The sequence below is a fragment of the Cupriavidus sp. GA3-3 genome, assembly GCF_000389805.1.
GTDB lineage: Bacteria > Pseudomonadota > Gammaproteobacteria > Burkholderiales > Burkholderiaceae > Cupriavidus > Cupriavidus necator_D.
Genome location: NZ_KB944501.1, coordinates 173,015 through 226,968, shown reverse-complemented (window position 1 = coordinate 226,968; position 53,954 = coordinate 173,015). Strand labels below are relative to the sequence as shown.

Annotated in this window: 58 protein-coding genes and 1 pseudogene (2 of these 59 running past the window's edge); 32 read left to right on the top strand and 27 right to left on the bottom strand. The window is 66.9% G+C overall.

The genetic code is table 11. The features are described from left to right. The 3 genes from minD to C265_RS25155 all read left to right on the top strand — a co-directional run. Positions 1–324 carry the final stretch of a septum site-determining protein MinD gene (gene minD, locus C265_RS25165; protein ID WP_010811452.1) on the top strand. Its footprint begins 492 nt before the window's first position, so only the last 324 of its 816 coding nucleotides appear in the window; its start codon lies beyond the left edge, outside the window; its stop codon occupies positions 322–324. A 21-nt stretch (positions 325–345) separates the two neighbouring features. Then, a complete protein-coding gene (minE, locus tag C265_RS25160; RefSeq protein ID WP_010811451.1) occupies positions 346–600 on the top strand; it encodes a cell division topological specificity factor MinE in 255 nt (84 codons plus the stop codon). Positions 601–966: 366 nt separating this feature from the next. Then, a complete protein-coding gene (locus tag C265_RS25155) occupies positions 967–2,064 on the top strand; it encodes a porin (RefSeq protein ID WP_010811450.1) in 1,098 nt (365 codons plus the stop codon). A gap of 51 nt (positions 2,065–2,115) precedes the next feature. On the opposite strand, the gene C265_RS25150 is transcribed toward C265_RS25155, so the two are convergent. Then, a complete protein-coding gene (locus C265_RS25150) occupies positions 2,116–2,841 on the bottom strand; it encodes a HAMP domain-containing histidine kinase (protein WP_010811449.1) in 726 nt (241 codons plus the stop codon). Beyond that, entirely contained in the window at positions 2,838–3,575 is a 738-nt protein-coding gene (locus C265_RS25145; RefSeq protein WP_010811448.1) for a response regulator transcription factor, read from the bottom strand. Before C265_RS25145 ends, C265_RS25150 begins: the two co-directional genes overlap by 4 nt. A gap of 221 nt (positions 3,576–3,796) precedes the next feature. Here C265_RS25145 and C265_RS25140 point away from each other — a divergent pair, with 221 nt between their 5' ends. Beyond that, positions 3,797–4,477, top strand: a complete 681-nt coding sequence (locus tag C265_RS25140) for a response regulator transcription factor (protein WP_010811447.1) — start codon at positions 3,797–3,799, stop codon at positions 4,475–4,477. A 2-nt stretch (positions 4,478–4,479) separates the two neighbouring features. Here C265_RS25140 and C265_RS25135 read toward each other — a convergent pair whose 3' ends face one another. The 3 genes from C265_RS25135 to C265_RS25125 all read right to left on the bottom strand — a co-directional run bounded on the left by C265_RS25135 (position 4,480) and on the right by C265_RS25125 (position 6,830). Next, on the bottom strand, positions 4,480–5,463 hold the full coding sequence (locus C265_RS25135; RefSeq protein ID WP_010811446.1) for a tripartite tricarboxylate transporter substrate binding protein: 984 nt from the start codon (positions 5,461–5,463) through the stop codon (positions 4,480–4,482). 105 nt (positions 5,464–5,568) lie between these two features. Continuing rightward, entirely contained in the window at positions 5,569–5,868 is a 300-nt protein-coding gene (locus C265_RS25130) for a hypothetical protein (RefSeq protein WP_010811445.1), read from the bottom strand. 47 nt (positions 5,869–5,915) lie between these two features. Further along, entirely contained in the window at positions 5,916–6,830 is a 915-nt protein-coding gene (locus C265_RS25125; RefSeq protein ID WP_010811444.1) for an EamA family transporter, read from the bottom strand. A 106-nt stretch (positions 6,831–6,936) separates the two neighbouring features. Between C265_RS25125 and C265_RS25120 the strand changes: the two genes are divergently transcribed. Beyond that, on the top strand, positions 6,937–7,488 hold the full coding sequence (locus C265_RS25120; RefSeq protein WP_037025273.1) for a MarR family winged helix-turn-helix transcriptional regulator: 552 nt from the start codon (positions 6,937–6,939) through the stop codon (positions 7,486–7,488). A gap of 3 nt (positions 7,489–7,491) precedes the next feature. Here C265_RS25120 and C265_RS25115 read toward each other — a convergent pair whose 3' ends face one another. Then, a complete protein-coding gene (locus C265_RS25115; protein ID WP_010811442.1) occupies positions 7,492–8,724 on the bottom strand; it encodes an MFS transporter in 1,233 nt (410 codons plus the stop codon). 128 nt (positions 8,725–8,852) lie between these two features. On the opposite strand from C265_RS25115, the gene C265_RS25110 reads away from it, so the two are divergent. Further along, positions 8,853–9,728, top strand: a complete 876-nt coding sequence (locus C265_RS25110) for a helix-turn-helix domain-containing protein (RefSeq protein ID WP_010811441.1) — start codon at positions 8,853–8,855, stop codon at positions 9,726–9,728. An 18-nt stretch (positions 9,729–9,746) separates the two neighbouring features. On the opposite strand, the gene C265_RS25105 is transcribed toward C265_RS25110, so the two are convergent. The 3 genes from C265_RS25105 to C265_RS25095 form a co-directional block, all read right to left on the bottom strand. Further along, positions 9,747–10,994, bottom strand: coding sequence for a M20 aminoacylase family protein (locus C265_RS25105; RefSeq protein WP_010811440.1), 1,248 nt, complete (start codon positions 10,992–10,994; stop codon positions 9,747–9,749). Between the two features lie 269 nt (positions 10,995–11,263). Then, a complete protein-coding gene (locus C265_RS25100) occupies positions 11,264–12,112 on the bottom strand; it encodes a fumarylacetoacetate hydrolase family protein (RefSeq protein ID WP_010811439.1) in 849 nt (282 codons plus the stop codon). Positions 12,113–12,137: 25 nt separating this feature from the next. After that, entirely contained in the window at positions 12,138–13,013 is an 876-nt protein-coding gene (locus tag C265_RS25095; RefSeq protein ID WP_246840253.1) for a GntR family transcriptional regulator, read from the bottom strand. Positions 13,014–13,054: 41 nt separating this feature from the next. Here C265_RS25095 and C265_RS25090 point away from each other — a divergent pair, with 41 nt between their 5' ends. The 5 genes from C265_RS25090 (at position 13,055) to gstA (ending at position 18,168) form a co-directional block, all read left to right on the top strand. Then, positions 13,055–14,353: an MFS transporter gene (locus C265_RS25090; RefSeq protein WP_010811437.1), complete on the top strand. Its 1,299-nt coding sequence runs from the start codon at positions 13,055–13,057 to the stop codon at positions 14,351–14,353. 89 nt (positions 14,354–14,442) lie between these two features. Then, positions 14,443–15,171 carry an aspartate/glutamate racemase family protein gene (locus C265_RS25085; RefSeq protein WP_010811436.1) on the top strand — a complete coding sequence of 243 codons (729 nt, stop codon included), beginning with the start codon at positions 14,443–14,445 and terminating at the stop codon, positions 15,169–15,171. 4 nt (positions 15,172–15,175) lie between these two features. Continuing rightward, positions 15,176–16,597 (top strand): dihydropyrimidinase, encoded by a 1,422-nt coding sequence (hydA, locus tag C265_RS25080; protein WP_010811435.1) that lies wholly within the window; start codon positions 15,176–15,178, stop codon positions 16,595–16,597. Between the two features lie 73 nt (positions 16,598–16,670). Then, a complete protein-coding gene (locus C265_RS25075; RefSeq protein WP_010811434.1) occupies positions 16,671–17,408 on the top strand; it encodes an aspartate/glutamate racemase family protein in 738 nt (245 codons plus the stop codon). A gap of 133 nt (positions 17,409–17,541) precedes the next feature. Next, the gene (gstA, locus tag C265_RS25070) at positions 17,542–18,168 is read left to right on the top strand and encodes a glutathione transferase GstA (RefSeq protein WP_010811433.1); all 627 of its coding nucleotides are present in this window, start codon (positions 17,542–17,544) and stop codon (positions 18,166–18,168) included. Positions 18,169–18,194: 26 nt separating this feature from the next. On the opposite strand, the gene C265_RS25065 is transcribed toward gstA, so the two are convergent. Next, on the bottom strand, positions 18,195–18,803 hold the full coding sequence (locus tag C265_RS25065; protein ID WP_010811432.1) for a glutathione peroxidase: 609 nt from the start codon (positions 18,801–18,803) through the stop codon (positions 18,195–18,197). An 82-nt stretch (positions 18,804–18,885) separates the two neighbouring features. Beyond that, positions 18,886–20,451 (bottom strand): MDR family MFS transporter, encoded by a 1,566-nt coding sequence (locus tag C265_RS25060; RefSeq protein WP_246840252.1) that lies wholly within the window; start codon positions 20,449–20,451, stop codon positions 18,886–18,888. A gap of 248 nt (positions 20,452–20,699) precedes the next feature. Between C265_RS25060 and C265_RS25055 the strand changes: the two genes are divergently transcribed. Then, a complete protein-coding gene (locus tag C265_RS25055) occupies positions 20,700–21,740 on the top strand; it encodes an aromatic ring-hydroxylating dioxygenase subunit alpha (RefSeq protein ID WP_010811430.1) in 1,041 nt (346 codons plus the stop codon). A gap of 71 nt (positions 21,741–21,811) precedes the next feature. Here the strand turns inward: C265_RS25055 and C265_RS25050 are convergent, their stop codons facing one another. Then, entirely contained in the window at positions 21,812–22,252 is a 441-nt protein-coding gene (locus C265_RS25050) for a CBS domain-containing protein (protein ID WP_010811429.1), read from the bottom strand. A 142-nt stretch (positions 22,253–22,394) separates the two neighbouring features. Next, complete coding sequence (locus C265_RS25045) at positions 22,395–23,108, bottom strand: TetR/AcrR family transcriptional regulator (protein ID WP_011614326.1); 714 nt, start codon at positions 23,106–23,108, stop codon at positions 22,395–22,397. Positions 23,109–23,173: 65 nt separating this feature from the next. On the opposite strand from C265_RS25045, the gene C265_RS25040 reads away from it, so the two are divergent. Then, entirely contained in the window at positions 23,174–24,289 is a 1,116-nt protein-coding gene (locus C265_RS25040) for a DUF2855 family protein (RefSeq protein WP_010811427.1), read from the top strand. A 32-nt stretch (positions 24,290–24,321) separates the two neighbouring features. Here the strand turns inward: C265_RS25040 and dbpA are convergent, their stop codons facing one another. The 3 genes from dbpA to C265_RS25025 all read right to left on the bottom strand — a co-directional run bounded on the left by dbpA (position 24,322) and on the right by C265_RS25025 (position 27,984). Then, on the bottom strand, positions 24,322–25,731 hold the full coding sequence (gene dbpA / locus C265_RS25035) for an ATP-dependent RNA helicase DbpA (RefSeq protein WP_010811426.1): 1,410 nt from the start codon (positions 25,729–25,731) through the stop codon (positions 24,322–24,324). Positions 25,732–25,764: 33 nt separating this feature from the next. After that, complete coding sequence (locus tag C265_RS25030) at positions 25,765–26,670, bottom strand: DUF72 domain-containing protein (RefSeq protein WP_010811425.1); 906 nt, start codon at positions 26,668–26,670, stop codon at positions 25,765–25,767. Between the two features lie 141 nt (positions 26,671–26,811). After that, complete coding sequence (locus tag C265_RS25025) at positions 26,812–27,984, bottom strand: DUF4382 domain-containing protein (protein WP_010811424.1); 1,173 nt, start codon at positions 27,982–27,984, stop codon at positions 26,812–26,814. A 561-nt stretch (positions 27,985–28,545) separates the two neighbouring features. On the opposite strand from C265_RS25025, the gene C265_RS25020 reads away from it, so the two are divergent. Further along, positions 28,546–30,345 (top strand): methyl-accepting chemotaxis protein, encoded by a 1,800-nt coding sequence (locus tag C265_RS25020; protein ID WP_010811423.1) that lies wholly within the window; start codon positions 28,546–28,548, stop codon positions 30,343–30,345. Positions 30,346–30,456: 111 nt separating this feature from the next. On the opposite strand, the gene C265_RS25015 is transcribed toward C265_RS25020, so the two are convergent. After that, entirely contained in the window at positions 30,457–30,891 is a 435-nt protein-coding gene (locus C265_RS25015) for a helix-turn-helix domain-containing protein (RefSeq protein ID WP_010811422.1), read from the bottom strand. 74 nt (positions 30,892–30,965) lie between these two features. Between C265_RS25015 and C265_RS25010 the strand changes: the two genes are divergently transcribed. Both C265_RS25010 and C265_RS25005 read left to right on the top strand, forming a co-directional pair. Beyond that, a complete protein-coding gene (locus C265_RS25010; protein WP_010811421.1) occupies positions 30,966–31,856 on the top strand; it encodes a class I SAM-dependent methyltransferase in 891 nt (296 codons plus the stop codon). After that, positions 31,849–32,352 (top strand): DUF2938 domain-containing protein, encoded by a 504-nt coding sequence (locus C265_RS25005; RefSeq protein ID WP_010811420.1) that lies wholly within the window; start codon positions 31,849–31,851, stop codon positions 32,350–32,352. The genes C265_RS25010 and C265_RS25005 overlap by 8 nt, the downstream gene beginning before the upstream one ends. 45 nt (positions 32,353–32,397) lie before the next feature. On the opposite strand, the gene C265_RS25000 is transcribed toward C265_RS25005, so the two are convergent. Continuing rightward, entirely contained in the window at positions 32,398–33,288 is an 891-nt protein-coding gene (locus tag C265_RS25000; RefSeq protein WP_037025270.1) for a restriction endonuclease, read from the bottom strand. Between the two features lie 276 nt (positions 33,289–33,564). On the opposite strand from C265_RS25000, the gene C265_RS24995 reads away from it, so the two are divergent. Beyond that, positions 33,565–34,434, top strand: coding sequence for a hypothetical protein (locus tag C265_RS24995; RefSeq protein ID WP_246840251.1), 870 nt, complete (start codon positions 33,565–33,567; stop codon positions 34,432–34,434). Positions 34,435–34,436: 2 nt separating this feature from the next. On the opposite strand, the gene C265_RS24990 is transcribed toward C265_RS24995, so the two are convergent. Together C265_RS24990 and C265_RS24985 are read right to left on the bottom strand one after the other, a co-directional pair. Beyond that, positions 34,437–34,955, bottom strand: a complete 519-nt coding sequence (locus C265_RS24990; RefSeq protein ID WP_010811418.1) for a lecithin retinol acyltransferase family protein — start codon at positions 34,953–34,955, stop codon at positions 34,437–34,439. Between the two features lie 284 nt (positions 34,956–35,239). Beyond that, positions 35,240–35,563, bottom strand: a complete 324-nt coding sequence (locus C265_RS24985) for a nucleotide pyrophosphohydrolase (protein ID WP_010811417.1) — start codon at positions 35,561–35,563, stop codon at positions 35,240–35,242. A 145-nt stretch (positions 35,564–35,708) separates the two neighbouring features. On the opposite strand from C265_RS24985, the gene C265_RS24980 reads away from it, so the two are divergent. The 11 genes from C265_RS24980 to C265_RS31855 all read left to right on the top strand — a co-directional run bounded on the left by C265_RS24980 (position 35,709) and on the right by C265_RS31855 (position 45,102). After that, on the top strand, positions 35,709–36,368 hold the full coding sequence (locus C265_RS24980) for an isoprenylcysteine carboxylmethyltransferase family protein (RefSeq protein ID WP_010811416.1): 660 nt from the start codon (positions 35,709–35,711) through the stop codon (positions 36,366–36,368). Positions 36,369–36,502: 134 nt separating this feature from the next. Then, a complete protein-coding gene (locus tag C265_RS24975) occupies positions 36,503–37,297 on the top strand; it encodes an IclR family transcriptional regulator (protein WP_010811415.1) in 795 nt (264 codons plus the stop codon). A gap of 80 nt (positions 37,298–37,377) precedes the next feature. Next, on the top strand, positions 37,378–38,133 hold the full coding sequence (locus C265_RS24970; RefSeq protein ID WP_010811414.1) for a transporter substrate-binding domain-containing protein: 756 nt from the start codon (positions 37,378–37,380) through the stop codon (positions 38,131–38,133). Positions 38,134–38,151: 18 nt separating this feature from the next. Beyond that, positions 38,152–38,820, top strand: coding sequence for an amino acid ABC transporter permease (locus C265_RS24965; protein WP_010811413.1), 669 nt, complete (start codon positions 38,152–38,154; stop codon positions 38,818–38,820). Next, positions 38,817–39,578: an amino acid ABC transporter ATP-binding protein gene (locus tag C265_RS24960; protein ID WP_010811412.1), complete on the top strand. Its 762-nt coding sequence runs from the start codon at positions 38,817–38,819 to the stop codon at positions 39,576–39,578. The genes C265_RS24965 and C265_RS24960 overlap by 4 nt, the downstream gene beginning before the upstream one ends. Before the next feature lie 2 nt (positions 39,579–39,580). Beyond that, the gene (gene hutG, locus C265_RS24955; RefSeq protein ID WP_010811411.1) at positions 39,581–40,525 is read left to right on the top strand and encodes a formimidoylglutamase; all 945 of its coding nucleotides are present in this window, start codon (positions 39,581–39,583) and stop codon (positions 40,523–40,525) included. Positions 40,526–40,711: 186 nt separating this feature from the next. After that, on the top strand, positions 40,712–42,106 hold the full coding sequence (locus C265_RS24950) for a saccharopine dehydrogenase NADP-binding domain-containing protein (RefSeq protein WP_010811410.1): 1,395 nt from the start codon (positions 40,712–40,714) through the stop codon (positions 42,104–42,106). Next, positions 42,106–43,281 (top strand): glutathionylspermidine synthase family protein, encoded by a 1,176-nt coding sequence (locus tag C265_RS24945; RefSeq protein WP_010811409.1) that lies wholly within the window; start codon positions 42,106–42,108, stop codon positions 43,279–43,281. Before C265_RS24950 ends, C265_RS24945 begins: the two co-directional genes overlap by 1 nt. A gap of 6 nt (positions 43,282–43,287) precedes the next feature. Continuing rightward, on the top strand, positions 43,288–44,013 hold the full coding sequence (locus C265_RS24940; protein ID WP_010811408.1) for a hypothetical protein: 726 nt from the start codon (positions 43,288–43,290) through the stop codon (positions 44,011–44,013). Positions 44,014–44,075: 62 nt separating this feature from the next. Then, the gene (locus C265_RS24935) at positions 44,076–44,474 is read left to right on the top strand and encodes a DUF350 domain-containing protein (protein ID WP_010811407.1); all 399 of its coding nucleotides are present in this window, start codon (positions 44,076–44,078) and stop codon (positions 44,472–44,474) included. Between the two features lie 43 nt (positions 44,475–44,517). Further along, on the top strand, positions 44,518–45,102 hold the full coding sequence (locus C265_RS31855; RefSeq protein WP_010811406.1) for a GNAT family N-acetyltransferase: 585 nt from the start codon (positions 44,518–44,520) through the stop codon (positions 45,100–45,102). On the opposite strand, the pseudogene C265_RS31850 reads toward C265_RS31855, so the two are convergent. From C265_RS31850 to C265_RS24920, 4 genes and pseudogenes are all read right to left on the bottom strand, one after another. Then, positions 45,083–45,294 (bottom strand): annotated as a pseudogene (locus tag C265_RS31850) (transposase); the annotation flags it as partial. The gene C265_RS31855 and the pseudogene C265_RS31850 sit on opposite strands and share 20 nt — an antisense overlap. Positions 45,295–45,367: 73 nt before the next feature. Then, a complete protein-coding gene (locus C265_RS24930) occupies positions 45,368–46,219 on the bottom strand; it encodes a TauD/TfdA family dioxygenase (RefSeq protein ID WP_010811405.1) in 852 nt (283 codons plus the stop codon). Positions 46,220–46,281: 62 nt separating this feature from the next. Then, positions 46,282–47,157, bottom strand: coding sequence for a TauD/TfdA family dioxygenase (locus C265_RS24925; RefSeq protein ID WP_010811404.1), 876 nt, complete (start codon positions 47,155–47,157; stop codon positions 46,282–46,284). Positions 47,158–47,201: 44 nt separating this feature from the next. Then, a complete protein-coding gene (locus tag C265_RS24920; protein WP_010811403.1) occupies positions 47,202–48,179 on the bottom strand; it encodes a tripartite tricarboxylate transporter substrate binding protein in 978 nt (325 codons plus the stop codon). 97 nt (positions 48,180–48,276) lie between these two features. Here C265_RS24920 and C265_RS24915 point away from each other — a divergent pair, with 97 nt between their 5' ends. Beyond that, positions 48,277–48,924 carry an IclR family transcriptional regulator gene (locus C265_RS24915; protein ID WP_010811402.1) on the top strand — a complete coding sequence of 216 codons (648 nt, stop codon included), beginning with the start codon at positions 48,277–48,279 and terminating at the stop codon, positions 48,922–48,924. Positions 48,925–49,028: 104 nt separating this feature from the next. On the opposite strand, the gene C265_RS24910 is transcribed toward C265_RS24915, so the two are convergent. Then, complete coding sequence (locus tag C265_RS24910; RefSeq protein WP_010811401.1) at positions 49,029–49,811, bottom strand: GntR family transcriptional regulator; 783 nt, start codon at positions 49,809–49,811, stop codon at positions 49,029–49,031. A gap of 96 nt (positions 49,812–49,907) precedes the next feature. Between C265_RS24910 and C265_RS24905 the strand changes: the two genes are divergently transcribed. The 3 genes from C265_RS24905 to C265_RS24895 all read left to right on the top strand — a co-directional run bounded on the left by C265_RS24905 (position 49,908) and on the right by C265_RS24895 (position 53,138). Further along, entirely contained in the window at positions 49,908–50,690 is a 783-nt protein-coding gene (locus C265_RS24905) for an SDR family oxidoreductase (RefSeq protein WP_010811400.1), read from the top strand. An 84-nt stretch (positions 50,691–50,774) separates the two neighbouring features. Continuing rightward, positions 50,775–51,707 carry a 3-keto-5-aminohexanoate cleavage protein gene (locus C265_RS24900; RefSeq protein WP_010811399.1) on the top strand — a complete coding sequence of 311 codons (933 nt, stop codon included), beginning with the start codon at positions 50,775–50,777 and terminating at the stop codon, positions 51,705–51,707. Positions 51,708–51,830: 123 nt separating this feature from the next. Continuing rightward, positions 51,831–53,138 (top strand): MFS transporter, encoded by a 1,308-nt coding sequence (locus tag C265_RS24895; RefSeq protein WP_010811398.1) that lies wholly within the window; start codon positions 51,831–51,833, stop codon positions 53,136–53,138. A gap of 154 nt (positions 53,139–53,292) precedes the next feature. Here the strand turns inward: C265_RS24895 and C265_RS24890 are convergent, their stop codons facing one another. Next, entirely contained in the window at positions 53,293–53,565 is a 273-nt protein-coding gene (locus C265_RS24890) for a hypothetical protein (protein WP_144062268.1), read from the bottom strand. A gap of 28 nt (positions 53,566–53,593) precedes the next feature. Continuing rightward, on the bottom strand, positions 53,594–53,954 hold the 3' portion of the coding sequence (locus C265_RS32355; RefSeq protein ID WP_144062267.1) for a DUF2778 domain-containing protein. The gene runs 248 nt beyond the window's last position; the window shows 361 of its 609 coding nt (coding positions 249–609); its start codon lies off the right edge, out of view; it ends in the stop codon at positions 53,594–53,596.

Genomic DNA, 53,954 nt, shown 5'->3' with positions numbered 1-53,954 from the left:
AAGCGCGCCAGCGAAGGCGGCGACCCGATCAAGGAACACCTGCTGATCACCCGCTACAACCCCAAGCGTGTGCATGGCGGCGAAATGCTGTCGCTGACCGACATCCAGGAAATCCTGCGCATCAAGCTGATCGGCGTGGTGCCGGAGTCTGAAGCCGTGCTGCACGCCTCGAACCAGGGCACGCCCGCCATCCACCTGGAAGGCAGCGACGTGGCCGACGCCTATGGCGACGTGGTGGACCGCTTCCTCGGCAAGGACAAGCCGATGCGTTTCACCGACTACCAGAAGCCGGGTCTGCTCTCCCGCATCTTCGGCAACAAGTAACGGTCAAGGAGGGCTCACCCCATGTCGATCCTTTCCTTCCTGCTGGGAGAGAAGAAGAAGTCCGCGTCGGTCGCCAAGGAGCGGCTGCAGATCATCCTGGCGCACGAGCGCACCGGCCATTCCGCGCCCGCCGACTACCTGCCCGCGCTGCAGCGCGAGCTGGTGGCGGTGATTTCCAAGTACGTCAAGATCGGCGACCAGGACCTGCGCGTCAGCCTGGAGCGCCAGGACAACCTCGAGGTGCTCGAGGTCAAGATCGAGATCCCGCAGAACTGAGGACGGATCCCGGCGCTGCCGGATTCGTTCCTCCTCCTTCGGTTTTCCCGCACTTCCCGTCTTTCCGCCGACCGCGGCGCCGCTTGCGCGCCGGGGTCGGCCGGCCCCCGTCCTCCCCGCCGCGATTCCCCACCAGCCCAGTGTGCAGGCCAGCTGCCAGCGCTGCCAGAACGCCCCAATTCGGAATTCTGTAGCGGCGAGACAACGGATTTGCACCAAAATCCTGCTTGAAAGGGCAGCTTGGCGGAGTTTTGTGTCCTTGTAGCTTACGTTTTGTTAAATTTTCGCGGCGTCTACAACGAAACGTAGACATCGTCCCCGCCGTGATCCGGCGGAGAGAACAGTACAAGACAGAAAAGGAGCACCATGAAGAAATCGGCCATCGTCCTCGCAGCCGGCAGCCTGTTGGCAGGTTCGGCGTTCGCACAATCGTCCGTTACCCTGTACGGTATCGTTGACCAGAGCATCCGCTTCCAGACGAACTCCAACGCCAACAACGACAACCTGTGGGAACTGACCAACGGCGCCGTCACCAACAGCCGCTGGGGCCTGAAGGGCAGCGAAGCCCTCGGCAATAACCTGAAGGCAATCTTCCAGCTGGAAGGCGGCTTCGATCCGGACACCGGCCGTTCCAACCAGGCCAGCGCCACCAACCCGAACGGCCGCCTGTTCGGTCGTCAGGCTTACGTTGGCCTGTCGGGCGACTTCGGCACGATCAAGCTGGGCCGCCAGTACACCGAAGGCTTTAACTTCTTCGGCGACTACGATCCGCTGACCATCGGCAACTACACCAACAACGCCTGGCCGTTCTTCCTGACCCAGTTCCGCAGCGACAACGTGGTCAGCTACGGCGGCAAGTTCGGCGGCCTGGACGTGGGCGCCAGCTACGGCTTCGGCGAGCAGCCGGGCAGCATGACCAAGAACCAGTACTGGGGCACCCGTGCCGCTTACTCGTTCGGTCCGTTCGGCATCGGCGGCGTGTACCAGGAAATCCGCGACATCAACGGCAACAAGCAGCAAATGTGGGGCGCTGCCGGTAAGTACGCCTTTGGTCCGGCCAAGCTGTTCGTGGGCTACGTCGGCGGCAAGGACCGCACCGGCGTGATCGACAACGGCTTCCTGAACAACTCGGCTGCCGCGCCTGCTCCGGCCGTGGTCACCGCCGGCGCTGCCAGCAACCCGCGCAAGGACACCCTCGGCTACATCGGCCTGACCTACCAGGCCACCCCGGCCCTGGCGCTGACCGGCGTGTTCTACGGCGACTACGTCGAGAACAAGAACGGCGTGAACGACAACAACGGCCGCCGCTACACCGGCGTGCTGCTGGCCGAGTACTCGCTGTCCAAGCGCACCCAGGTCTACGGCACGGTTGACTTCAACAAGGTTTCGGGCGGCACCACCACCGAAATGCCGGGCCGCAACAACCAGACTGGCGCTGCACTGGGTATCCGCCACATCTTCTGATCGACACCCGATCAGCAGTTCCTGGCAAAAGGCACCTTCGGGTGCCTTTTTTCATGGGCGCGGCCGGCGCCGCAGCCACAGGTACCAGCCGGCCTGCGAGGTGGCTTCGCCCATCGGCTGCAGCGGCACCAGCACGCCGCCATGCCGCGCCACCACGCGCTGTGCGCACAGCAGCGCCGGCCCGGGCTGCGCCAGCCGCGCGGCGCTTTCGTCGTCGGCGGAATCGAACGCCAGCCACAGCGCCAGGCCGCCGGCATGGCCACGGCACGTGATCCGCAGCGCAGTCTCCCGCGCCGCGGCATCAATGGCGCTGGTCAGCAGCCATTCCAGCGTTTGCGCCAGCATGGCCTGGTCCCCGCCAAGGCGCGGCAGGCGGCCGGCCGGCCGTTCAAGCCGTACGCCGGCCTCGCTGGCCAGGGTCCAGACGCGGTCCAGCGCTTCATCCAGCAGCGATTCCATGGCGATACGGCGCATGCGATAGGCGTGGCGCGTTTCGCGCAGCAGCCGGTTCAGGTCGTCGATCTGGCGCAGCGAACGGCGCGCATGGCTGCCGACCTGCGCCAGCAGCGCGGCGTCGGCCTGGGCCCGCGTGCGGCGCAGTTCCAGCCAGGCCAGCAGCGAGGCATTGGGTGCGCGCAGGTCATGGCCAAGCACGTGCAGCAGCATGTCGTGCACGGCGGCGGGGTTGCGCACATCAGCGCGCCGCTGCGCGACCGGCCGGCCGCCGAACCACGGTGCCACGGCCAGCCCCGCCTGGTGCAGCCGGGACGCTCTCATGCGGCGGCCCGTTCGGTGCGCTCCGGGCGATCGGTACGCTCCAGCCGGTAGCCATGCGTGTAGACCGGCGTCAGCCGCAAGCCGTGCCCTGCCTGCAGCCCAAGCTTGCTGCGCACGCGCGAGACATGGGTATCGATGGTGCGCGACAGCGGCGAGATCTCGCGGCCCCAGACCGCGGCGGTGATGTGGTCGCGCGTGACGATGCGCCCCTCGTTGCGGAACAGCAGCACCGCCAGGTCGAACTCTTTGGGCGTCAGGCTGACCGGATCGCCATTGCAGGTGACCTTGCGCAGGGCGCAGTCAAAAGCGTACTCGCCCAGCCGCAACGGCGCGAGCGGCGCCAGCTGCGCGGGATACGCGCGCCGCAGCAGGCAGTCGATGCGCGCGGCCAGCTCGGCCGGGCGCACCGGCTTGACCATGTAGTCGTCAGCGCCGGCCGCCAGGGCGTTGACGATGTCGAGCTCGGCCTCGCGGCAGGTCAGGAACATCACCGGGATGCGGCGGTCGAGGTGGGTACGCACCCAGGCCAGTACCTCGCGCCCGGACAGGTCCGGCATCTGCCAGTCCAGCAGCAGCAGGTCGAAGCCCGCGTCGCGCAGCGCCAGCAGCAGGCGCCGGCTTTCGGCGAAAGTCACGCAGTCATGTCCCGCGCCGGTAATGACCTGCCGGATCAGCGCCGCATCCGCGGGCGCGTCTTCAAGCGATGCAATGCGCGATGCCATTTTCTTTCCCATGTGTTGTCTCCGACGGAACAGAACACTAGCGGGACATTTAAGACCGCGTTGCCTTCGGCACGAATAGGAAAGACCTCAATCTCGATTTTCAACAATCTTTTACTTCTCGCCTCAGCAGGCCGCTCCTACCATGGGCTTCGCTGCGTGCCGAGCGGGCCCGCAGTGCCAAGCTCTGTCCATCCATCGGCGCATTCCGATGCGCCCGCGCAGGAGCCACTCTCGTGAACATCGCCGCGCTGCAGGCGGACCCGACCCTCGCCGTCAGCATCGAACAGACCCTGCGCCTGAACGGGCACCAGTGCACGCGCTATCTCAGCGGACGCACTATGATCGGCGCGCTGCGCGGCCGTTCGTTCGATCTGCTGATGCTCGACTGCAATACGCCGGGGATCCCGGCCCTGGAAGTGCTGGCATGGGTGCGCCGCACGCTCGGCAACGAGATGCCGGTGATGCTGACCGGCACCTCCAACGAAGAAGCCTTCGTCGCGGCCTGCTTTGCGCAAGGCGCCGACAGCTATGTGCCCAAGCCGCTGCGCACGGCCGAGCTGGCCGCGCGCGTGCTGGCGCTGTTGCGCCGCGCCAGGCCGGCGGTCGATGAATGCGACCTGGAGCACGGCGTGTTCCGCTTTGCCACCGCGGAGCGGCGCGTGTGGGTCCAGGGTAAGCCGGTGCTGCTGGCCCCCAAGGAATTCGACCTGGCGGTGCTGCTATTCCGCAATCTGGGCTCGCTGGTGCTGCGCCAGGCCATGGTCGACCAGGTCTGGCGCTACCACATGGACCCGGCCTCGCGCACGGTGGACAGCCACCTGTCGCGCGTGCGCACCAAGCTGGCGCTGTGGCCGCACAACGGCGTGCGGCTGTCGTCGGTGTACGGGCTGGGCAGCCGCCTCGATGCGGCCTAGCCTCAATCGGCCTTGATGCCCGCGTCCCTGACGATGCGGGCGTTCTCCGCGGACTCTTCGCGAATAGCCTTGGCAAACTGCGCCGGCGTACCGCCGGTCGGCACTTCGCCGCCCTTGAGCAGGCGCTCATGGACTTCCGGCTCGGCCAGCGCCTTGTTCAGTTCGGCGTTCAGGCGGTTGATGATGGCCGCGGGCGTCTTGCCCGGCGCGAAGATGCCGAAGGTCGAGGTCAGGTTGGCCTTGGGGTAGCCCAGCTCGGCCAGCGTCGGCACCGAGGGCAGGCTCTCCAGGCGCCTGGGCGCACCCACCGCCAGCGCGCGCAGGCGGCCGGCCTGCATATGCTGGGTCAGCACCGGGCTGGCGTTGGTGCTCATCACCTCGAACTGGCCGCCGAGCGCGTCATTCATCTGTTGGCCCGCGCCCTTATACGGGATCAGCGTGATGTCGGCCTTCGACTTCTGCTTGATCTGTTCCAGCACTACGTGGCCAACCGTTCCCAGGCCCGACGTTGCCCAGCGCACCGAGCCCGGTTTGGCGCTGGCCTGGCCGACCACGTCGGCAAAGCCCTTGCCGCTGAAGCCGGCGGTGGCCACCACCAGCACCGGCGAGTACATCACGCTCATCACCGGCGCCACGTCCTTCTGCGGGTCGTAGTTGACGCGGCCGACATGCGGGTTGAGCGTCAGCGGGCTGGTGGCGGCGAAGCCCAGCGTATAGCCGTCCGGCGCAGCCTTGGCGACCGCATCGATGCCGATGCTGCCGCCCGCGCCGGCCTTGTTCTCGACCACCACCGAGGTGCCCATCTGCGCCGACAGCCGCTCGCCGAGCGCGCGCGCCACGGTGTCGCTGATGCCGCCGGTCGGGTAGGCGACGATCAGGCGGATCGGACGGCTGGGATAGGCGTCGGCAGCGGCGGCAGGCAGTGCGGCAGCACCGCTGGTCACGCACAGGGCGGCCAGCAGGGATGAGCGGAAGGGGAAGGCCATGATGGAAATGCGGGAGAGATTTCGACAGGAGGGCGCCGGGCGCGGCAGCGGTTCGCCGGTCTGGCGCGGAGCAGCCGCTATCTTAGCCGATCGGGGCGTGCGCGCTCAGCGCACCAGCGGGCGTTCCGGCACCCACGAGACAAAGAGTTCGTTGGCCCGGTCATACAGGCGCCATACCGTGCCGCAGTCGCGGCAGGCAAAGGAAAGCATGCTGAACGGCACGCCGGCGGCGCTCTGGCTCACCAGCGGCACCGTGCCGCGCAGCGCCAGGCAGGACGGCGGCTCGCGCCGGCGCGGGTCGGCGGCGAGCGCCAGGCAGCGCTCGCAGGCAGGCGTGGCAGACGGTGCCGACGCGGGGTGGATGGGTGGCGGGGACGGAGGCACGGCAGACTTCATGCCCGCCATGATGCCGCAAAACGCCGTCCGGCAGCAGCCGCTGACGCAATCTCGGATCAGGCCAGCTGCGTGCGCGTCACCGCGGCCGGCGCCGCCGCGCGCTGGCCCAGCCACACGCTGCCCAGCACCAGCAGCGCGCCGGCAGCCTGCATCGCCGTCAATGCCTGGCCCAGCACCAGAAAGCCGAGCACGGTGGCGCTGACCGGGCTGAGCAGCCCCAGCGCCGCCACCGCGGACGACGGCATGCGCCCGACACCGCGGAACCACAGCGCATAGCTGAAGCCGGCCCCGACAATGCTCAGCCACGCATAGCCAAGCCAGTTGGCCAGCGTGAAATGCCCGGGCAGCGGTTCCAGCACCAGTGCGAACGGCAGCAGGAACAGCCCGCCCGCGCACAACTGCCATGCCGTCAGCACCAGCGGCGAGACCGGCGGGCGCCAGTGCCGCGTCAGTACCGTGCCCACCGCCATCGATACCGCCCCGGCCGCTGCCGCCGCCACGCCGATGGCATCGAGCCGGGCGGCCGGGCCCAGTACCAGCAGCGCCACGCCCAGCAGCCCGCCCACGCCCGCCAGCCAGGCGGCCGGCCGCGGGCGTGCGCCCAGCCAGGCCCACGCCAGCACCACCACGATCAGCGGCTGGATCGCGCCGACCGTGGCCGCCACCCCGCCCGGCAACCGGTACGCGGCGATAAACAGCATGGCCTGGAAGAAGCCGATATTGAGCACGCCCAGCACCGCCGCGCGCCACCACCAGCTGCCGCGCGGCAGTTGCCGGCCGAAGGCAAGCATCGCCAGCCCGGCCGGCAGCGCCCGGATCACGCCTGAGAGCAGCGGCTGCCCCGGCGGCAGCCACTGGCTGGTGACCAGGTAGGTGCTGCCCCAGATGGCCGGGGCCAGCCCGGTCAGCAGGATGTCCCTGAGGGTCACGCCGCCGGTCGCGGCCAGGGAGGAAGATCCACTCGCCTTCATGTCGATATTCTTGATGTCAAGATAAATAGACTTTACGAAGCCGATTGGTTGATGTCAAGATACTTCGGTATTCCGCCCATCGCGTATTCCCACGCCCGCCCTGCTGATGACTGCCCGCCGCAAACCCGAAGACACGCCTGACCACGTCGATGGCATTCTCGCCCAATGGGCGCGAGAGCGCCCGGACCTGGATGCCTCGCCGATGGGCGTGATCGGCCGGCTGGGCCGGCTCAACCGCCATACCAGCCGGGCCATTGAAGCCGCGCTTGGGGAAACCGGCCTGCAGCCGTGGGAATTCGATGTGCTGGCGACGCTGCGGCGCGCGGGGCCGCCGTATGCGCTGTCGCCGGGCGCGCTGATCGGCTCGCTGATGATCACTTCGGGCACCATGACCAACCGGCTCGACCACCTGGAACGGGCCGGGCTGGTGCGGCGCCAGCCCAATCCGGAAGACCGGCGCGGGCTGCTGGTGGAACTGACCGAAACCGGACGCGAGCGCGTCGACCGCGCGCTGGAATTGCACGTGGCCAACGAGCACCGCCTGCTGGCGGACCTGACCGCGACGGAACGCGCGCAGCTGGCTGCGCTGCTGCGCCGCTGGCTGCGCATGTTCGAGCCGCCACCGGGCGGTGGCGGCGAAGGCAATGAACCGGCCTGAGTGTCAGGCCCGCTGACGCTCGCGCAGGTCGGGCAGGAAGATCGTCAGCAGGCCCAGCAGCGGCAGGTAGGCACAGTACTCGTACACCGCGCGGATGCCATGCGTATCGGCCATGCCGCCCAGCACCGCGGCGCCGATGCCGCCCATGCCGAAGGCAAAACCGAAGAACAGGCCCGACACCATGCCGACCTTGCCGGGAATCAGCTCCTGCGCGAACACCAGGATCGCCGAGAACGCCGAGGCCAGGATAAAGCCGATGATGAAGGTCAGCACCGTGGTCCAGAACAGGCCCACGTGCGGCAGCGCCAGCGTGAACGGCGCCACGCCCAGGATCGACGCCCAGATCACGCGCTTGCGGCCGATGCGGTCGCCGATCGGGCCGCCCAGGATGGTGCCCGCCGCCACCGCGGCCAGGAACATGAACAGGTGCAGCTGCGCGTCCTGGCGCGCCAGCCCGAAGCGCTCCATCAGGTAGAAGGTGTAGTAGGAGGTCAGGCTGGCCATGTAGAAGTACTTGGAGAACACCAGCACCATCAGCACCACCATGGCCCGCACCACCAGGCGCGTGGGAACCGGGCTGGCCACCGCGCCGGCGGCCTTGTGCTTGCGCGCGCCCTGCGCCAGCTGGCGCGCATACCAGCCGCCGATGCGCCACAGCACCACGATGCCCACCAGCGCCGCCAGCGAGAACCACGCCAGGCTGGCCTGCTGGTGCACGATCAGCGCGGCCAGCAGCGGCCCCATGGCGCTGCCGCCGTTGCCGCCAACCTGGAAGATCGACTGCGCCAGCCCGTGCTGGCCGCCCGAGGCCATGCGCGCCACGCGCGATGATTCCGGATGGAAGATCGATGAGCCGGTACCGACCAGCGCCGCGGCCACCAGCAGCACGCCGTAGCTCGGCGCCACGGACAGCAGCAGCAAGCCCGCCAGCGTGAACGCCATGGCGATGGCCAGCGAATGCGGCTTGGGATGCTTGTCGGTGTACAGGCCCACCACCGGCTGCAGCAGCGATGCCGTGACCTGGTAGGTCATGGTCAGCAGGCCGATCTGGGTGAAGCTCAGGTTGAAGCCCCCCTTGAGCATCGGATAGATCGCCAGGATCAACGACTGGATCATGTCGTTGAGGAAGTGGGCGAAGCTGATCGCCGACAGCACGCGGAAACCGGTGCGTTCGGCCTGGGGGGATGTCGCGGAGGGTGTCGCGCCAGCAGGCGCGGAGTCGATGGTTGTGCTCATTGGCGGCTCTCGACAGACGGAAAGCGGCCAGCGGGGGGCGCCGGCCTGGAAGGAACTGAGCACCGATGCTAGCTGGCGCCCGGGCGCCTGTCCTGCGAGAATAGGTCCCCGACCTTGGAGAAAAGGACATGCCGCGCGCCCCTCGCCCCCTTTCTGCTTCCGGAGCGGCCCGCCGCCGCCGCGATCAGCATGCGCCCCCTGCCCCCACGCCCGAGGCGCTGGCGCTGGGCGACACCTACGCCGATCCCCCGCCCTACGTCCGCTTCGACCGCAGCCCCCTGCCCGTCACCGCCATGGCCGCCGACTACCTGCCCGGCCACGTGACCAACCCGCACCAGCATCCGCACGCGCAGCTGATCCACGCGGTGCACGGCGTGATGGTGGTGGCCACCACCGAAGGCCAGTGGATCGTGCCGCCCACGCGCGGCATGTGGATGCCGGGCGGCACCACGCACTGGATCCGCATGGTCGGCCGGGTGCAGATGCGCACCGCCTATATCCGCCCCGATGCCGCGCCCGACCTGCCGCAGCGCTGCACCGTGCTGGGCATCTCCGCGCTGCTGCGCGAGCTGATCCTGGCGGCGATCGACATACCCCTGCCCTACGCTCCCGGCACGCGCGGCGCGCGGCTGATGCGGCTGCTGCTCGATGAAGTGATGCTGGTGCCGTCGCTGCCGCTGCACCTGCCGCGTCCGGCCGATGACAGCCTGCGGCAGATCTGCAATGCCATCACCGGCGCGCCCGATACGGCGCTGACGCTGGCGGACTGGGGTTCACGGCTGGGGCTGGACCCCAAGACCATCCAGCGCCGCTTTGCGCGCGAAACCGGGATGACCTTCGGGCAATGGCGCCAGCAGGCGCGCCTGCTGGCGGCGCTGGAGAAGCTGGCCGCCGGCAGCAAGGTGGTGGATGTGGCGCTGGACCTGGGCTACGACAGCCCGAGCGCGTTTGCGACCATGTTCAGGCGGCAGTTCGGCGTGCCGCCAAGCGCGTTCTTCCGCTGAGCGGGGGCGCCATGGCGGTCAGCTCGCGAGGTATCGCTCCACCAGCCGCGTCCAGTAGGCCGCGCCGACGGTCAGGTTCTCGTCGTTGAAGTCGTAGCCCGCGTTGTGCAGCAGCGGCTGGTTCGCGCCGTTGCCCAGCCGCACGAAGCAGCCCGGGCGCTGCTGCAGGAAGTAGGCAAAGTCCTCGCTGCCGGCGATGCGCGCGGCCTGGTCCACCACCTTGCCGGCACCGACCAGCTCCTCGGCCACCTGGCGCGCGAACTCGGTCTCGCGCTCGCTGTTGACCAGCACCGGGTAGCCGCGCACATAGTCGACCTCGGCCACCGCGCCGTAGCCTTCGGCGTGCGACGTGGCCAGCTGGCGGATGCGGTTCTCCACCGATGCGCGCACCTCGGGGTTGAACGAGCGCACGCTGATCTCCATGCGCGCATTGTCCGGGATCACATTGGGCGCGTGGCCGGCGTGCAGCGTGCCGATCGTCACCACCGCGGTCTCGTTCGGGTCGACATAGCGCGCGACCACCGACTGCAGCGCCATCACCAGGCTGCCTGCCACCAGGATCGGGTCGACCGACTGGTGCGGGCGCGCGGCGTGGCCGCCCTTGCCGCGGATGGTGATGGTGACCGTGTCGCATGCCGCCATGAAGGGGCCCGAGCGGAACAGGAAGGTGCCCTGCTCCACGCCCGGATGGTTGTGCAGCCCGAAGATCGCATCGCAGGGAAAACGCTCGAACAGCCCGTCGGCCAGCATGCGCTCGGCGCCGCCGCCCGCGCCGATTTCCTCGGCCGGCTGGAAGATCAGGTGCACGGTGCCGTCAAAGTTGCGCGTGCGCGCCAGCTGCTTTGCCGCGCCGAGCAGGATCGCGGTATGGCCGTCGTGGCCGCAGGCGTGCATGCGGCCGGAATTGACGCTGGCGTACGGCAGTGCGGTGCGCTCGTGGATCGGCAAGGCGTCCATGTCGGCGCGGATGCCCACGCTGTGCCCGCTGTCACCGCAGCGCAAGGTGCCCACCACCCCGGTGCCGCCCACGCCGCGCGTGACCGTATAGCCCCACGTCTCCAGCAGGCTGGCGACCAGGCCCGAAGTGCGGACCTCGTCGAAGGCGAGTTCGGGATGCTGGTGGATATTGCGCCGGATGACTTCAAGTTCGGCGCGGCTGTCCAGGGTGTCGGCCAGCGCGCAGTACCGGTGCTTGAGTGGTGACGTGGGGGACGCCGTGAGGGTGGTGCCGAGATAGGACTCGATTTCGGGGGCGTGCTCAGACATGGTGTTTTGCTCTCTGGCGAAACCTGTACAACCAGTATTTCACGCAGAAAACGCGAGCGAAACGCCAAGCGTGCGAATTCCTGTAAAACCATGTAATCGGGCCCGTTTCAGCACCGGAACTGTTGCCCTAATCGTACGCTTTGTATGGAAACCAAACGCTTTGTGTAAAAGCGTATCGATGGGGAACCATTGCGGACCGCGTATTAGCCCGCGGCAGTGCTGCCGGCATGCGTCACCCCGAAGGGTGACGCGATGCCACTGCCCTGCCCTCAGAGTTCGCCGTAGGGCACCACCTGCTGCGTCTGCTCGCCCAGCCCGTCCACGCCCAGGCGCATGGTGTCGCCGGCCTTCAGGAAGCGCGGCGGCTTGAAACCCATGCCCACGCCCGGCGGCGTGCCGGTCGCGATCAGGTCGCCCGGCAGCAGCGTCATGAAGCGGCTGACATAGCTGACCACGGTGGCCACGTCGAAGACCATGGTGGCGGTGCTGCCCTTCTGCACGCGCTCGCCGTTGACCTCCAGCCACAGGCCCAGCGCCTGCGGGTCCTGCACTTCGTCGCGCGTCACCAGCCACGGGCCGGCCGGGCAGAAGGTGTCGCAGCCCTTGCCCTTGTCCCAGGTGCCGCCGCGCTCGATCTGGAACTCGCGCTCGGACACGTCATTGACCACGCAGTAGCCGGCCACGTGGTTCAGCGCCGCTTCGCGCGAGACATTGCGCGCGGTGCTGCCGATGACCACGCCCAGCTCCACTTCCCAGTCGGTCTTTTCCGAGCCGAGCGGCAACATCACCACGTCGTTGGGACCATTCAGCGAGCTGTTGGCCTTCAGGAACACGATCGGCTCGGCCGGCAGCGGCATGCCGGCCTCGGCGGCGTGGTCGGCATAGTTCAGGCCGATCGCCACGATCTTGCCGACGCCGCTCCAGGGCACGCCAAAGCGTGCGCCCTCGATCACCGGGAGCGACGCGGGGTCCACCTGCGCCAGCCGCGCCAGCGCCGCCGGCGCCAGCTGCGCCGCGCCGATATCGGCCACCACGCCGGACAGGTCGCGCACGCGGCCTTGCGCATCGATCATGCCCGGGCGCTCGGCGCCGGGGTTGCCTACTCGAACCAGTTTCATCGTCGTCGTTATCTTCAGGGGTTGTTCAGGCGGACTTCTTGAGGGTGGCGCCGATTGCGCCGGTCGCGCCGGCCTCGGCCAGGGTCTGCGCCACCACGCTCAGGACTTCCGTGGCGGTGTTCTCGGAGTGGGCGCGCAGCACCTGCGCCAGGCGCGGCCGGCCGGGCTCGCGCAGCGCGGCCATGATGGCCTCGTGTTCCTCATGCGACTCCTGCCAGCGGATGGTATCGGCATTGGCCGCACCGCGCGCGCGGTGCACCTTGCTCATCAGCGTGGCATAGACGCCGGCCAGCACCGGATTGGCGGCGCCGTCGATGATCAGCTGGTGGATTTCCTGGTTGATGCGGAAATAGTCGGTGCGCCGGCCCGCCGCATGCGCATCGATCATGGCCTGGTGGCGCCGCTCCAGCTTGGCCATGGCGGCCGCACCCAGGCGCTGCGCGGCCAGTTCACCCGCCAGCGCCTCGAGCCCGTGCAGGGTCTCGAAGGTGGCGCGCAGCTCCTCCAGGTCCAGCGGCGCCACGCGGTAGCCGATGTACTGCCGGTGCAGCACCAGCCCCTCGGACACCAGCACCTTCAGCGCCTCGCGCAGCGGCGTCTTGGAGACATCGAAGGTCTCGCAGAAGGCCCGTTCATCGATCCTCGCGCCGGGCGGCAGTTCGCCCTCTTCGATCATGGTGCGCAGCCGGGCGGCGATTTCGGCCGACATGCCGAGCGTGCGCAGGCGCGTGGTTTGGGAAAGCGTTTGTGTCACAGACGTCACCAGATTGGGGAAATGCACCACGACAAGGCTACCACATACCAAAATTGTGCATGCGCAACATCGCAAAATCAATGACTTACACGCGTTGTAATTACAGATTACGTATCCTATACTCCGGCCTGTTGCGCAAAACGCCAACAGAACTGCCTCACCCAAGGACTAAAACAGGAGACGCCGTCATGCAGACGACAAGCCGGGCGACAGTGGTCACGGAGGCCAAGACCTCCGTTCGCTGGAAGATTTTTTTGATGATGCTGTTCCTCATCGCGATCAACTACATCGATCGCGCCTCACTGTCAGTGGCGATGCCGCTGATCGCCAAGGAGTTCGACCTCAGCCCCACCATGCAGGGCCTGATCCTCAGCTCGTTCTTCTGGACCTATGCGCTGATGCAGGTGCCGGGCGGCATGCTGGCCGACAAGTACAAGCCGCGCATCGTGATCGCCTGCGCCACCGTGTTCTGGGGCATTGCCCAGGCCGTGGCAGCCTTCACCACCAACGCCACCGCGCTGCTGCTGACCCGGCTCGGCCTGGGCGCGGCCGAGGCGCCGATCTACCCGGCCGGCGGCAAGCTCAACGCGATCTGGATGACCCAGAACGAACGCGGCCGCGGCGCCACCCTGCTTGACGGCGGCGCGCCGCTGGGCGCCGCGCTCGGCGCCATCATCATCACGTGGCTGATCGCCACGCTGGGTTCGTGGCGCCTGGCCTTTATCGTTGCCGGCGTCGGCACCGTGCTGGCCGGCGTGCTGGCCTGGTACTACGTGCGCAACTCCCCGCGCGAGCACCGCGGCGTGAACGAACTGGAAGCCCGCTACATCGAGGAAGCCCAGGCCAATGAACACCGCGCCGAGCCGGCCAACCTGTCGGGCCGTTCGCTGGACTTCTTCAAGTACCGCTCGGTGTGGTGCATGGCGATCGGCTGGATGTGCTTCAACACCGTGTTCTACGGCCTGCTGACCTGGATGCCCAACTACCTGAACAAGGTGCACGGCTTCGACATCAAGCAGATGGGCGGCGCCAGCTTCATCATCTTCTTCAGCGGCTTCGTGGGCGAACTGATCGGCGGCTGGATCGCCGACAAGTGGAAGGAAGCCGGCGGCCGGCCCAATGTGGTGATGCGCACGCTGTTCGGCATTGCCGCGGTGGTGGCCACGGTCTCGATCTTCTCGGTGGCCTACGTCACCGACCCGATCGTGGTGGTCGTGCTGCTGTCGTCGACGCTGTTCTTCCTGCGCTGGTGCGGCCTGTTCTGGTGCGTTCCGTCGATGCTCGGCACCCGCAACAAGATCGGCTTCCTGGGCGGCGTGATGAACCTGGGCGGCAATATCGGCGGCATCACGGTGCCCATCATCGTCGGCATGATCGTGCAGTTCACCGGCTCGTACTTCCTGGCGCTGATGTTCTTCGCCGCGGCTGGCGTCGGCCTGCTGCTGGCTTCCACCGCCATCGACTACGAGACCAAGATCCCGGTCTGAAGACCCGTCGGATCACCGAACTCCGAAAAACGCGCGAAAGGGCCGGCAATGTCCCGGCCCTCGCAACCACTCCTGAGACAAAAAGCAAAATGACCAAGCAAATCCGCCTCGGCATGCTGACGCCGTCTTCCAACACTGCGCTCGAACCCATCACCAGCGCGATGGTTGCCGGCCTGCCCAACGTCAGCGCGCATTTCTCGCGCTTCACCGTGACCGAGATCTCGCTGCGCGACCAGGCCCTGGGCCAGTTCAACCTGGACAAGATCCTGGCCGCCGCCAGCCTGCTGGCCGATGCCCGCGTCGATGTCATCGCCTGGAACGGCACGTCTTCCGGCTGGCTCGGCTTCGACAAGGATGAGGCGCTGTGCCGGCAGATCACCGAAGCCACCGGCATCCCGGCCACCACCTCGGTGCTTGCGCTCAACGAGATCCTGGAAAAGACCGGCGCGCGCAACTTCGGCCTGGCCACGCCGTACCTGGACGACGTGCAGCAGCGCATCATCGCCAACTACGAGCGCAGCGGCTTTCACTGCGTGGCGGAGAGCCACCTGGACCTGCATGTGAACTACAGCTTCGCCGAGGTCGAGGAAGACACCATCCGCGAGATGGTGCGCGGCCTGGCCCAGCACCAGCCGCAGGCCATCACCACCTTCTGCACCAACCTGCGCGCCGCGCACCTGGCCGAAGAACTTGAAGCCGAAACCGGCATTCCGCTGTACGACACCATCTCCACCGTGGTGTGGAAGTCGCTGCGCCTGTGCGGCGTGGACACGCGCGAGCTGCGCGGCTGGGGCCGCCTGTTCCGCGAAGTGGAGTAAGCCGATGTCCGCTCACGACAGCCTTGACCTGGTGATCCGGCGCGCGGACGTGGTCACTGCGTCCGACCGCTTCCGCTGCGATATCGGCGTGCGCAACGGGCAGATCGTCGCGCTCGGCCACGCGCTGCCGCAAGGCGCGCGCGAGATCGATGCCGATGGCCTGCTGGCGCTGCCCGGCGGCGTCGATGGCCATTGCCACCTCGACCAGCCCATGCCCGACGGCCTGCGCATGGCCGACGACTTCTTCACCGGCACGCGCGCCGCGGTGTGCGGCGGCACCACCACCGTGATCCCGTTTGCCGCGCAGGAGAAGGGCGCTTCGCTCAAGGCTGCCGTGGCGGACTACCATCGCCGCGCGGAAGGCCGCGCGGTGATCGACTACGCCTTCCACCTGATCGTGGCAGACCCCACGCCGGCAGTGCTGGCCGATGAACTGCCGGCGCTGATCCGCAAGGGCTACAGCTCGTTCAAGGTCTACATGACCTATGACGACCTGAAGCTGTCCGACCGCGAAATGCTGTCGGTGCTGGACGTCGCCAAGCAGAACGGCGCGCTGGTAATGGTGCATGCCGAGAACGCCGACTGCATCTCGTGGCTGACCGACAAGCTGGTCGGGGAAGGGCGCATCGCACCGCGCTTCCACGGCCTGGCACGTCCCGCCGCAGTGGAGCGCGAGGCCACGCACCGCGCCATCACCTTTGCCGAACTGGTCAACGTGCCGATCCTGATCGTGCATGTCTCGGGCAAGGAAGCGATCGAGCAGATCCGCTGGGCACAGGGCAGGGGGCTGCAGATCCTGGCCGAGACCTGCCCGCAGTACCTGTACCTGACCGCCGACGACATGGCCTTGCCCGGCGACGACGGCTACGAAGGCGCCAAGTGCGTGTGCAGCCCGCCGCCGCGCGACCCCGAGAACCAGGCCGCGGTCTGGCGCGCGCTGACCAATGGCGTGTTCAGCGTGTTCTCGTCAGACCATGCACCGTTCCGCTATGACGACCCGCAAGGCAAGCAGCCGGGCGGCGAGCGGCCTTCGTTCGAGCACATCCCCAACGGCGTGCCGGGCATCGAGACGCGCCTGCCGCTGCTGTTCGACGGCGTGGCGCGCGGCAAGCTGTCGCTGCACCAGTTCGTCGAGCTGACCTCATGGCGGCCGGCACGGCTGTATGGCCTGTATCCGCGCAAGGGCACCATCGCCATCGGCGCGGATGCGGACATCGTGCTGTGGGACCCGAACCAGCGCGTGCAGATCCGCAACAGCGCGCTGCACCACGCGGTGGACTACACGCCGTACGAAGGCATCGAAGTGACCGGCTGGCCAGTGCATTGCTTCTCGCGCGGCGAGATGCTGGTGCGCGATGGCCAGTACCAGGAACCCCAGGCCGGACGCGGGCAGTTCCTGCCGGCGGGCGCGCCGATGCTTGGTTGATGACCTGCGGACCTGAAGACTGAAGAGCTGTGCAGGTTTGCTGTTCTCGCTGTTCGACAAACACTATCTCCCCATGCAACTCCTGATCGTCAATCCCAATATCAGCGAATCCGTCACCGCGCTGATCGAAGCCGAGGCGCGCCGCACTGCCGCCTCCACCACCACGCTGAAGATGGCCACCGCCCAGTTCGGCGTGGCCTACATCGAAACTCGCTTCGAAGCATTGGTCGGCGGCTATGCCACCGCCTGCGCCGCCGCGGAACACGCCGGCCAGTTCGACGGCCTGGTGGTCGCCGCGTTCGGCGACCCCGGCCTGGCCGGCCTGAAAGAGCTGTTCGACGTCCCGGTCGTCGGCATGACCGAGGCCGCGCTGGCCAGCGCCTGCCTGCTGGGGCAGCGCTTCTCCATCATCGCGATCTCGCACCGCATCCAGGCGTGGTACCGCGAATGCGTGGCGGCCAACGGCCTGTCGTCGCGGCTGGCCAGCGTGCGCTCGCTGCAGGAGCCGCTGCGCGATATCGGCAGCGTGCAGGAAGACCATGCCGCGCGGCTGGAGCAACTGGCCCTGCAGGCCATCGAGCAGGACGGTGCCGACGTGATCATCGTCGCCGGCGCGCCGCTGGCGGGACTGGCGCGCTCACTGCAAGGGCGCATCCCGGTGCCGGTGGTGGATGGCGTGTCGAGCGCGGTGCGGCATTGCGAATCGCTGGTGGCCCTGCGCGCCGGCAGCGCCACGCAGGGCAGCTTCGCGCGGCCGCCGCGCAAGCCCAATGCCGGCCTGCCGCCGGCGCTGGCAAAGCTGCTCGACTGAGCGCAATCTAGCCGTGTGCAAATCTGCAATGCGCGTCCGCAAGGACGCGCATTGCTGCATAAGGGGGGCGATCCTAGACTGCCTGCACGGCCGCCGCATGGCGTGGCGGCCAGGCAACCACCACAGGATCGCAATGAAGCTCTACTACACTCCGGGCGTCTGCTCGATGGCCGTCCATATCGCCCTGCGCGAAGCCGGCCTGCCGGTCACGCTGGCCAAGGTCGACCTGCTCCGCCACAAGCTGGCCGAGCCTGAAAACGGCACCGACGACTACTACACCATCAACCCGCGCGGCTACGTGCCGCTGCTGCAGCTCGACGACGGCTCGCGCCATACCGAGGCGGCATCGCTGCTGCAATACATCGCCGACCTGGTGCCCGAACGCGCGCTGCTGCCCGCCGCCGGCACGCGCGAGCGGCTGGAAGCCACCGGCTGGATCACGCTGGTTTCAACGGAACTGCACAAGGTCTTCAGCCCGTGGCTGTGGCACAAGGAAACCGCGCAGAGCACGCAGGACGAGTGCAAGGCCAGGCTGCACCGGCGCTTTGCCGAACTCGACCAGCACCTGCAAACCCGCCATTACCTGATGGGCGACACGTTCACGGTGGCGGATGCTTACTGCTTCACCATCGTCGGCTGGGCCCGCATCCTGAAGCTGCCGCTCAACGACTACCCGGCGCTGCAGCAGTACCTGTCGCGCGTTGCGGCGCGGCCGGCGGTGCAGGAAGCGATGCGGGCCGAAGGGCTGGTGCGCGACTGAATCCGGCCGCGCGCGGAATCGCTCGCTCAGCGCTGCGCGCCGAGCAGCGATTCGATCTTCGCCACCAGTTCCTTGTCGTCCGGCCTGGTGCGGCTGCCATAGCTGGCCACCACCTGGCCATCGCGGCCGATCAGGTACTTGTAGAAATTCCACTTGGGCGTGGTGCCGGTTTGCTTTGCCAGCAGCGCGTACATCGGGTTGGCATCGCTGCCGCGCACATGCGACTTGCCGAGCATCGGGAACTTGACGCCGTAGGTGTTGTAGCAGAAGTCCGCGATCTCTTTCTGCGAGCCGGGCTCCTGCGAAAAGTCATTGGACGGGAAGCCCAGCACCACCAGCCCGCGCGCGCCGTACTTGGCGTACAGCGCCTCCAGGCCCTCGTACTGCGGCGTGAAGCCGCAATAGCTGGCGGTATTGACCACCAGCACCACCTTGCCGGCGTACTGGCACAGGTTCTGCGGCACATCGTCCTGCAGGCGCGGGAAGGTGAAGTTGAGCGAGGCGGGGCAGGCGCCCGCGGCAGGCGCCGCGGCGGGCTTGTCGGCGGCGCGCACGGGCGCCGGCAGCAGGACGGTGCTGGCCGCCGCCAGGGTCAGGGCGGCAGCCAGGCTGGAAAGCAGGGGACGACGGATCATGGCGACGGGGCTCCGGTGGTCGGCTCGCTGTATCGGGTACGCGTAGTTTACGCCGATGGCGGCCTGACGGATGCCGTGCCGGTCAGTCCATCGCCAGCGTGGCCGCGTGTTCGGTGACGCTGCCGCGCAGCTCCAGGTCCGGCATGCGGCGCACGATCAGCAGCGCCAGCACCGCCGCCGCCGCGCCCGCGGCAAAGAGCAGGTGGAAGCCCGACTCCACGCCGCCCGCCAGCACCGCGCGCACAGACGGCGACAGCTGCGCAAAGGCCTCGCTGCCGTGGCGCAGCGCACCGAGGTCCAGCGCCTGCGTGACCCCCGACGCCGCCAGCGCATGGCGGAATTCCAGCGTCAGCAGCGTGCCGGCGAGCGCCCCGCCCAGCGCGCTGCCGAGCGAGCGCAGCACCAGCAGCGCGCCCGTGCCGGCGCCGGTGTCGCGGCGCTCCAGCGCGTTCTGCACGCTCATCAGCGTGGCCACCATGGTCATGCCCAGGCCCACGCCGGCCAGCGTCATCGCCGCCAGCACCACCGCCAGCGGCACCGCCGGCGTCACCAGCGCCAGTGCGATCAGCCCCAGCGCGCCGGCGATATAGCCGGCGCTCAGGATGCCGCGCATGCGGCCCACGCGCGGCGCCAGCCACGCGACGATAAAGTTGCCCGCCACGGTGGCCAGCAGGAACGGCATCACCAGCAGGCCGGAGGTCGATGCATCCGCGCCGCGGACCAGCTGGAAGTGCAGGGGCAGGGCGAAGATGCACAGGAAGATATCGAGCGCGGCCAGCGCCGAGGCGGCCACGCCCATCACATAGGCCCGGTTGGCAAACAGGCGCGGCGGCAGCATCGGGTCCGCGGCGCGGCGCTCCTGCCAGATCAGCAGGACCAGGGCCGCCACCGCGGCCAGGAGCAGGGCGCCCAGCTCTGGCGAGAGCCAGTCGTAGACGTCGCCGCCCCAGCTCATCGCCAGCAGGAAGGCGACGATGGCCACCGCCAGCAGCAGCGCCCCCAGCCAGTCCACGCGCGCACGCCCGCCACGCGGCGGCAGCATGGCCAGCCCGCGGTAGCACATGAACATCGCCAGCAGGCCCAGCGGTACGTTGACCCAGAACAGCCAGCGCCACGACATATGGTCAGAGACCCAGCCGCCCACCAGCGGCCCGGCGATCGACGCCACCGCCCACACCGTGGCCAGGTAGCCCTGGTAGCGCCCGCGCTGGCGCGGCGCCACCACATCGGCAATGGCTGCCTGCGCCAGCGACATCAGCCCGCCGCCGCCCACGCCCTGCAGCGCGCGGAACAGGATCAGCTGACCCAGCGTCTGCGCTAGCGCGCATGCCACCGAGGCTCCGATAAACAGCGTGATCGCCACCATCAGCAGGCGCCGCCGGCCAAAGCTGTCCGACAGCTTGCCGTACAGCGGCGTGGTCACCGTCGACACGATCAGGTACGCCGTCACGATCCATGACAGGTGGCTGAAGCCGTTCAGGTCATTGGCGATCGCCGGCACCGCCGGGATCACCACGGTCTGGTCGAGCGCGGCCAGCAGGATGCACAGCACGATGCCGCCGATCACCCGCATCACGGCGCGATGGTCGTGGGCGGGCAGGGCCGGCGTGGTGTCCCGGGCGGATGCGGCAGAAGAGGGTGAAGACATGGACAGGCACGAGACCGCAGCGATGTGCGGTGAAAGCTACGTCAAATGCAGGGAATATCGGCCGGGAACCGCGCAATGGGGGGCGTGACGCCGTCGCGGGTGGCCTAATTCAGCGAACGCATAATTATATGCGGCCAGCAAATATCGCGCTCGTGACCCAGATGTCTGGCACGTCACTTGCGTGACAAGGATCAGGCACGATGGTCGATGCAAGATCACATCGCCACTACCGAAGGTAAGATTTCGTCATGACCGAGACCCCACGACACGAAGCAGGTCAGGCCGCCGATGCGGCCGGGCCCGAACTGGGCCAGTGGCACCCCGTGCTGGCCATCGAACAGGCCGACGGCGACGGCCCCTTCGCCGCCCGGCTCTTTGGCCGCGCGCTGGTGCTGTGGCGCAATGCCGACGGCTGGCACGCCTGGGACGACCGCTGTCCGCACCGCGGCGCCGCTTTCACGCTGGGCGCCGTGCACGATGGCCTGCTGCATTGCGGCTATCACGGCTGGCGCTTTGCCTCGGGCGGCCGCTGCACGCGCTATCCCGCCCACCCGGAACTGGTGCCTGCGCCGCGCGCCTGCGCCACCACGCACGCGGTGCGCGAGGGCTACGGGCTGTTATGGGTACGCCTTGGCGGCGACGGCACCGAGGCCGTGCCCGAACTGCCGTCCTTCCCCGAGTACCACGACGCCGAATGCCGCCGCGTGGTCTGCGGCCCCTACGACGTTGCCACCTCGGCGCCACGGCTGGTGGAGAACTTCCTCGACATGGCGCACTTCGGCTATGTCCATGACGGCTACCTGGGTGACCCGGCGCACACCGAAGTGCCGCCCTATGAAGTGGAAGCCATCGGCGATGCGCGCAAGCCCGACGCGCTGCGCACCATCGGCTGCCGCGCCTGGCAGCCGCGCGCGCACGCCAGCGCCGCCGGCGGAGCCATGGTCGAGTATGAATACCGCGTGGTTGCGCCCTACGCCGCGATCCTGACCAAGGTGCCCGACCTTGGCGACAACCATCGCGGCGCCATCGCGCTGTTTATCGGCCCGCGGGACGAGGAATCGAGCCGCGTGTGGTTCGTGATGTCACTGGTGACAGACGATGACGACGCCAGCCTGCGCGAATTCCAGGACACCATCTTCCTGCAGGACAAGCCGATCGTGGAATCGCAGCAGCCGCGCCGCCTGCCGTTGCGCACCGGCGTGGAGGTGCCCCAGCCGGCGGACAAGCTGGCAGGCGCGTACCGCCGCTACCTGGCGGCGCATGGGGTGAGGTTCGGCACGCTGGGCTAGCCGGCGGCCGCGCGCGGGAGAGTGGACGGGGCGGGTGCGTGCAATGCGACCAGCCCCCGAACACGACAGGCCTAGCGCCCGCCCCCGGTGATGTAATGCTCGAGCTGCTCGATGATGAACTGCTGCTCGGAGATGATGTCCTTGACCAGGTCGCCGATCGACAGCATGCCGATCAGCTCGTCGCCTTCCATCACTGGCAGGTGGCGCAGCCGGTGTCGGGTCATCAATGCCATGCATTCGTCGGTGGTCTGGCTGGCGCCGACGTAGATCACTGCATTGGTCATGATGTCGCGAACCAGCGTCTCGCGCGAGGTGCGCTGCATCAGGATCACCTTGCGCGCATAGTCGCGCTCGCTCAGGATCCCCAGGATCTCGCCATGCTCGATCACCAGCAGCGCGCCGATGCCTTTCTCCGCCATCAGTTGCAGCGCGGTATAGACGGTCGCCGTGGGCGGGACGCTGTAAATGGCCTGACTCGGCTTGGACTCCAGAACCTGGCGTGCGGTTTTCATCACCAACTCCTTTTCCGTCGACAATGCAATGCGGCTGGCGGTGCCAATGCAATCAGAGTAGCAAAGTAACGCGCGCCGTTACAGGGTGACTTACGCGAATCTTTGTAAGCAATGTTGTGACGCCCGCATGGCAGCCGCCGGGTCAAGGTTGCGCATCGGTCGCTTTTTCGTCCAGTGCCGCCAGGCACAGCGCCTGCATTTCGGACACCCATTGCGCCGGCTGCAGCGCCGCGCCCTGCAGCAGCAGCCGATAGCGGCGCGCCCCCCAGACCGCCAGCACCAGTGCCTGCACCTTCGCGGCATCCGGGGCCGTGGGCAAGTCGGGGCAAGCGCACAGCGCCCGGCGCCAGGCCTCGCAGAACTCTTCGAACACGCGCCGGTGGTGCTTGGGCTCGGCGATGCGCGGCTCCAGCCCGATGATGTCGGCATCGAAGACGATGCCCGTGGCCTCGTCGTCCGCACCGCAAGCGATGGCCACTAGCCGCCGCACGCGCGTGCGCCAGTCGGCGTCAGCCCGTTGCGTGACCTCGGCGTCGATGCGCGCCAGCATGGTCTCGACCGTGTGGCGCACGTAGCCCGACGCCAGCGCTTCCTTGCTGGGAAAGTACTCGTACAGCGTACCCACCGAGAACCCTGCCTCCAGCGCCACCGCGCGCGTGGTCACGCCGTCCCAGCCATCGCGGCACCAGATCCGAACAAAGGCGTCGTAGATGGCGTTGACGGTGAAGTGCGCGCGCTGCTGCGAAGGGCGCTTGAGCGGCTTGCTGCGTGGCGTGGCGGGCCGTTTCAGGTCGCCGGCGGCGGGCGCTTCGTTTCCGAACCCGGCGGCGTTGGCGCGGCGATAGATTCTTGGCATCGGCCTCACGGAAGTCATGGCGAACATTGCACGCCGGACGGACGGGCCGCGAACCAGGAGAAGACATGGCAGCAACTGAACCGACCCTTGCCATCACGCGGCTGTTCAGCCGCAAGGATGCCCTAAACGAAAGCCGGCTGGAAGCCGCGCACGAACCCGCCAGCGCCGCGCCCGGCGAAGTGCTGCTGCGCCTGGACCGCTTTGCCCTGACCACCAACAACATCACCTATGCCGCCTTTGGCGAGGCCATGCAGTACTGGGACTTCTTTCCCACCGGCCAGCCGCAGTGGGGCCATATGCCGGTGTGGGGCTTTGCCGATGTGGTGGCCTCCGGCGTCGACGGCATCGCCCCCGGCGAACGCTTCTACGGCTACTTCCCCATCGCCAGCCATTTCCGCATGCAGCCCGGGCGCGTCACCGCGCGCGGCTTCTACGATGCCGCGGCGCACCGCGCAAAGCTGACCTCGGCCTACAACCAGTACACCCGCGTGCAGAACGACGCCGCCTACGCGCCGGAACTGGAGCACTACCAGATGCTGTACCGGCCGCTGTTCATCACCTCGTTCATGCTGGCCGACTTCCTGGAAGACAACCGCTTCTTCGGCGCACGGCGGCTGGTGGTGTCCAGCGCCTCCAGCAAGACGGCCTATGGCACCGCCTTCTGCCTGCGCGACCTCGACGGCATCGCGCTGACCGGGCTGACCTCGGCCCGCAACCGCGCCTTTGTCGAAGACCTCGGCTGCTACGGCAGCACCGTCACCTATGACGAACTGGCATCGGTGCCGGTGGACGAGCCCACGCTCTATGTCGACTTCTCCGGCGATGAGTCGCTGCGCGCGCGCGTGCATGCGCATTTTGGCGACAGCCTGGTGTACGACTGCTTTGTCGGCTCAACGCAGAACACCGGCTTCCTGCGCGACCTGCACCTGCCCGGGCCCAGGCCCGAGTTCTATTTCGCGCCGGTGCAGATCCGCAAGCGCAATGCCGACTGGGGACCGCAGGAAGTGAACCGGCGCTTCAACGCGGCGCAGCGCCGCTTTATCGACCATGCGCGCGATCCGGCCAAGCGCTGGCTGGCGCTGGTGGAGGAACGGGGATTCGAAGCCGCGCAGGCACGGATCGCGCGGCTGGCGGCGGGGAGCGGGGCGCCGCAGGAGGGGTACGTGGTGGTCGTGGGGTAAAAGCAGAACGGGCCCCGCATGGGGCCCGTCTTTCACTCCGTCAGCATCCGCACCTTCACCTTCTTGCCCTTGACCTTGCCGGCATTGAGCCGCTTCACCGCCTCGCGCCCGATGCTGCGCTCCACCGCGATATAGGTCGACATCTCCAGCACATTGATCTTGCCGATCTGCTCCTTGGTGAAGCCCGCCTCGCCGGTCAGTGCGCCCAGGATGTCGCCGGGGCGGATCTTCTCCTTGCGGCCACCCAGCATCTGCAAGGTCACCATCGGCGGCAGCAGGCGTTCATTGCTGGCGGGCCTCAGGTCGGCCAGCGGCTGCCATTCGAATTCGCCGCCGTGGTGCTGTTCCAGGTTGCCCACGCGGCCCATCTCGTCCATGCTGACCAGGCTGAAGGCCCAGCCTTCCTGGTCGGCGCGGCCGGTGCGGCCGATGCGGTGCACGTGCACCTCAGGATCGGGCGTGATCTCGACATTGATCACGGCCTCGAGCTGCGCGATATCCAGCCCGCGCGCGGCCACGTCGGTTGCCACCAGCACCGAGCAGCTGCGGTTGGCAAACTGCACCAGCACCTGGTCGCGCTCGCGCTGCTCCAGTTCGCCGTGCAGCGCCAGCGCCTGGTAGCCCTGCGCGCGCAGCAGTTCCACCAGCTCGCGGCAGCGCGCCTTGGTATTGCAGAAGGCCAGCGTGCTGACCGGGCGGAAGTGGTCCAGCAGGCGCCCCACCGTGTTCAGGCGCTCGCCTTCCTCGACCTCATAGAAGCGCTGGCGGATGGTGGTGTTGTCGTGCGTAGCCTCCAGCTTGACCGACTGCGGGTTGCGCAGGAAACGGTGGCTGAGCTTGTCGATGCCGGGCGGATACGTGGCCGAGAACAGCAGCGTCTGCCGGTCCTTCGGGCAGCGGCTGGCCACATAGGCGATGTCGTCGAAGAAGCCCATGTCGAGCATGCGGTCGGCCTCGTCCAGCACCAGCGTGTTGATGCCGGACAGATCCAGGCTGCCGCGGTCGATGTGATCCAGGATGCGGCCGGGCGTGCCCACCACGATATGTGCGCCATGGATCAGGCTGTCGACCTGCGGCCGCATCGGCGAGCCGCCGCACAGTGTCAGCACCTTGATGTTCTCTTCGGCGCGCGCCAGGCGGCGGATTTCCTGCGTGACCTGGTCGGCCAGCTCGCGCGTGGGGCACAGCACCATCGCCTGCACATCGAAGCGGCGCGGATCGAGCCGGTGCAGCAGCGCCAGCCCGAAGGCGGCGGTCTTGCCGCTGCCGGTCTTGGCCTGCGCCACCAGGTCCTGGCCTGCCAATGTGATCGGCAGGCTGGCCGCCTGGATCGGCGTCATTTCGTCATAGCCAAGCTGCGCCAGCGTGGCGAGCATGGTGGGCGACAGCGGCAGGTTGGAAAAAGCGGTGCCGGCTTGCGGCTGGGCGGGGGTCGAGTTCATGCGCGATTATAGCGATCCAGGGATGTCGATCCGTCAGTCATCGGCCGGCGGCGTCCAGTCCAGCCGCTCCAGCAGCGCCTGCGCCGCGGCCGGCGCGCGTTCCTTGGCGCCGTTGATAAAGAAGACAAAGACTTCGCGCTTGCGCGCGGCGGTCTTGCGGTCTTCCACCGTCGGCAGGTCGTCCGGCTGGTGGCCCTGCGCCCACGTGCGCACCCGCGCAGCCCACGCATCCAGGTCCCTGGGCGCATAGCCGGCCTTCAGCTTCGCGCTGCTGGCCATCAGCCGTGCATAGACAAAGTCTGCCGTGAGATCCGCCATCGACGGAAACTTGGGCGAATCGGTAAAGACCGTGGCGGCCTTGTACTTGCGCGCGAGCTTGAGGTAGTCCGGCGACTGGAAGCTGTCGTGCCGCACCTCCAGCACGTGGCGCAGCTTCACGCCTTCCACCGAATCCGGCAGCAGCTGCAGGAAGGCCTCGAAGTCCTCCGCATCGAACTGCTTGGTGGGCCCGAACTGCCACACCACCGGCCCCAGCTTGCGGCCGAGCTCGGCAATGCCGCTGTCGATGAAGCGTTCGATCGATTCGCCGGACTCGGCCAGCACGCGCCGGTTGGTGGCAAAGCGCGAGGCCTTCACCGCGAACACAAAATCATCCGGCGTGTCGTCGCGCCATTTGGCGAACGAGGTGCGCTTCTGCGTGCCGTGGTACGTGCTGTTGATTTCGATCGCGCTGAGGTGGCGGCTGGCATAGGCCAGCTCACGCGCCTGTGCCAGGCCGGCGGGATAGAAGTTGTCGCGCCACGGGGCGAAATTCCAGCCACCGATGCCAACGCGCACCGGCTCGGTGGACGTGGCGGCTTTGCGTGACCTGGCCTTGGGTGTGGCCTCTGAGGTTGCTGCAGTCCTGGATGCGGCCTTCGCCGCGGTGCGTGCTGCCATGGCGCGATCTCCCGAAACGCGAGACTGGCAGTCTAGCGGGAAACTGCGCCAGGCGGTGGCGGCGCAAACACGCCCCTGGCCAACAAAAAAAGCCGGAAGAGGGCCAGGCCCCCTTCCGGCTCCGTTCCCGGTCCCCCGGAATCAGAACGAGAAATTCACCAGGGCGTCGGCAGCGCTCACGTCCGCCGGCTGGGTCTGCACCGCACCCGTGGCGCTGGTGGCCTGCACGCTGTACTTGCCCGCGGCAGCGCCATCCGGCTGCAGCGGAATCGGCAGCGCGGCCTGGTAGGTGCCGATCACCGGAGCGGCCACCGGCAGCGCCGGTTCGGTGGCAAACATGCTGTAGGCGCCGGTATCGCTGGCGGCAGCCGTCGCCGCAATCTCGAAATTGCCGCCATTGACCAGTTGCAGCGCGCGCAGGGTCGCTTCCGCCGAAACCGGCGTGACCGAACCCGAAACCCGGCGATAGGTCGACGCCGGCAGCGACATCGGTGCCGCCGCGGTTGAGATCGCCGTGGGCGTGCCCACCACCACCGGCACGGCGCGCACGATGCCCGCCGCCTTGCCATTGGCAGAACCCGGCACCACCACCACGTCAACTGGACCGGCCGTGCTGCTCTGCTCGATCGGTGACAGCTTGAAGTTGCCGTTGGCGTCCGCCACCGTCGACTTCACCACCACGCCGTTGCGCTCGGCATAGACGCGCGCACCCGGTGCCCCGCTGACCACGCCGTTCACTTCACCGCTGACGGTCATCGGGATCGCCGTCACCACCGGCTTCAGGCCAAAGGTGCCATTGCCGCGCGTGACCACCGACTTGCACGCGTCAAAGTCCAGCACCAGGTCGGTCAGCGTACCCGCTGCCACGGTGAACGGCCGGTTGATCTTGATGCCCGACTGCACCGCGCTAGGCGTATCCAGCGTCTGCTCAGTGCCGCCGATGGGCACCACCGAGTTGGCCAGCGCACCGGCGCCGCCGCCACGGTTGGCATCGAGCACCAGGCGCACCTGCTGGTAGTTGCCGGCAGGCAGCGCGGCCTGGCCCAGCACCGTCATCACGCCGTTGGTCAGCGACAGCAGGTCGATCTTGCGCGCGGGCACGACGTCGATATCGACCCAGCCCCCGGCGCTCGTCTCGGCGCTGGCGCTGCTGTGCACGCGCACCTTGTTGACGGTCACGAAGACATTGTTGAAGCCACAGGCCGGCGCATCGGTCATCGAGACCTTGAGCGTGCCCTGCCCGCCGCCATCATCGCCGCCGCCACCACCGCAGGCGGCCAGCGCCAGGGCACCGCTCAAAGCAAGCACGCGCATCGGCGCGGAAGTCAAGGAAAGGACTGACACGGTAGGCTCTCCGTTTGGGTTATTTGTGAGTTGATCGGAGGATATGTTGCCAATCGCATAACGGCTGTAAGTCTTTGTAATACGTTGTGAAAAAGTCGTTAGCTTGTCTGATGACTGATCAGAAAGGCTTGACGACATATGTGATCCCGCCCAAGCCGCCGTCGGATGCGCTGCGGCAAGCGTTCTGCTGCGGCTGCCGTCATGCCCATGAACGCCGTATCAACATCATCGCTGCATTGCAACGCCGCTTGTATTGCAACGCATCCGATTTGGCGTTTGATCAGGCCGAAACCCGCTCCCACCCGCTCCTGCGTGTGTTCGCGTTACGAATGCAGATCCACCAGCGCGCATTCCCGAACCGCGCAAGCGCACTATCGTGCGCCAACTTGGCGTGTTGTGTCGTCAACCTGATCACATTCGACAGGGTTTCTCCTGTCGGCCTCAAGTCGGGCGCACCCGCTCCGTATACAGCGGGGTGGAAATCCCACACACAAACGCCCCCAAACGATTCCCTACGAAGGATCTCCCCTGATGTTCACTACCATCCGTGCGCGGATCGTGGCCCTGTGCGTGGCCATCGTCATCGCCGCGCTCGCCATCAATACGGCGCTGAACCAGTTCGTCGCCAACCGCTATAACGAAGACACCATCGACAGTAGCCTCGCGGCAGTGCAGAGCGGCCACGCCAGCGCCATCGCCGACTGGGTGGCCTCGCACAGCCAGATGATCCAGTCGCTGCAGGACGCCGTGCTGCAGCCCGAACCCGATGCTGCGCTCAGGCAGATTGCCGACGCCGGCGGCTTCACCAACGTCTACGTCGGCTACGCCGACAAGACCGCGAAGTTCTCCAACCCGCAAGGCATCCCGCCCGGCTACGACCCGACAGGCCGCCCCTGGTACCAGCAGGCCGCCACGGCCGGCAAACCCGTGGTCACGCCGCCCTATGTCGATGCCGGCACCGGCAAGCTGGTGGTGGCATTTGCCGCGCCAGTGGTGCGCGACGGCGGAGTCAAGGCCGTGGTGTCCGGCGATGTGGCGATGGACAGCGTGATCGCCAACGTCAAGGCGATCCACCCCACGCCGGCAAGCTTCGGCATGCTGGTGGCCAGGAACGGCGACATCGTCGCCCACACCGACGACAAGCTCACGCTCAAGCCGGTGACGGAACTCGCGCCTGCGCTGAACGCCGACAAGCTCGCCGCACTGGCCGGCGCAAAGACGCCGCTGGAAGTCGAAGTCGGCGGCAGCGCCAAACTGCTCGGCGCGCGCGCCATCCCCGGCACCGACTGGATGGTCATCGTCGCCCTGGACAAGGCCGAGGCCACCGCCGGCATGCGCTCAGTGCTGGTCGCATCGGTGATCGCAATGGTACTGATCGCAGGCATGGCCGCCGCCGTAGTGTGGGGCGTGGCAACGATGTCGTTGCGCGGCCTGTCCACCGTGCGCGATGCCATGGACGCCATCGGCTCCGGCGACGGCGACCTGACCCAGCGCCTGCCCGCCGACGGCAACGACGAAGTCGCGCAGATCGCGCGCGCCTTCAACACCTTTGCCGACAAGCTCTGCACCATCATGCGCCAGATCCGCGACGCCAGCGAATCGGTGCGCGCCGCCTCCGACGAGATCGCCGCCGGCAACACGGACCTGTCGCGCCGCACCGAATCCGCCGCCACCAGCCTGCAGCAGACCGCGGCCTCGATGGAAGAAATCACCGCCACCGTCAGCCAGTCGGCCAGCTCGGCCCAGCACGCCAACGAATCCGTCACCGCGGCCTCGCGCGTGGCCGCCGACGGCGGCGTCGTGATCGGCGAAGTCATCACCACCATGGGCCAGATCGAGAACGCCTCGGTCAGGGTCTCCGACATCATCGGCGTGATCGAAGGCATCGCCTTCCAGACCAACATCCTGGCGCTCAACGCCGCGGTCGAAGCCGCCCGCGCCGGCGACCAGGGCCGCGGCTTCGCCGTGGTGGCGGGCGAAGTGCGCGCCCTGGCCCAGCGCAGCGCCCAGGCCGCCAAGGAGATCAAGACCCTGATCGAATCCACCGTAGGCAGCGTCAGCTCCGGCTCCGGCCAGGTCCGCCGCGCCGGCGACACCATGAGCGAGATCGTCAGCAACGTCTCCAGGGTGACCGGCATTATTTCCGAGATCACTCAAGCAGCCATGGAACAGACCCGTGGTATTCAAGAGGTGAATATGGCGGTGAGCCAGCTGGATCAGATGGTGCAGCAGAATGCGGCGCTGGTTGAGCAATCCACGGCGGCTGCCGCGGCGCTGCAGACGCAGGCCGGGAGCCTGGCGGGGGCGGTGGGGCAGTTCAGGTTGGGGTGAGATTGGCTCCATCCTTAAGCTAATCCCCGCAAATTCTGCGGAGAATGGCCCCGCCAGACTCCGCAGAGACCAAAAAAGGAGTCATTCGAAACGCTTGTTCAGGGCGGAACGTCAGTCCATTGGAAGCCCGTGGGCATGCTTCCTTCCACCAATCGCCCCCGACGCCGCCGCCCGCAGGATCCGCTGGAACGTCGGGCACTCCATATGCCTTGGCGCCGGACAAACCGCCGCATGCCGCAGTCCGTCGCGCATCGCCGTCAGCTTGCGGATGGTCCGGTCCAGCTCATCCGCCTTAGCCGCCAGCACCTGCCGGTCGATGTTCGGCTGTCCCTGTGGCGAGAACATCTGCGCGATGTCATCCAGCGAGAAACCGGCGGCACGCCCCAGCGCGATCAGCGCCAGCCGCTCAAGCACGCCGGCATCGAACACGCGCCGCATCCCGCGCCGGCCGATGGACGCGATCAGCCCCTTTTCCTCGTAGTACCGCAGCGTCGAGGCCGGCACGCCAGCCTGCCGGGCCACTTCCGCAATATCCAGGCTTGTCACCGCTTGACCTCAAGTCGACTTGAACTGGCACAGTGTAGCTTCCATGCCAGGGCGGCGTGCAAGGAGATACGACCATGGGTGAGCAACAGCAGACCAGCAGCAACGGCGGCGACCAGGCCGCACTGTGGAACGGCCCGTCCGGCCATGCCTGGGTCGCGGAGCAGGCGGTGCTCGACGACATGTTCCGGCCGCTGGAAGGCCTGCTTGTCGATACGGTGGGCAAGACTTCCGCGCAGCATGTGCTCGATGTCGGCTGCGGCACCGGCAGCACTACGATCGCGCTGGCGCGCAAGCTCGGCGCGCAAGGCAGATGCACCGGCATCGATATTTCCGAGCCGATGCTCGCCGCTGCACGGGCACGCGCGCAACACAACGGCTCGACCGCCAGCTTTATTCGCGCCGACGCGCAGGACTACGCCTTCGCGCCAGCAAGCTTCGACAGCATCGTGTCGCGCCTGGGCGTGATGTTCTTCAGCGATCCGGTGCGGGCCTTTGCCAACCTGCGCCGGGCCGCAACACCGGATGCCACGCTCCACTGCATCGCCTGGCGCAGCGCCTCAGAGAATCCGTTCATGACCACCGCCGAGCGAGCGGCCGCACCGCTGCTGTCCAACCTGCCGCCGCGGCAGCCGGGGGCGCCGGGGCAGTTCGCCTTCGGCGACCGCCAGCGCGTGCAGGCCATCCTGGAAGAGGGCGGCTGGGGCGGGATCGATGTCGAGCCGATCGACTTCGCCTGCACGCTGCCGGAGCCTGCGCTGGTGGACTACCTGTCCCGCCTGGGTCCCGTCGGACTGGCCCTGCGCGAGGCCGATGCAAGCACACGCGCCAGCGTCATCGAAACCGTCCGCGCGGCATTCGAGCCTTACGTTCATGGCGCAACTGTGCGCTACACCGCTGCCTGCTGGATGATCACCGCCCGCGCTGCGGCTTCATCACTGACCGCCGGCGAGACTGCCCATGCCTGATACAGCGGTGGCCCTCCTGCTCAATGCAGTCGTGATCGGCACCGGCGCAACGCTGGTGATGGACGCCTGGGCCATCCTGCGCAAGCGGCTGCTGGGCGTCCCTGCGCTGGACTATGGACTCGTAGGCCGTTGGCTCGCATGGCTGCCGCGAGGACGCCTTTGCCACCATCCCATCGCCGCATCGCCGCCGGTGCGCGGCGAGCGCGGGATCGGCTGGATCGCGCATTACCTGACCGGCATCGTGTTCGCGGCCATCCTGCTGGGGCTATGGGGACTCGACTGGGCACGTCATCCGACGCTGGCACCCGCGTTGATCGTCGGCATCGGCAGTGTGGCGGCACCGTTCCTGCTGATGCAGCCGGCGATGGGTGCCGGCATCGCCGCGAGCCGCACGCCGCGGCCAAACGTGGCACGGGTGCATAGCCTGGTGACGCATGCGGTGTTCGGGCTGGGGCTCTATGTGGCGGGTTGGGTCGTGAGCCTGGTAGCGAACTGACAAGCGGGCACAGCGGCAGGCTGCCGCGGTACGAACCAGGGAGAGTCAGAGGCCACGCACGCCGCGGCATTTGGGGAACGTGGCGCAGCCCCAAAACGGATTGCCAGCGTTCGCGCCTTGTTTGGCGATGCGTTGGATCATGGCACTGCCGCAGCGCGGGCAACCTGGCACGGCGGCTGGCGACATCTCAGTTGGCTTTGGCGGCTCCGCGGCACGTGTCGGCGCGTTCGCGGCTGCAGGCTGTGCGGCCGATCCCGTCGGCGCTGCGGCGCGGGCGCGCCTGACCAGCACGGAGAGTGCCTGGCCATCGATCAGCTCAATGTTCCGCGCGGACGCGAAGGCCCGCGCATCGGCGGTGAACTGCCCCGATGTCACAACGAATCCTTGCGCCGCACCCTGCGCAGCCATCACGCCATACAGTTCCCGTACCACCGTGACCGGCACCTTGTAGGCGCGCCATTGCTTGCACTGCACGAGCGCCAGCTCATTGCCTTTTCTGAGCCGCAGGTCGATGCCCCCATCCGCACCGCCGCCACCGGTTTCCGCCACGGCGTAACCGCGCATCCGGAACACCTCTCCCACCAGCCGCTCGAAATCGCGCCAGCTCATCTGGCGCAGGGCGTCGCCAGACTGGCTCGCCGCCGCGCTGCGCACCAGTCCTTGCCGCTTGCGGCGGCCCAGCCACGAAGCCAGCGCGCCGGCCAGCAGCAACAGCGGCACGATGTACTGCCCGTACGTCGATAGCGCCTTGACCATCTGCGTCACGACCATTTGGCCGATTTGCCCCGGCGCGGCACTGACCGGCACTTCGGCAATCGCATAACGGTGCAGCACCGCGTAGGCAATGATGGCCAACGCAACGCCTGCCCACCATGGCAGTGCTGCGGCGATGCCATACAGATCCTCGAAGACGCTCGATTGCTTCCTGCGACCCATGGTGACCCCTTCGCTTTTTGTTTTTGTCAGACAGAAGGATGCCGTACGGGGGCTGGCATGTCGCCCCTGCGCACGCGGGGGACGATGGGGTAGGCAAAAAGGTATATCCGCGTCTTTCCGGATTTATGGCCTCAGCCAGGCATCGGAGACCGCGTCCAAAGTTTGCCGCCCGCTTCTGTGGGCTATCGAACCGTAGATTGCTGGCGCCGCTCCAGAATAGAAGTCCATCGGCGCCCGCTTCAGCGCCGGACGATCCCCACCATCACGGGCGACAGGATGACAAGGCTTTCGGGCCGGCTGGCTGCGTGCATCGCGTTCGGCCTTCTGCTGGCTGCCAGTGCGCAGGCGTCGGATATAGCCTGCAAGACCACGCTGCGTCCTTCCCGCTGCGACGATCCGCTCGCCGCCGGCACGTCCTGCCTGCATTCAGTGCCACACGCCGCCGACCTGATCTGCGATCACGCGATGCTCCATCGCGAACATGAGCGCATCCACGCGGACCAGCAGCGCCGGCTACGCGCCGGCGCGATTCAAGGAAGCGACATCGCCGCCTGGCGGGAGCGCCGGGACGCCTGCACGTCGGTGGCATGCCTGGACCGGGTCTTTGCCAGCTGGCGGCGGCAGCCAGGCAAGAAACCACCGCGGGCTGCCGCGCCGCAACCAACGCCGCCGGCGGCGCGGGCGCGGGAGGTGTCGAGGAACAAGCAGGCTGCGGTCAGGGTCGAGGCCTCGCGGCCAGCGGTCGCGCCACCTTCAGCGACGCCAGCGACTCAACCAGCAGCGGAGCAGCTTCCAGCTCCACCACCGTCGGAGCCATTGGCAGAAGCGGGGATTCATGCGCCCCCTGTGGTGATCCAAAGAGCCTCCGGCCCGACGCTCCAGCAAGCTTCAGTTCGTCCGGCGCCGGCGCCGGCGCCGCAACCACGCGGCTGGGCATCGCTGGGAACGCTGGCGTGGCTGGGCATGTGCGGCGCGGGCGTCGCCTGCTGGTCCCGGCGTACGCGCGGCGAGTGGCTGCCGGGGGTCACCCGCCTGCGCGAGCGGACTCGGGATGCGCCGCCCATCGTGCTGTTGGTGAGCGGACTGCTCGCTTTGAACGGGGTACTGCTGTTGTGCGTCCTGACGGCGAGCCGGCCATTGTCGTGAGCTCATGCCGTCGCGCCGTCCCATGCAGGCGCGGGCGCAGTCTTGCACCAGCAAAGCAGGATGCTCGCCGCCAGGCGCAGGCCGCTGAATGGATGCATCAGGCAATGCCGCACCTGCTCGCTGCGGCTTTCGCCGTACAGGCACCACATGCAGAAGTGCTCGCAGTTGTTGGTCAGCAGGCGGTAGCAGTCCTCGCCCAACCGTGAGCGGGCGCGGCCGACGGATTCAGCGGCACTGTACCGCGCCATGGGCGTGCTCAACACCGTGATGCCATGGCCGGCAGCAAAGGCGGCCAGGCTCAGTTCTTCCACCGGGCCGCGCTGCTGCCGGTGGCAATAGCCAGCGTAGTGCACCACCATGCCACGCCCGACGTAGATGCCGTGGTGTGCATAGCCATGACGCGGCGTGACCAGGTGTGCGCCGAGGTGCGGCTCTGCATCGGCGGCGAGGCGCGATGCCAGTACGTGCGGGCTGCGGGTGGCCTGCGCCGTTGTCTTCGTCGTTTCACCGAGGGATGCCATCACCGTCTCCATTGCAGGCCTCTGCCGGGCCATGCCCTATGACTGCATAGGGCGTGCCAGTGACGGATGAGATCGGCGCCTGGTGGTGCGGGCGTTGCGTGAAGGGGTGCGAAGAGAAGGATGCGAGACACGGCCCGATGCAGAGCGGCCGCGCATCGCAGAAACAGGGCTCGGCCGGTTTGATCAAATGATCAAATTCCGAGGACCGCCACAATCAATTGGATCAAAGCATCAAGCCGCCGGCAAGGCATCGCGACGGCGGCGACAAACCTGCGCCGGGCGGCTCATTCCGGCAGCGGGTACTTCCTGGCGTTCATCTCCATCTTGGCGCGGATCGCCGCGTCCAGGTCCACGCCCAGCGCCGTCACCAGCTGCGCCAGGTAGATAGTGATATCGGCAAGCTCCTGCTCCACATGCTCGCGCTCGTCGGTGGACATGATGGCGCGCGATTCCGCGTCGGTCTGCCACTGGAAGATCTCGACCAGCTCGGACACCTCCACGCTCAGCGCCATCGCGAGGTTCTTGGGGCTGTGGTACTTGCCCCAGTTACGGGCCTTGCCGAAGTCTTGGGCGGCTTGCTGGAGGTTCTTGATGTCGATCAGGGGCATGATGGTGTGACGAAAGCGTTTCACTGCGCCCCGGCATGCGCCGGCGCAAGACGCAGATTTAATCACGACCCGGCCGCCCTCGACACCCGGGCCGACTGAGGCTTACCCTTCGCTTGTGCATCCACCGTCTCAACGGAGGTTCCCCATGCGCCCGACTCCCGGCCTGGCAATTGCCACTCTCGCCGGCACGCTCGCCTACCTGGCCATCGCGATTGCAGGCTGGGGTGGCATCGCCCCCTTCTTCGCGCACCCGGCGCGCGTGGCCCTGACCCTGGTCCTGTTCGCCCTGTCCATCGCCGCGCTCTTCTCCGGCGGCAATATCAGCAGCGGCATGCGCGAGGACCGCGGCAACCGGTGGGTGCTGGCAGTGTTTGGCGTGCTCGGGCTGCTGGCGGCGTACCTGCCGCCCTTTACCGACCGCATCGGCTTCTGGACGCTCGATGGCGACACCATGCGCTGGACCGGCGTGGCGCTGTTTGCCGGCGGCGGCGTGCTGCGGCTGTGGCCGGTGTTTGTGCTGGGGCGGCGCTTCAGCGGGCTGGTGGCGATCCAGCCGGGGCACACGCTGGTGACCACCGGCATCTATGGCGTGATCCGGCATCCGAGCTACCTCGGCTTCCTGGTCAGTTCGCTGGGATGGGTACTGGCATTCCGCTCCGGCGTGGGCGTGGTGCTGACGCTGCTGATGGTGCCGGTGCTGGTGGCGCGCATCCGGGCGGAAGAAGCGCTGTTGCGCGACCAGTTTGGCGACGAGTACGCGTCGTACTGCGACCGGACCTGGCGCATGCTGCCGGGCATCTACTGAGCACGGGGCAGCGGCGCCCCGCGCACTTGGCGGATCAAATCGCCAGCCACCAAGGGTTATCCCTAGTCATTCATTCCCATTTTCCGGGACTCCAGGTTTTGATTTATGGGAATCAGGTCCTATTCTTGGGCCCTATGTTGAATGCCGTCGACAACCCCACTGCCGTGAAGCCCACGACACCCACGCCTGCCGAACCCGCCCAGCCCGCGGGCGGTGCCGATCGCGTGCTGTTCGTGCTGGCGGCACTGGCGCAACACGGCGCGCCGATCACGGTACGCGAGCTGGTTGCCAAAACCGGCCTGCCCAAGAGCACGCTCTACCGGCAACTGATGATGCTCAAGCGCTGGGGCTTCGTGCTGGAGTCCGACGGCGAATACGCGCCGGGCCCGATCAGCCTGCAACTGGCGCTCGGCTTTGACATGGCCTCGCACCTGGCGCGCGAAGCCTTGCCCGACATGCAGCTGCTGGCGCAGCAGTCCGATGAAAGCGTAGGCCTGGTCGTCGCCGTCAAGGATCACGTGGTGTGCCTGGAGATGGTGGAGAGCCGCCAGTCGCTGCGCTGCTCGTTCGAGAAGGGCCGCGGCGTACCGCTGCGCGCCGGTGCGTCGGCCAAGTCGCTGCTGGCGTTCATGCGCGACGAAGCGCGCGAGCGCCTGGTCCGGGCCCAGTGCGAGCCAGGCGAAGCCGAACGGCTGCTGGCCGAGCTGGCCGTCATTCGCGAGACCGGCTACGCCGTCAGCGAGGGCGAGGTGGATCCGGGCGTATGGGGCGTGAGCGCGCCGCTGTTCTCGCGGCGCAGCAAGGCCGATGCGCTGGGCTCGATCACGCTGATGGTGCCGGCCACGCGGCGGCAAGGGCGCGAGTCCGCGCTGATCGACATGACCGTGGCAGCGGCGATGCGGATTTCCGCGCGGCTGCAGTCTTACTGAATACCAAGCAATTCGTTACCGCCGCCGTCGGCAAACCCATGCGACGGCAGATCCCTCGTTCCCGAGAATAGGAGACCTCCATGAACCTTCGTCGCAAATGCCTGATGGCCGGCCTGGCAACCCTGACCGCCCTGACCCTCGGCACCGCCGCGCAAGCGCAGGACAATGCCGTGCTGCGCGTGGCCACCGACGCCACCTTCCCGCCGATGGAATTTATCGAGAACGGCAAGCGCACCGGCTTTGACGTGGAGCTGGTTGAGGCCATGGCCAAGACGATGGGCAAGCGGGTTGAGTGGACCGACATTGACTTCAAGGGCCTGATCCCCGGGCTGGTCTCGCGCCGCTTTGACATGGCAGTTTCCGGCATCTACATCACACCCGAGCGCCGCAAGGTGGTGGACTTCACCGAGCCGTACTACGTCGGCGGCCTGGTGGCACTGGTCAAGAGCGGCAACACCACCGTCCACGCCCCGGCCGACCTGAACGGCAAGAAGGTCAGCGTGCAGGTGGGCACCAAGTCGGTCAGCTTCCTGCGCGACACGTACCCGCAGGTGCAGCGTGTGGAAGTCGAGAAGAACCAGGAAATGTTCAACCTGGTCGAGATCGGCCGCGCCGATGCCGCCGTGACCGGCAAGCCGGCCGCGATGCAGTACGTCAAGACCCGCGGCGGCCTGCGCATGGTGGAGCAGCAGCTGACCACCGAGGAATACGGCATGGCCGTGCGCAAGGACACGCCCGAGCTGACCCGCGCCCTCAATGCGGCACTCGCCAAGGTGAAGGCCGATGGCACCTACGCCAGGCTGACCCAGAAATGGTTCGGCACGGCCGCCAAGTAAGCTGCGCGGATCATCATCATGGAATTGGATTTTTCTCCTGTCTTTGCCGGCTGGCATGACATCGTCCACGGCGCCGTCATCACCGTGGAGGTGACGGCCTGCGCGCTGGTGCTGGGCTGCGTCATGGGCCTCTTGGTCGGCATCGGCCGGCTGGACCCGAAGCGCCGCGTCATCTACAGCATCTGCACCGCCTACGTGACCTTCATCCGCGGCACGCCGCTGCTGGTGCAGCTGTTCCTGCTGTTCTTCGGGCTGCCGCAGTTCAACATCCTGCTGCCGGCCTTTGTGTGCGGCGTGATCGGGCTGGGCATCTATTCCGGCGCCTATGTCTCGGAAATCGTGCGCGGCGCGATCCAGTCCGTGGACAAGGGCCAGATGGAAGCCGCGCGCTCGATCGGCATGTCGTCCGGCCAGGCCATGCGCGCGGTGATCCTGCCGCAGGCCATCGTGCGCATGATTCCGCCGCTGGGCAACGAGTTCATCGCCCTCATCAAGAACTCGGCGCTGGTGTCGCTGCTGACCATTGCCGACCTGATGCATGAGGGCCAGAAGATCATCAGCGTGTCGTACCGGTCGCTGGAAGTCTATCTGGCGATCGCGCTGGTCTATCTGATCCTGACGAGCGCGGCCGGGCTGATCCTGCGGCGCGCCGAACAACGGCTGCGCATGGGAGGCATGGTGCAATGAGCGATTCCGCAATCATCCGGATCCGGAACCTGGGCAAATCGTTCGGCAGCCATACCGTCCTGCGCGGCATCGACTTCGATGTGGAGCCGTCGCAGGTCGTGGTCGTGATCGGCCCCAGTGGCTCGGGCAAGAGCACCTTCCTGCGCTGCTGCAACGGCCTGGAACAACCCGAGGCCGGCACCATCGACATCGTCGGCAAGCGCCTGGTGACCGACGGCCAGCTGATCGGCGAGCACGAGCTGAACCAGCTGCGCACCGAAGTGGGCATGGTGTTCCAGTCGTTCAACCTGTTCCCGCACCTGTCGGTGCTGCACAACGTCACGGTCGGTCCCCGCATGCTGCGCGGCGCCTCGCGCGAGGAAGCCGAGCGCAAGGCGATGGGCCTGCTTGAGAAAGTCGGCCTTGCGCACAAGGCCCACGCCATGCCCGCCAGCCTGTCGGGCGGCCAGAAGCAGCGTGTGGCCATTGCCCGCGCACTGGCCATGGAACCGCGCGTGATGCTGTTCGACGAGCCGACCTCCGCGCTGGACCCCGAGCTGGTGGGCGAAGTGCTGCAGGTGATGAAGGTGCTGGCCGCCGAAGGCATGACCATGGTCGTGGTCACCCATGAAATGGGCTTCGCCCGCGAAGTGGCCGATGTGGTGGTGGTCATGGATGGCGGCGGCATCATCGAGGCCGGGCCGCCGTCGGTCATCTTCTCGGCGCCGACGCAGGAACGCACGCGCGGCTTCCTGCAGGCCGTGCTGACGCGGGCGTGACGATGGCTCTGACCCAGAACCTCTGGCAGGGCCGTGTCGACGACGGCGAGCGTGGCGACACCACGCGCCTGTTCCGCATCGTGCATGCGCTGGAAGCAGCGGACGTGACACCGCTCGACGGCGCACCGGTGTTGCTCGGCTTCAATTGCGACGCGGGCGTGCTGCGCAATCAGGGCCGTCCCGGTGCCGCGCACGGCCCCGACGCCATCCGCCAGGCGCTGGCCAACGTGCCGGCGCACGGACTGCCCGCGCTATATGACGCCGGCAATGTCAGCTGTGACGACGGCGAGCTGGAATCAGCCCAGCTGGCGCTGGCTGGCACCGTGCGCGACGTGCTGGCGCGCGGCGGGCTGCCGCTGGTGCTGGGCGGCGGCCATGAAGTGGCCTGGGGCACGTGGCAAGGCCTGCGCGCGCACCTGGATGCGCAGGACGATGGCGGGCGCGTGCTCATCATCAATATCGACGCCCACTTCGACCTGCGCACCAGCCGGCCCGCAAGCTCCGGCACGCCGTTCGACCAGATCGCCAACGCCTGCGCCGAGCGCGGGCAGCCGTTCGACTATGTCTGCCTGGGCGTCAGCCGCCTCAGCAACACGCCGGCGCTGTTCAGCCGCGCGGATGCGCTGGGCGTCTGCTACGTGGAAGACGTGGACATGCAGGAGCGGCACCTGGAATCGCGCCTGGCCGAACTGGCGGCGCGCATCGATGCCACCGACCACCTGTACCTGACCATCGACCTCGACGCGCTGCCGGCGGCCGTGATGCCGGCCGTGTCTGCGCCCGCGGCCTGTGGCGTGCCGTTGACGGTGGTGGAGGAAATCGCCATGCTTGCCCGCCACAGCGGCAAGCTGCGCGTGGCCGACCTGGCGGAATACAACCCGCACTACGACCGCGACCACCAGGGCGCGCGCGTGGCGGCGCGGTTGGCCTGGCGCCTGTTCGGCTGACAGGCAAGTCACCCCCAGCCGCCCGGCGGTTGGCACCAGCCGCGCCCGGCTATAGTATTGCCCTTCGCTATATTTAGCGATTCCGATCAGAATTGATAAAGCGAGGCGAGGGCAGTCCTGCGCCGGCGCGGCCGTCCTGCCGCGCCCCCGGGCCGCCCATCGCCGGTTACGGGCGGAAGGGTCTGCGTGATCGAACAAATCGTCATCGTCGGCTTTGGCTGCATCGGCCAGGCCGTGCTGCCGCTGCTGGAGCGAACCTGGCCGCGGGCAGCGATTACCGTGGTGGACCGCGTGCTCGACGGCACGCGCCGGCAACTGGCCGCCCGCCACGGGCTGGATGCCATCGACGCCACCATCACGGCCGGCAACTTTGAAGCGATGCTGGGCCCGCTGCTGCGGCCTGGCACTTTCCTGCTGAACCTGGCACCGTCCGTCTGCAGCCGCGACCTGATCGCGCTGGCGCAAGCGCACGGCGCGTTCTATGTCGATGCCGGCATCGAACCGTGGGACTATGAAGCCGACCCGCAGGCCTCGCACCTGAGCAACTACGCGCTGCGCCACGAGATGCTGGCCTTCGCCCGCGGCCGTGAGACGCAGCCGACCGCGCTGGTGGCGCACGGCGCCAACCCTGGGCTTGTCTCGGTGCTGGTCAAGGCCGCGCTGATGGAACTGGCCGGCAATATCGGCTTGAATCAGCCCGAGCCCCACGACCGCGCCGGCTGGGCTGCCCTGGCGCGCGCACTGGACTTGCGCGTGATCCAGATCGCCGAGTACGACAGCCAGCAAGCCCCCGGCTATCCGCGCGACGGCGAGTTCGCCAACACCTGGTCGGCCGAAGGCTTTATCACAGAATGCCTGCAGGACGCCGAACTCGGCTGGGGCAGCCATGAGCCCGCGCTGCCGCCCGATGGCTATCGTCACGGCTACGGCAGCGGCGCGGCAATCGCGCTGGACCGGCCAGGGCATCGCACGCGCGTGCGGTCGTGGTCGCCGGTGCATGGCCCGTTCGATGCGTACCTGATCACGCACAACGAATCGATCTCGATCGCCGAATACCTGACCGACCAGTCTGCCGGCCAGCCGCTGCACCGCCCCACCGTCTACTATGCCTATCGCCCGACATCCGCCACGCAGACCTCGATGCAATGGCTCGACGAACGCGCCGCCCCGCGCGTGCGCGGCGAACGCATCCTGCGCGACGAGATCCAGTGCGGCGAGGACGAACTCGGCGTGCTGCTGATGAGCGGCCGCCATGGCGCGGTCTGGTACGGATCGCGCCTCTCCACCCAACGCGCGCGTTCGCTGGCGCCGTACAACACCGCCACCAGCCTGCAGGTGGCATCGAGCCTGATCGCCGGCATGCAGTGGATGCTGGCCAACCCGGCGCGCGGCGTGGTGGAATCGGATGCGCTCGACTTTCGCCCCGTGCTGGCCGATGCCGCGCACTGGTGGGCACCGCTCAGCGTGCAGTTCCCCGACTGGCTGCCGCGGCCCGGCGCCACATCGCTCGCCTTCACCGACTTCCTGCTGGACGATGCCATGACCCAGCCCGATCCATCGCCCCTGACCATGGCCTGCTGATGCAACGCATCCCCCAGACCCCGCGCCGCAACTGGCCGCGCGAACTCGAGAATGTCGGCTTCCACTTCCATTCGCTCGACGAATTCAACGTCCCGCGCGAAGTCGATGACAACACCTTCTTCTACTGGCGCGAAGACGCCGCCTACGCCTTCAGCAAGCAGGAGGTGGAAACGCTCTACGCCGCCGCGTACGACCTGAACCAGCGCTGCCTGGAAGCCGTGCAGCACGTGATCGACCACGACCTGTTCGCGCGCCTGGCGATCGACAAGGACTTCGCGCAGCTGATCCGCACCTCCTGGGACCGCGACGAGCCCACGCTGTTCGGCCGCTTCGACATGACGCTGGACCAGCACGGCGTGCCCAGGATGTACGAGTTCAACGCCGACACCCCGACCTCGCTGATCGAATCCGCCGTCGCACAGTGGTACTGGAAAGACACCGTGCAGCCGCAGGCCGACCAGTTCAACAGCCTGCACGACGCGCTGGTGGCGCGCTGGCAATGGCTGCGCAAGCACTACCGCAACGCCAGCATGCTGCACCTTGCGTGCATGTTCGACAGCCAGGAAGACATCTGCAACACCGAGTACCTGATGGACACCGCGCTGCAGGCCGGCTGGTCCGTCAAGCTGGTCGACCTGCAAGACATCGGCACCGACGGCCGCGGCAACTTCTATGACGCCGACAACGTGCCGATGGAAGTCGTCTTCAAGCTCTACCCGTGGGAATGGATGGCCACCTCCGACTACCGCGACCAGCTGGCACACAGCCCCGTGCGCTGGGTCGAGCCGCCGTGGAAGGCCGTGCTGTCCAACAAGGCCATCCTGCCGATCCTGTGGGAGCTCTTTCCCGGCCACCCGAACCTGCTGGAAGCCAGCTTCGACCCCAGCCATTTCGCCGGTCAGCCGCACGCCAAAAAACCCTTCCTGTCACGCGAGGGCGAGAGCGTGACCCTGGCCACCCCGGAAGGCGGCCACGTCCACAACCCCGGCGAATACGGCGCCGAAGGCTTCATCTACCAGGCCTATTCGCCGGCGCGTCGCTTTGACGGCCGCTACACCACGCTGGGCGTATGGATTGTCGACGACGTGCCCAGCGGCCTGTGCGTGCGCGAGGAATCCGGGCCCATCGCCAAGAACACCAGTTTCTTCGTTCCACACTACTTCATGAACGAGTAAGGACCGATGGCAAAGAAGAACAACAACGGCCGCAAGCCGTCAAAGTACGACAGCCCGTACCAGCCCAAGTCGAAAGGATCGCCCCGGTCCGCGTGGCAGCCGCAGCCCTATGCGGGCGAGCAGAAACGCAGCTCGCCCGCGCTGTGGATCATCGGCGCCTGCGCCGTGGTGGCCGGCGTGGCGGCACTCGGCTCCTGCAGCGACGACGCCGACGACGATCCCGGCGTGACCGTACGCCGCGCCAGCTACGCCACGCTGGAAGACTGCGAAGCCGACTGGAACACCCCCAACGACTGCGAAAGCGTGCCGGTCGACGACCCCAGCACCATCTACAGCTCCAGCCTGAACGCATCCGCGAGCGACGCCGCCACCGGCGGCTCCGGCACCAGCCACGGCAGCAGCATGTACTACGCGCGCTGGTACGGCCCGTACTACACCTCCAGCGGCACCGTCTACCACCCCAACGGCACCCAGACCCGGCGCGACATGTCCGCCGGCCCGCTGCGCCCGATGAACGTCTACGACAGCACCGGCACGCGCATGCAATCCTTCACCAACGCCACCCCGCACGCCGCGATGGTGGAAGAAGCCACCGTCCGCCGCAGCTCCCTCAGCGGCGGACGCTCCATGGGCCTGTCCATGCGCGCCGCGGCCGTATCGCGCGCACCGGTGGTATCGCGCGGCGGCTTCACCAGCCGCTTCGGCAGCTCCGGACGCTCCGGCGGCGGCTGAGTGCCGCCTGCCGATCGCCATGTCGTATTCACATCCCTGACAACTGACAACGAGTCCAACCTATGGTCAATGCCATGCACCCGGCGCTTGCCTACCTGATCTATATCGTCACCAGCTTTGCCATGCTGGGGCTGTTCCTGCTGGTCTATACGCGGGTGACGCCGCATCGCGAGTTCCAGCTGATCCGCGAGGGCAATGTTGCAGCGGCGTTGTCGCTGGGCGGGGCGGTGCTGGGGTTCTCGCTGACGTTGTCGTCGAGCATTCAGCACAACGCTACGTTTGGGATGTTTTTGTTGTGGGCGTTTGGGGCGTTTGCGGTGCAGGTGTTGGCTTATCTGGTGGTGGCGAGGGCGTTGGGGGGTGTTGGTGAGGCTATTTCCAGCGATAACCGGGGGGTTGGGGCGGTGATGGGGGTGATTTCGTTGGCGGTGGGGGTGGTTAATGCGGCTTGTTTGACTTGAGGTGATCTTGGGCCGAGGATCGCGAGGTTCCATTAGCAACCACATGACCAGACCAATGCCCGATCGCCCGCATCAGGAAGACCTGACCATCCGACTTGCCACCCAAGCCGATGCGGCTGCGATTTCGGCGGTACATGCGCTTTGCTGGCATCAAGCATATGGCGAGCTGCTTCCCAAAGATATGCTTGCGAACGTGACAGCGGAAAGCCGGCTGCCAGCCAGGTATCGCATTCTCGCGGACCCATCGGTAGCCTGTTTCGTCGCGACCAGTGAGGCTGAAGTCGTCGGCTTTTCCGATTGCGGACCATGTCGCGAAGCAGAGCAGGAATGTCGGGGAGAGGTCTACGCCCTCTACGTACTGCAGGCGTTTCATGACAAGCGTGTCGGCCTGAGGCTTCTGTCGTGCTGCGCGTCAGCCTTGTTGAGGCGAGGTTCCAGTTCGATGCGCCTGTGGTCACTCGAGGAAAATGCACGGGCGCGCAGGTTCTACGAACGTGCCGGCGGACGACTGCTAGACCGGCGCGTCTCGACCCGGGGCTCAGTGGTACTAACTGAAGTGGAATATCACTGGGACCTCATTGGCATGAAGCGGCTCGCAGCGCTCAAGTGGCATTTGTTGTGTGAATGATCTTGCGGATCGCCGGCGGAAAGGCAAAGAGCGGGATCACCTGATCCCAGACACGACGTCAGGACGCGGCGATCGGGGAGTAGTCCTTACCCATTTGTCTTGGTCGAAGGCCTCCAGCTCGGCCAGCGCAGCCTCCGCACTGGGGGCCGCATACACGGGCTTGTGCGCCGCGGCCACGGCGCGGCGCCCCTTGCCGCCGCATCCGGACTGAGGCAAGTCATACAGTCGCCGTCATCCCGTCGGCCCCCAACGTCGGCCCGGAGCGTCAACCAACGCGATCGCCGCGCCCCTCCACAGTAATCCGGTGCAACAGGCGATCATACCCATCATAGCCACCAGTCGCCGCATGATTCACACATCGGTTATCCCAAACAACAAGCATCCCCCGCGACCACCGATGGCGATACACAAACTCCGGCCTGGCCTGGTGCTCAAACAGCGCACGCAGGATCGGCGCCGCCTCCTCGTCGCTCATGCCATCGATGCCGATCGTATAGCCCACGCTGACAAACAAGGCTGTGCGCCCGGTTTCGGGATGCTTGCGCGCAATGGGGTGTAGCTGCGTTGCCATCGCACTGTCCGAATAGCGGATAGCCATCGAGCGTCCCTTGTCCTTCTCACCATATGCGCCCTGTCGCGAATAGCCGCGCCGCGCGGAATGGACGCCTTGCCTGCCGTCCACCAGTGATTTGAGTTCCGCCGGCAGCGCGTCCCAGGCGGCGTACTGGTCGGCGAACAGCGTGTCACCGCCCACTGGCGGAATGACATTGCCGTATAGCACCGTAGCCGCCGGTGGCTGCGCCAGGAAGCTCCAGTCCGAGTGCCAGGACTCGGCAAAGATCGGCGTGCGTTCGTTGGCATCGCGCCGCACTTGCGCGACATGGGGATGGCCAGGGATGGCGGTGAAATACGGATCGCTGCCGAGCGGGCCGATCGTTGACGCGAAGCGTTCGATGTCCTCGATGGCCAGGTCCTGGTCGGTGAAGGCAAGGACCTGGTGCTCAAGCCAGTGCCGGCGAATCTCGGCGACTTGCGCATCGGTCAGTGCCTGCTTCAGGTCCAGGCCCCTGACCAGCGCGCCGCAGGGGGCGTCCTGCGGCAGAACTTGCATTGCCATTGCGCGTCTCCTTGATGAGCGTAAGGGAGCGAGTGGGGCGCACCAGGCGCACAGCGGCGCGCTCAGGCTGCCACGCCGACCGGGCGGTCGCCGGCGATGGTTGTGCGATGCAGCTCGCGGTCAAAACCGTCATAGTCGTTCATCGCCAGATGCTGCGTGCAGCGGTTGTCCCACACGGCCAGCGCGCCGCGGGTCCAGCGGAAGCGGCAGGTGAATTCGGGGCGGGCGGCGTGGGCGTAGAGGTATTGCAGCAGCGGCGCGCTTTCTTCTTCGGTCATGCCCTCGAAGCGCATGGTGTAGGTGCTGTTGACGTACAGCGCCTTCCTGCCCGTGGCGGGATGCACCCGCACCACCGGATGGAGGACCTCGCTGTTGGCGCGGTCATCGGTACGCACGTCCATCTTGTGGGCGGGGTCGCCGTTGTTGACCACGGCGCCCCTGGCGCCATAGGAACGCACGGGGCTATGTACCGCGCGCAACTTGTCGAGCACCAGCTTTAGCCCATCGGAAAGAGCGTCGTAAGCGTGATACATGCTGGCCCACATGGTGTCGCCACCGTAGGGCGGAATCACGCGCGCATACAAGGCAGACCCCAGCGGCGGGATTTCTGCATAGCTCATGTCCGTGTGCCAGGCACCGCCGAAGTTGCGTTTGGTCTGCTCCGCCTTGCCCTTCATCACCGGCAGGATTTCAGCGTGGCCTTCCAGCGCGCGGACGAACGGCACTTCCAGCAGATCGCCAAAGCGGGCGCTGAACGCCTTGTGCTGGTCCGGCGTCAACTGCTGGTCGCGAAAGAAGATCACCTGATGGTTGTGCAGCGCCGAGCGGATCTCTGCGAACGTCTCGTCCGGCACCGGCTGGGACAGGTCTACCCCACTGATCTCCGCACCGAGGGCGCCCGCGATGGGCTGGACATCGATGAAACGGTATTGCGACATGGCTTGCGTTCTCCTTGCTTAAAAAGTGTTAGCGACTGCGAGGGTTACTGGACGGTGATGTGGGCGCTGCGCACCAGCGCGCGCCACTTCTGCGTTTCCGCATCGATAAAGACGCCGAACGCCTCCGGCCCGGCTCCGGAGATGACGCCGCCCATCTCATCGATCTTCTTGCGGACGTCGGGCATCTTCAGCACGGCTTCCAGCTCTGAATCCAGCCGGGCAACGATGGGCTTGGGCGTTGCTGCGGGCACCAGCACGCCGAACCAGCCTGCAATCTCATAGCCGCGCAGGCCGGCTTCCGCCATGGTGGGCACATCGGGCAGCAGCGGCGAACGCTGGGCCCCGGTGATCGCCAGCGCGCGCAGCTTGCCGGACTTCACCAGCTGCAGCGCCGACGGCATGTTGTCGAACATCACCGGAACATGGCCCGCCACGGTGTCGTTCAGCCCCGGCGCGCTGCCTTTGTAGGGAACGTGGGTCATGCGCACGCCGGCGGTGCTGGCAAACAGCTCGCCCGCCAGGTGCAGCGAGGTGCCGGCGCCCGGCGTTGCATAGGTCAGCGGCGTAGCCTGGCGCTTGCCGTACTGGATCAGGTCCTTCACGGATTGCACCGGCAGTGCCGTATTCACGACCAGCAGGTTGGGCACCGCCATCAGCATGGTCACCGGCGCGAGATCCTTGCCCGGCTTGTACGGCAGGTCGGGATAGAGCGAGGGATTGATCGCGATGGGGCCGATATTGCCCATCACGATGGTGTAGCCATCGGCCGGCTGCTTGGTCACGTAGTCAGTGCCGACATTGCCGCCGGCGCCTGCCTTGTTCTCCACCACCACGGGTTGCCCGAGCCGTTCCCCCAGCTTCTGGCCGACGATGCGCGCCAGCATGTCGGTGGATCCGCCGGGCGGGTAAGGGACAACCCATCTGATCGGCTTGCTCGGCCAGGCATCGCTGGCCCAGGCGGCAGGCCCGGGCATGATTGCAGCCGCGCAGGCCAGCGCGGCACTGAGAATGGGGCGCTTCATGTTGTCTCCTGTGGTGGGGCAGCGAGAATGCTTGCCGCCCACGCTTTCTTTGTTTATATTGTTCATCTAGTGAACGTAAATTACACGTAGTGAACGAATGAAGAGTAATAGATCAATCCTCAGGTGTCTAGCCATCCTGCAAGCGTTCCGCCAGAACGGCCGTCCGACCCTGGCCGAGTTGTCACGCGCAGTGGACTTGCCCCACCCCACGGTGCTGCGATTCCTGCTGACGCTGGAGGAAGAGGGCTACGTGGCTCGCGAGGCAAACCAGTGGCGGCTCACCACGCGCGTGTTCGAGATCGGATTTGCCGCGATGGAAAGCCTGGGCGTGACCGAGGCGGTGCAGGAGCACCTGCAGCAACTGGCTGACGTGTATTCCGGCACGGCGAACCTGGGGGAGATCAACCCGGAAGGCGTCATCATCGTCGGACGCGCAATGGCGCCGGCCGAGCGGCGCCGGCTGGTGGTCATGAACTTGCGGGTAGGCAGCGTGCTGCCGCCGGGCAGTGCCCTGGCCATGGCGCTTGCGCTGCCGGTCGGCGAATGGAGCGAGCTGGAATATCCGGAAAGCAATCAGATGTCGATTGCCGTGCCGCTGCCTGCAGTGGGGTCCAGGCAGCTGTCGCTTGGGATCTCTACGTCAATGGGCGAGGCTACGCCTGCGCGGATCAGGGAGGAGATGGTGCCTGCGCTGCAGCGGGCTGCGGGGACTGTTAGTCGGATGATTGGGTTGGCGCCGGCTTGAGGGGGGCGGGAATGCAGGCATTGGAGGTGATGGCTCGCTTCAAAACGGTATCGATGTCAGCCCCTCATTGAATGCCTTGAACTTCTTCAAGCCTGCCGCGCTGATCAGCCCTTCATCCCCGCACGCCCCGCCTTCGCCGCCCGCTTCAAGGGCACCAGCGTGACCGCCGCATCCTCGGTCCTGTCCGTATTGACCAGTACCCCCGCCGAGACAATATAGGCCGCCGCGCTCTCGATATCCCCGCGCAGCGCCGCGCATGCCGCCGCGCTGTCATGCCTGCGCAGCGCTTCGATCAGATTGTCGTGATGCTTGACCGCGACGCGCTCTTCCACGCGGCGCGATCCGGAGCGGAGGTCATGGTTAAGGATCGGGCCGATGCGCAACCACTGCGACTCAATCATCTGCAACAGGATCGGCATGCGCGCCGCCGCATACACGGCAAAGTGAAAGGCCTGGTTCGCGGCGATGACATCCGCGCCGTCGGGACTGCGCTTCGACATCTCGTCGGCAAACCGGCGGTGCAGTGCCTGTACCTGCTTCAGTTCCTCATCGGTGATGCGCTCCGCCGCGGTCGCAGTGGCGAGTCCCTCCAGTTCGATCCGGATCTTGGTGATCTCCTCGAACTGGCTGACGCTCATCCTCGGCACCCGCAGTGCGCGGTTTGGCGTGAGCTCAAGTGCCTGCTCGGCAACCAGGCGATGCACCGCTTCCCGCACCGGCATGACGCTGACGCCCAGTGCGGCGGCAATGTTGCGCAGGGAAATCTGCTCTCCCGGCATCATCTGGCCGCTGATCAGCAGGTCTCGCAGCTGCGTGTAGACGTCGCGGCTGAGCGTCTGGCGGACAAGGGGCGTGACAAGGTCATTCAGGGTCATGCCGCGAAGCATAGCACATAGGGTTATTCTCTATATTTGATCTGTGATCACAGTTTTAATCTTCGTCCGGAAGGCAGGCAGCCGCCTGTTCCCAAGAGGATTGGAATCATGTGGAAGGATGAATCGCTCGCCGGCAAGCGCGTACTGGTGACCGCCGGCGCGGACGGAATTGGCCTGGAGATCACACGGGCATTTGTGGAGGCGGGCGCCCGCGTTGCGGTTTGCGACGTGGCTGGCGGCAGCCTCGAACGTGTCTGTGCCGAGTTGCCCGGCGTAGTGGCAGTCAGGGCCGATGTGTCGAAGGAAAGCGACGTCGAGGCGCTGTTCCAGGCGGTGGATGATGCCTTTGGCGGCCTGGATGTACTGGTCAACAATGCCGGGGTTGCCGGCCCGACTGGCGGTGTCGAAACACTCTCGCTGGCCGACTGGGAGCGCACGCTTGCCGTCAACATCACCGGCCAGTTTCTGTGCACCCGCGCCGCGGTGCCGCGCCTGCGGCAGGGGCGCGCGCCGTCGATCGTCAACCTGTCTTCCGCAGCCGGGCATCTCGGCATGCCGGGCCGTTCCGCCTACTCCGCATCGAAATGGGCCGTGGTGGGCTTTACCAAATCGCTGGCGCTTGAACTGGGCGCGGATGGCATCCGTGTCAACACAGTGCTGCCCGGTGCGGTCGACGGCCCGCGTATCCGCGCCGTCATTGCCGCGAAGGCCGAGTCGCTCGGCAAGCCGCTAGAGGAAGTCACGCGCGACTACACGTCGCAGGCGGCACTGTGCCGCATGGTGACGATGCGCGACATCGCCAACATGGTGCGCTTTCTCTGCAGCGACCAGGCGGCCAATGTGCACGGCCAGGAAATGGTCGTCGACGGCCTGACCCAGGCGCTCAGCTAGCGCGACCAGCGCATTCCGGGGGCCGCCGGATATCCGCGGCCCGCTATCCGACAAAACGCGACAACACCCGACAAAGGAATCACCATGGCCAAGCGAGCCAAAGCCATCATCACCTGCGCCCCGACCGGCGCCATCCACACGCCCAGCATGTCGCCCCACCTGCCGGTGACCGCCGACGAGATCGCAACAGCCGCCATCGACGCGGCGCGCGCAGGGGCCGCCATCCTGCACCTGCACGCCCGCGACCCGAAAGACGGACGCCCGTCGCAGGACCCGGAGCTGTTCCGGCCGTTCCTCGCCAGGATCAGCGCCGAGACCGACGCCGTGATCAATATCACCACCGGCGGCAGCCCGCACATGACAGTGGAAGAGCGCATGTTGCCGGCCACGACCTTCAAGCCGGAGCTGGCGTCCCTGAACATGGGCTCGATGAACTTCGGCCTGTTCCCGATGCTCGACCGCTTCAAGGAATTCCAGCACGACTGGGAGCGCGAACACCTGGAGAACAGCCGCAACCTGATCTTCAAGAACACCTACCAGGACATCGAGAACATCCTGCGCATCGGCAATGCCAACGGCACGCGATTCGAGTTCGAGTGCTATGACATCAGCCATCTGTACAACCTGCGGCACTTCCTTGACCGTGGCCTGGTCAGTGGCCCGGTGTTCATCCAATCCGTCTTCGGCATCCTGGGCGGCATTGGCCCCGATCCCGAGGACCTGATGCACATGCACCGCACCGCCCGGCGCCTGTTCGGCGATCAGTTCCGCTGGTCGATCCTGGGCGCCGGCCGAAGCCAGATGCCGCTGGCGACCATCGGCGCGGCCATGGGCGCCAGCGTGCGCGTTGGCCTGGAGGACTCACTCTGGATCGGTCCGGGCCAGCTGGCGGCATCGAGCGCCGAGCAGGTCACGCGCATCCGGACCGTGCTCGAAGCCCTGAACATCGACGTGGCCACGCCTGACGAAGCCCGCGACATCCTGGACCTCAAGGGCGCGGCAGGCACCGCGTTCTGAACCGGCGGGGCCGCCACGGCCCGGCCCCGCCCAACCATCGAACACTGAAGACATCAACCAGGCAGAACGGCTGACGCGCGGCCCCAGGGCGTGGCGCCATATCCGCCGATGGAGACTACGCACATGCAGACCGTACCCGCCTCAGGCGCGCCGCCGCTGGCCGCGCCGACAGACCGCCCGCTGACCGCACTACTGTTCCGCAAGCTCATGCCCTTGCTGGTGCTGTCCTATGTGATCAGCTTTCTCGATCGCACCAACATTGCCCTCGCAAAGACCCACATCGCTGTCGACCTGAACATCTCGGCCGCGGCCTACGGCCTGGGCGCGGGTCTGTTCTTCCTCAGCTATGCCTTGCTGGAAATCCCGAGCAACCTGATCATGCATCGGGTCGGGGCGCGCTTCTGGATCACACGCATCATGGTGACGTGGGGCCTGCTGTCCGCGGCGATGGCCTTTGTCCAGGGCGAGACCTCCTTCTACATCATGCGCGTGCTGCTCGGCGCGGCCGAGGCGGGGCTGTTTCCCGGTGTGATGCTCTATCTCACATACTGGTTCGGCCGCGAGGATCGCGCGCGGGCGGTGGGCTACTTCCTGCTCGGCGTCTGCATCGCCAACATCGTCAGCGGCCCGCTGGGCGGCGCCCTGCTGGGCATGGATGGCATGTGGGGCTACAAGGGCTGGCAATGGATGTTCGTGCTGGAAGGCCTGCCTGCGGTGTTCCTTGCCGCGGTGGTCTGGAAGAAGCTGCCCGACGGTCCGGACAGCGCGCCATGGCTGACGCCAGCCCAGGCGCAGGAAGTCCGCAGCCGGCTGGCCGCCGAAGCCGCCGATGCCAGCGCCGGCAACGGTGGCCACTCGTTCCTGGGCGCCATGCGTGATCCGCAGGTCTGGCTGGCGATCTTCATCTACTTCTGCCACCAGATCTCGATCTACACGGTGATCTTCTTCCTGCCGGGCATCATCGGCACGTACGGCAAGCTCACGCCCGTGGAAATCGGGCTGCTCAATTCCCTGCCCTGGATTGCCGCCGCCATCGGGGCCGCATGGCTGCCCCGACATGCCAACACCCCAAGGCGCGGCCGCCGTCTGCTCTGCCTGGGGCTGGTCGTGATGGCAGGCGGCCTGCTGATTGCCGCCTTTGCAGGCCCGGTGATGGCGCTGGTCGGCTTCTCGCTGACCGCGCTGATGTTTTTCGTGGTGCAGTCGATCGTCTTCCTGTTCCCGTCGTCTCGCCTGAAGGGCGTGGCGCTGGCGGGTGGACTGGCCCTCATCAATACCTGCGGGCTGGTGGGCGGGTTCATCGGGCCGTCGGTGATGGGGATCATCGAACAGGCGACTGGCAGTACGCGCAACGGGCTGGTCATTATGGCGGGCCTGTTGCTGATCGCCTGCGCCGTGGCACCGTTTCTGCGGCAGGGGCAGGAACGCTGAAGGGCTGTGAAGTGAGAACACCGCCAGGCAAGAAGTAGTGCTGGCTGGACTCCAAGTGCGGCGCTCGGCTGGCAACGGCTGGCGCCGCCGTGAACGCAGTAGCACTGGCGCGATCTGGGCTGACCCGCTGCCTGTCACGCCATAGGCTGCGGTTTCATTCGAACGCGATCAGCCACTCATAGACCGTAGTCATCACCATGGCGAGAAGTGGTGCAACACATAGCCAGCGAAGCCATCTCGGCAAGTGGCGCAACCAGACTCCCATCATCGCGAGGCAGCAGGCGGCGAGCGCAAGTCCTGCTGCAATCAGGTAGTGTCGCTGCGATTGGTACGCCCAGAGATTTGCCACGGGCCCCTCTGCGCCAAATGGATAGTGCTGGGGTGAATGCCATGCCTGCCAGGCGTCAATCGCGATGATTGCCATCATCGCGAGAAGCACGCCGGACGCCACCCACCTAATACATGACCACAAGGTCCATGTCCTTTGCATAGTAGATAAACTCACCGATGAAGCTGTCCATCGAACTCGTCATGTCGATGCAACCGATGGATCCGGGCACCCAACCGCCGTGGATGGAGAAGTTGGACCGACCGTAGGTTTGCGTCCCTGGAAGGGGCTCTAGCCAGACGCGGTGATGCCCCCAGGCGATAGGACCAGAGGGGAATGGCCCTCGCTTGACTATCGCCAGGAGTTTCGCTACGAAGCTGGTGTCGTCCCATCTTTCCATTCTTCCCTGGCGCGCCTTGTAGCGACCAGCCGGAATCGGGCCCAAATTCCGTTCTGCCTGATGCTCGGGGCCGGAATATCCGCGCTTG

What these genes read in the sequence shown, in the direction of transcription:
- minE (WP_010811451.1), top strand. Translation starts at nt 346, where the DNA reads ATGTCGATCCTTTCCTTCCTGCTGGGAGAGAAGAAGAAGTCCGCGTCG.
- C265_RS25155 (WP_010811450.1), top strand. Translation starts at nt 967, where the DNA reads ATGAAGAAATCGGCCATCGTCCTCGCAGCCGGCAGCCTGTTGGCAGGT.
- C265_RS25150 (WP_010811449.1), bottom strand. Translation starts at nt 2,841, where the DNA reads ATGAGAGCGTCCCGGCTGCACCAGGCGGGGCTGGCCGTGGCACCGTGG.
- C265_RS25145 (WP_010811448.1), bottom strand. Translation starts at nt 3,575, where the DNA reads ATGGGAAAGAAAATGGCATCGCGCATTGCATCGCTTGAAGACGCGCCC.
- C265_RS25135 (WP_010811446.1), bottom strand. Translation starts at nt 5,463, where the DNA reads ATGGCCTTCCCCTTCCGCTCATCCCTGCTGGCCGCCCTGTGCGTGACC.
- C265_RS25130 (WP_010811445.1), bottom strand. Translation starts at nt 5,868, where the DNA reads ATGGCGGGCATGAAGTCTGCCGTGCCTCCGTCCCCGCCACCCATCCAC.
- C265_RS25125 (WP_010811444.1), bottom strand. Translation starts at nt 6,830, where the DNA reads ATGAAGGCGAGTGGATCTTCCTCCCTGGCCGCGACCGGCGGCGTGACC.
- C265_RS25120 (WP_037025273.1), top strand. Translation starts at nt 6,937, where the DNA reads ATGACTGCCCGCCGCAAACCCGAAGACACGCCTGACCACGTCGATGGC.
- C265_RS25115 (WP_010811442.1), bottom strand. Translation starts at nt 8,724, where the DNA reads ATGAGCACAACCATCGACTCCGCGCCTGCTGGCGCGACACCCTCCGCG.
- C265_RS25110 (WP_010811441.1), top strand. Translation starts at nt 8,853, where the DNA reads ATGCCGCGCGCCCCTCGCCCCCTTTCTGCTTCCGGAGCGGCCCGCCGC.
- C265_RS25105 (WP_010811440.1), bottom strand. Translation starts at nt 10,994, where the DNA reads ATGTCTGAGCACGCCCCCGAAATCGAGTCCTATCTCGGCACCACCCTC.
- C265_RS25100 (WP_010811439.1), bottom strand. Translation starts at nt 12,112, where the DNA reads ATGAAACTGGTTCGAGTAGGCAACCCCGGCGCCGAGCGCCCGGGCATG.
- C265_RS25090 (WP_010811437.1), top strand. Translation starts at nt 13,055, where the DNA reads ATGCAGACGACAAGCCGGGCGACAGTGGTCACGGAGGCCAAGACCTCC.
- C265_RS25085 (WP_010811436.1), top strand. Translation starts at nt 14,443, where the DNA reads ATGACCAAGCAAATCCGCCTCGGCATGCTGACGCCGTCTTCCAACACT.
- hydA (WP_010811435.1), top strand. Translation starts at nt 15,176, where the DNA reads ATGTCCGCTCACGACAGCCTTGACCTGGTGATCCGGCGCGCGGACGTG.
- C265_RS25075 (WP_010811434.1), top strand. Translation starts at nt 16,671, where the DNA reads ATGCAACTCCTGATCGTCAATCCCAATATCAGCGAATCCGTCACCGCG.
- gstA (WP_010811433.1), top strand. Translation starts at nt 17,542, where the DNA reads ATGAAGCTCTACTACACTCCGGGCGTCTGCTCGATGGCCGTCCATATC.
- C265_RS25065 (WP_010811432.1), bottom strand. Translation starts at nt 18,803, where the DNA reads ATGATCCGTCGTCCCCTGCTTTCCAGCCTGGCTGCCGCCCTGACCCTG.
- C265_RS25060 (WP_246840252.1), bottom strand. Translation starts at nt 20,451, where the DNA reads ATGTCTTCACCCTCTTCTGCCGCATCCGCCCGGGACACCACGCCGGCC.
- C265_RS25055 (WP_010811430.1), top strand. Translation starts at nt 20,700, where the DNA reads ATGACCGAGACCCCACGACACGAAGCAGGTCAGGCCGCCGATGCGGCC.
- C265_RS25050 (WP_010811429.1), bottom strand. Translation starts at nt 22,252, where the DNA reads ATGAAAACCGCACGCCAGGTTCTGGAGTCCAAGCCGAGTCAGGCCATT.
- C265_RS25045 (WP_011614326.1), bottom strand. Translation starts at nt 23,108, where the DNA reads ATGCCAAGAATCTATCGCCGCGCCAACGCCGCCGGGTTCGGAAACGAA.
- C265_RS25040 (WP_010811427.1), top strand. Translation starts at nt 23,174, where the DNA reads ATGGCAGCAACTGAACCGACCCTTGCCATCACGCGGCTGTTCAGCCGC.
- dbpA (WP_010811426.1), bottom strand. Translation starts at nt 25,731, where the DNA reads ATGAACTCGACCCCCGCCCAGCCGCAAGCCGGCACCGCTTTTTCCAAC.
- C265_RS25030 (WP_010811425.1), bottom strand. Translation starts at nt 26,670, where the DNA reads ATGGCAGCACGCACCGCGGCGAAGGCCGCATCCAGGACTGCAGCAACC.
- C265_RS25025 (WP_010811424.1), bottom strand. Translation starts at nt 27,984, where the DNA reads ATGCGCGTGCTTGCTTTGAGCGGTGCCCTGGCGCTGGCCGCCTGCGGT.
- C265_RS25020 (WP_010811423.1), top strand. Translation starts at nt 28,546, where the DNA reads ATGTTCACTACCATCCGTGCGCGGATCGTGGCCCTGTGCGTGGCCATC.
- C265_RS25010 (WP_010811421.1), top strand. Translation starts at nt 30,966, where the DNA reads ATGGGTGAGCAACAGCAGACCAGCAGCAACGGCGGCGACCAGGCCGCA.
- C265_RS25005 (WP_010811420.1), top strand. Translation starts at nt 31,849, where the DNA reads ATGCCTGATACAGCGGTGGCCCTCCTGCTCAATGCAGTCGTGATCGGC.
- C265_RS25000 (WP_037025270.1), bottom strand. Translation starts at nt 33,288, where the DNA reads ATGGGTCGCAGGAAGCAATCGAGCGTCTTCGAGGATCTGTATGGCATC.
- C265_RS24995 (WP_246840251.1), top strand. Translation starts at nt 33,565, where the DNA reads ATGACAAGGCTTTCGGGCCGGCTGGCTGCGTGCATCGCGTTCGGCCTT.
- C265_RS24990 (WP_010811418.1), bottom strand. Translation starts at nt 34,955, where the DNA reads ATGGCATCCCTCGGTGAAACGACGAAGACAACGGCGCAGGCCACCCGC.
- C265_RS24985 (WP_010811417.1), bottom strand. Translation starts at nt 35,563, where the DNA reads ATGCCCCTGATCGACATCAAGAACCTCCAGCAAGCCGCCCAAGACTTC.
- C265_RS24980 (WP_010811416.1), top strand. Translation starts at nt 35,709, where the DNA reads ATGCGCCCGACTCCCGGCCTGGCAATTGCCACTCTCGCCGGCACGCTC.
- C265_RS24975 (WP_010811415.1), top strand. Translation starts at nt 36,503, where the DNA reads ATGTTGAATGCCGTCGACAACCCCACTGCCGTGAAGCCCACGACACCC.
- C265_RS24970 (WP_010811414.1), top strand. Translation starts at nt 37,378, where the DNA reads ATGAACCTTCGTCGCAAATGCCTGATGGCCGGCCTGGCAACCCTGACC.
- C265_RS24965 (WP_010811413.1), top strand. Translation starts at nt 38,152, where the DNA reads ATGGAATTGGATTTTTCTCCTGTCTTTGCCGGCTGGCATGACATCGTC.
- C265_RS24960 (WP_010811412.1), top strand. Translation starts at nt 38,817, where the DNA reads ATGAGCGATTCCGCAATCATCCGGATCCGGAACCTGGGCAAATCGTTC.
- hutG (WP_010811411.1), top strand. Translation starts at nt 39,581, where the DNA reads ATGGCTCTGACCCAGAACCTCTGGCAGGGCCGTGTCGACGACGGCGAG.
- C265_RS24945 (WP_010811409.1), top strand. Translation starts at nt 42,106, where the DNA reads ATGCAACGCATCCCCCAGACCCCGCGCCGCAACTGGCCGCGCGAACTC.
- C265_RS24940 (WP_010811408.1), top strand. Translation starts at nt 43,288, where the DNA reads ATGGCAAAGAAGAACAACAACGGCCGCAAGCCGTCAAAGTACGACAGC.
- C265_RS24935 (WP_010811407.1), top strand. Translation starts at nt 44,076, where the DNA reads ATGGTCAATGCCATGCACCCGGCGCTTGCCTACCTGATCTATATCGTC.
- C265_RS31855 (WP_010811406.1), top strand. Translation starts at nt 44,518, where the DNA reads ATGACCAGACCAATGCCCGATCGCCCGCATCAGGAAGACCTGACCATC.
- C265_RS24930 (WP_010811405.1), bottom strand. Translation starts at nt 46,219, where the DNA reads ATGGCAATGCAAGTTCTGCCGCAGGACGCCCCCTGCGGCGCGCTGGTC.
- C265_RS24925 (WP_010811404.1), bottom strand. Translation starts at nt 47,157, where the DNA reads ATGTCGCAATACCGTTTCATCGATGTCCAGCCCATCGCGGGCGCCCTC.
- C265_RS24920 (WP_010811403.1), bottom strand. Translation starts at nt 48,179, where the DNA reads ATGAAGCGCCCCATTCTCAGTGCCGCGCTGGCCTGCGCGGCTGCAATC.
- C265_RS24915 (WP_010811402.1), top strand. Translation starts at nt 48,277, where the DNA reads ATGAAGAGTAATAGATCAATCCTCAGGTGTCTAGCCATCCTGCAAGCG.
- C265_RS24910 (WP_010811401.1), bottom strand. Translation starts at nt 49,811, where the DNA reads ATGCTTCGCGGCATGACCCTGAATGACCTTGTCACGCCCCTTGTCCGC.
- C265_RS24905 (WP_010811400.1), top strand. Translation starts at nt 49,908, where the DNA reads ATGTGGAAGGATGAATCGCTCGCCGGCAAGCGCGTACTGGTGACCGCC.
- C265_RS24900 (WP_010811399.1), top strand. Translation starts at nt 50,775, where the DNA reads ATGGCCAAGCGAGCCAAAGCCATCATCACCTGCGCCCCGACCGGCGCC.
- C265_RS24895 (WP_010811398.1), top strand. Translation starts at nt 51,831, where the DNA reads ATGCAGACCGTACCCGCCTCAGGCGCGCCGCCGCTGGCCGCGCCGACA.
- C265_RS24890 (WP_144062268.1), bottom strand. Translation starts at nt 53,565, where the DNA reads ATGATGGCAATCATCGCGATTGACGCCTGGCAGGCATGGCATTCACCC.